Origin of the sequence: Pseudoxanthomonas kaohsiungensis, from assembly GCF_010211765.1 — a bacterium.
Taxonomy (GTDB): Bacteria; Pseudomonadota; Gammaproteobacteria; order Xanthomonadales; family Xanthomonadaceae; genus Pseudoxanthomonas; species Pseudoxanthomonas kaohsiungensis.
Genome location: NZ_PDWO01000002.1, coordinates 111,305 through 168,197 on the forward strand (window position 1 = coordinate 111,305; position 56,893 = coordinate 168,197).

Below are 56,893 nucleotides of genomic sequence, written 5' to 3' on the forward strand. Positions count from 1 at the left end.
ACCGCCAGTACATCGGCTCAGTGATCGTCAACGAGGGCAACGGCCGCTACTACGAACCAGGCCCCGGGCGCGCGGTGCTGCTCGGCCTGGAGTGGCAGCTGCGCTAGCGCCGCGGCGGTTCAGCGGCATATTCGCTTGGCGACGAACCCGCCCGCGCGGATCGCCGCGTCACCACCAGGGGGATCGCATGGGGCGTTCGGTTCGTCGCTTGACCGGCTTGTCCGCCGTCGCCGCGGTGCTGGCGGCCATTCCGGCCGCCGCCGCCGCGGTCGAGCCGCTGGACACCTTCAGCGTCAGCATCGGCGGCTACGTCACCCGCTTCGACACGCGGGTGCGCGCCGATGGCGAGCTCTTCGGCGGCACCACCATCGACCTGTCGCGCGACCTGGGCCTGGACAAGGACGACATGATCGGCTTCCTGGGCGTGAGCTGGCGGCCATTCGCGCGGCACGAGGTCGGCCTGCTCTATTTCCAGAACGGCGTGGACAGCGAGAAGCGGCTGGAACGCGACATCGTGTTCGAGGACCACCTGTACCAGACCGCGGCCACCGTGCGCGGCCGCTACGACGTCGATGCGGTCGCGGCCTACTACACCTGGTGGGGCTTCTCCGAGGAGAACTGGGCGCTGGGGCCGCGGCTCGGCCTCACCTGGTACCGCATCGAGCTGGGCATCGAGCTGGAGGCGGACGTCAACGGCGACCCGGTGGGCAGCGGCGCGCTGGAAGACTCGGTCAGCGCCGACCTGCCGGCGCCGACCCTCGGCGCAGCCTGGCGCTGGACCCCCGCGGAGGACTGGCGGATCGTCGCCGACGCCGGCTGGTTCTCCACCGAGATCAACGACATCGACGGCAGCATCACCTACGCGCGCGCCGGCGTCGAATGGCATCCGTGGGCGCGGTTCGGGGTGCTGGTGGACTACACCCTCAGCAACATCGATGCGCGTACCGAGCGCGACGCCTTCACCGGGCTCCTGGAGATGCAACAGCGGGCTGCGCCTGGGCCTGCTCTACCGGTTCTGAGGCCTGCGCGCCGTCGTCACAGCGGAAACGGTCGAGCCCCCGGCGGCGGCCTGATAGCATGGCGCGCGCGATTCGCGGGCGTTCCGGCAAGGCCGGCCGCCGGCGCATGCCGCCTCCCCCCACCGAACAGAGCCAAGCCGTGTCCTTCTTCTCGAACGTCGAACGGGTCCCGGGCGATCCGATCCTGGGCCTGACCGAGGCCTACAACGCCGACTCCCGCACCACCAAGGTCAACCTGGGCGTGGGCATCTACTACGACGAACAGGGGCGGATCCCGCTGCTCAAGGCGGTGCAGCAGGTCGAGCAGTCGCTGGCCGCCGCCGCGCGCCCGCGCGGCTACCTGCCGATCGACGGCCTGCCGGCCTACACCCAGGCCACCCGCGAGCTGCTGTTCGGCAAGGACTCGCCGCTGCTGGCGGCAGGCCGCGTCGCCACCACCCAGACCGTGGGCGGTTCCGGCGCGCTGCGCGTGGGCGCCGAGCTGCTGCGCAAGGCGCTGCCGCACGCGACCCTGGCGTTGAGCAACCCGAGCTGGGAGAACCACCGCGCGGTGTTCACCGCCGCCGGTTTCGAGATCGTCGACTACACCTACTTCGACGCCGCCAGCCACGGCGTGGACTTCGACGGCATGCTCGCCGACCTGGGCAGGCTGAAGCCGGGCACCACCGTGCTGCTGCACGCGTGCTGCCACAACCCCACCGGCGCCGACCTGACCGTGGCGCAGTGGAAGCAGGTCGCCGCGCTGCTCAAGGAACGGCAGCTGTTCCCGTTCATCGACATGGCCTACCAGGGCTTCGACAAGGGCATCGCCGAGGACGCGGTCGCCATCCGCCTGCTGGTCGAGGCGGGGATCGATTCGTTCGTGGTCGCCAGCTCGTACTCCAAGTCGTTCTCGCTGTACGGCGAGCGCGTGGGCGCACTGTCGATCGTGGCCGGCACCGCCGACCAGGCGCAGGCGGTGCAGTCGCAGGTCAAGCGGATCATCCGCACCATCTACTCCAGCCCGTCGGCCCATGGCGCCGCGCTGGTCGCCGGCGTGCTGACGAGCCCGGAGCTGCGCGCGGTTTGGGAAGCGGAACTCACCGCCATGCGCGAGCGCATCCACGCCCTGCGCGAAGGCCTGGTGCAGAAGCTGGCCGAGCAGGGCCACCCGGAATATGACTTCATCCGCCAGCAGGCCGGCATGTTCTCGTATTCGGGCCTGAGCAAGGCCCAGGTCGATCGCCTGCGCGACGAGTTCGGCATCTACGCCGTCGGCACCGGCCGCATCTGCGTGGCCGCGCTCAACCAGGGCAACCTGGAGTACGTGGCCAAGGCGGTGGCGGCGGTCAGCCGCGGCTGATGCCGCCTCGCGGTCGCATAAGCGAAGGCCCGGCATCGCCGGGCCTTTTTTTGTTGCGAGGCGCTTCTGCGCGGCTTGCGAGGCGCTACTTCGGTACCTTGGCCGGAACGAACGGCGAAACCGGGTCGCTGGCCGGGAAGGTTTCCTCGAGCGCCTCGTCCTGGTTGCGGCTGGCGTGCTCCTTGCGCTGCCTGCGCTCGTGCGGCGCCTCGGGGGCGGATGTGCAGTCGCTGCCGGGGGGCGGCAGGTCCTTGCGGTCGCGTGTACTCATGGCGGTCTCCGCGGATGGGGGCTCGAAGCGGCATCGTCGAAGGCGCCGTGGAAAGGGCGCGTGATCCCGGCGTGAGCCGGCGGTGAGCGGGCATCCATCACGGACGCCCCACGCCGCGCGTGCTACCCCTGCAGGCCCGTCGCCCCGAGGCTCCCGTCATGGCCCGCCCGATCTGGACCGGCACCCTGTCCTTCGGCCTGCTCAACGTGCCGGTATCGCTGATGTCCGGCGAGCGCCGCACCGACCTCCACTTCCGCATGCTCGACTCGCGCGACCGCAAGCCGGTCCGCTACGAGCGGGTCAACGCCGAGACCGGCGAGGAGGTGCCGTGGAAGGACGTGGTGAAGGCCTATGAGTACGACAAGGGCAGCTACGTCGTGCTGGAGGAATCGGACATCAAGGCCGCCGCGCCGGAGAGCCACGAGACGGTGGAGGTCGAGACCTTCATCGACGCCGCCGCCATCGACCCGCGCTACTACGAGAAGCCGTACGTGCTGGTGCCGGCGAAGAAGGCCGAGAAGGGGTACGTGCTGCTGCGCGAGACCCTGCGCAAGGGCAACCGCGTCGGCATCGCGCGGGTGGTGATCCGCACCCGCGAGTACCTGGCCGCGGTGATGCCGCAGGGCGATGCCCTGATCCTGATGCTGCTGCGCTATCCGCAGGAACTGGTGGATCCGGCCGACTATGCGCTGCCCGAGGGCAAGGCGGCCGATTACCGGGTCACGGCCAAGGAACTGCAGATGGCCGAGCAGCTGATCGACTCGATGAGCGGGAGCTGGAACCCCGACGACTACAAGGACGAGTTCCGCGACCGGTTGCAGGCCATCATCCGAAAGCGGATCAAGAGCAAGGAAGGCACCGCGCAGATCGAGGACGAAGCGGAGGCGCCGGAGGAGGCGACGACGAACGTGGTCGACTTCATGTCCCTGCTGCAGCAGAGCCTGGATGCGAAGAAGCGCACCCCGGCGAAGAAGGCCGCGGCCAGCCCTCGCGCGCCGGCCAAGGCAGCCAAGGCGCCGGCGAAGAAGGCCGCGCGCAAGGCGGCGGCCAAGAAGGCGCCGGCACGCAAGGCGGCCAGCAGGCGCAAGGCCGGATAGGCCGCGATGTCGCTGCACGACTACGCCCGCAAGCGCGACTTCGGCGCGACCCCGGAACCGCAGAGCGCGACGCGGCGGCGCGGGTCGAAGCGGCAGCCGATATTCGTCGTCCAGCTGCACCATGCATCGCGGCGCCACTACGACTTCCGGCTGGAGGCCGATGGCGTGCTCAAGAGCTGGGCGGTACCGAAGGGCCCGTCGTTGCGCGCCGGCGACAAGCGGCTGGCGGTGGAGGTCGAGGACCATCCGCTGGATTACGCCGGCTTCGAAGGCGACATCCCGGAAGGCCACTACGGCGCCGGCCACGTGGACATCTTCGACCAGGGCACCTGGACCACGGATGGCGAGCCGCTGGCGGCGATCGCCAGGGGCTCGCTGGATTTCGAACTGCATGGCGACAAGCTCAAGGGCGCCTGGAAGCTGGTCCGCACCGGCAAGCCGGCGCGGCAGCCGCAGTGGCTGCTGATCAAGCGCAGCGACGACCACGCCGCCGACGTGGAGGCGGACGATCTGGTCGGGACTCCATCACGGACGGGCCGGCCGAGGGGCGAGGCCAGGGCACCAATCGCCGCCAAGAGCGCCAAGGCTGCCAAGGCTGCCATGGGCACGGCTGCCACGGGCGGGCATGCCAAGGCGCGCGCAGCGGCGAGAGAAAGCGCGCCTTCGCGCAAGTCCCCGCGACGGGAGGCCGCCTGGCGTGAGCGTGCGCTGGCGCTCGAGGGCGCGCGCGACCGTCCGCATCCCAGCGGCTTCGCCGCCGAACTGTGCACCCTGCGCGAGGCCCCGCCGTCCGGCGACGCCTGGCTGCACGAGATCAAGTGGGACGGCTACCGGTTGCTCGCCGACCTGGTCGATGGCCAGGCGAAACTGCGCTCGCGCAACGACCTGGACTGGACCGCGCGCGTGCCGGCCATCGCCCGGGCCGTCGAGGCGCTGCCGGTCTCCGACGCGCACCTGGACGGCGAGCTGGTCGTGCTCGACGACCAGGGCCACAGCGACTTCTCCGCCTTGCAGCGCGTGCTGGAGGGCAGTTCGCGGCAGCCACTGCGATACGTGGTGTTCGACCTGCCCGGCGTGGCCGGCGTCGACCTGTCGCGCACGGCGCTGGTCGAGCGCAAGCGGCTGCTGCGCGAGCTGCTGGGCAGCACGCCCGGCGTGCTCGCCTACAGCGACCACGTGGTGGGGCACGGAGCCGAGGTGTTCGCCGCCAGTGGCCGGGCCGGCTTCGAGGGCATCATCAGCAAGCGCGTGGACGCGCGGTACCGCGGCGGCCGCGGCCAGGACTGGATCAAGGTCAAGCACGAGGACGGCGACGAGTTCGTCGTGGTCGGCTACACCGCGCCGAAGGGCGCCCGGGGCCACTTCGGCTCGCTGCTGCTGGCGCGACCCGGGCAGGACGGCCTGAGGTACGTCGGCCGCGTCGGCAGCGGGTTCGGCGACGCGATGCTGCGCGACCTGTTCAAGCGCATGCGGCCGCTGGAAACCGCTGGACCCACGGTCGAACTGCCGGCCCACGTCCCGCTGCGCCCGCGCAACGTACAGTGGCTGCAGCCCCGCCTGGTCGTGGAAGTGGCCTTCCGCGGCTGGGCCAAGGAAGGCCTGCTGCGCCAGGCCAGCTTCCGTGGACTGAGGGAGGACAAGGACATGGCCGACCTGATGCCGGAGAAGCCGGCCGCATCCCGGACGACGAAAGCACCCGCGCGAACGAAAGCCGGCAAGGGCGTGGCCACGGCGAAAGCAGGCAAGCGCGCGGCCGTGGCGAAGACGGCCGCGGTCAAGGCCAAGGCCAAGGCCGCGCCGAAGGCCGGCACCGCCGACGGTACCGACGTCGTGATCACCCATCCCGAACGGGTCGTGTATCCGGCCGACGGCATGACCAAGGGCGACGTTGCGGCGTACTACCGCGCGATCGCACCATGGCTGCTGCGCGACATCGCCGGGCGGCCGCTGTCGCTGGTGCGCTGCCCCGACGGCGCGACCGGCCAGTGCTTCTTCCAGAAGCACCATGGCGCCGGCTTCGGCGAGGCGGTGCATGCGCTGCCACTGCGGCAGAAGAGCGGGATCGAGGACTACGTCTGGATCGACGACGCGACCGGCCTAATGCAGCTGGTGCAGATGAACGTGCTCGAGTTCCATCCGTGGGGCGCGACCGTGGAGGACCCCGAACGCGCCGACCGGCTGGTGTTCGACCTGGATCCGGGGGAAGGCGTGCCGTGGAAAGCCGTGTGCGACGGCGCGCGCGAGGTTCGCGGCCGCCTGCGCGAGGCCGGCCTGGAAAGCTTCCTGCGCATGAGCGGCGGCAAGGGCCTGCACGTGGTGGTGCCGCTCGCGCCGGCGGTGCCATGGGAGCAGGCGCGCGACTTCTGCGAGGCCTTCGCCAGGGCGATGGAGGCGCATGCGCCGGATCGGTGGCTGGCCAACGCGCGCAAGGCGAAGCGGACCGGGCGGATCTTCCTGGACTGGCTGCGCAACACCCGCGGCGCGACCAGCGTGGCGAGCTGGTCGCTGCGTGCGCGCGAACACGCGACGGTGGCCATGCCGCTGCGATGGGAGGAGCTGGGCAAGTTCGACCGGCCGGGCGCGTTCAACCCGGACAAGGCGCTGCAGCGCGCGTCGCGGCTGCGCAAGGACCCGTGGGACGGGATCGACCGGTTGCGTCAGTCGCTGCCCGGCTGAACCTTGCCGCATCTCCGGATGCTCGCAGGCGGGATGCGGGCCGGCGACGCAGGCGATGCACCCGGAGCCAGAGCGCCGCTGGCGTAACCCTCGCCAAGCCGCCGCCTGGGTTGGCGCTAGCGGACGGGTGCCCGACCTGCCGGAAGTCACTTTCGGCGCCCTGGCCATTGCCACGCGCCTCCGCGCGCCGGAGCATGCCCGCATGCTCTCGTCGCTCAGAACCGCGCTGCAGCCGTTGCTCCAGCCGCTCGGCCTGGCCGGCCTGCTGACCATCCTCACCGTCGGCTATTCGATGCGCTTCGTCGAGGCGCCGTCGCGGGTGGCGGCCCACCTGCTGCTCGCGGCCTACCTGGCCCTGTTCGTCCTGCTCCAGTTCCTTCCCGAGCACCGGCGCGGCTGGCGCCATGCGGCGCTGCTGGCCATGCCGCTGGTGGTGCTGGCGCTATGCCGCCTCAGCGTCGAGGTCGGCGCATCCCAGGTGCTGCTGGTCATCTGGGCCGCCTGTACCGTGGCGGCCTGGCCGGTGCGGCTGGCGGCGCCGGTGGTGCTGCTGGTCAACGTCGCCTTCTTCCTCGTCCTGCGCAGCCTCGGATTCCATGATCCGCTGCCGATGGTGCTGATCAACCTCGGCTTCCAGGCACTCGGCGCCATCTGCGTGTACTACGCCGAATCGGCCGAGCGCGCCCGGGCGGCGCTGGCACGGGTCAACGCCGACCTGCTCGCGACGCGCGCCCTGCTCGCCGACAGCGCCCGCGACGCCGAGCGGCTGCGGATGGCGCGCGAGCTGCACGACGTGGCCGGGCACAAGCTCACCGCCATGCGCCTGAACCTGCGCGCGCTGGCCGCCGACCCGGCGCTGGCCGGGCGGGCCGACGTCGCCCTGGCCGACCGCCTGGCCGGCGAACTGCTCGGCGACATCCGCCAGGTGGTGCAGTCGCTGCGCGACGACCGTGGCCTGGACCTGGCCACGGCCTTGCGCGCGCTCGCCGCCCCCTTCCCGCGGCCCTCGCTGCATCTCACAATCGCACCCGGGGTACGCATCACCGACCCGGCCGTGGCCGAGACGGTGCTGCGGCTGGCGCAGGAGGCGCTGACCAACTCGGCACGCCATGCCGGCGCGGAGCGCGTGTGGCTGCGGATCGACCACGGGGAAGACGGCTTGCGCATCGAGATCCACGACGACGGGCAGTGCGGCGCCGACCTGCGCGAGGGCAACGGCATCGCAGGCATGCGCGAACGCCTGGCCGCACTGGACGGCGCACTCATGGTCGGCCGTACCGAGCGCGGCGGCCTGCGGCTGCTGGCCAGGCTGCCGGCGTGAACGGCCCGGAACGGCCGCTGCGGGTCGCGCTGGCCGACGACCAGGCATTGGTGCGCGCCGGACTGCGGGCGCTGCTGGAACGGCTCGGCATCGAGGTCGCGTTCGAGGCCGAGGACGGCCAGGGCCTGCTGGACGCATTGCAGCTGCAGCCGGTGGACGTGGTCCTGAGCGACATCCGCATGCCGGGCCTGGACGGCATCGCCGCCCTGCGGGAACTGCGCGACGAAGGCGACCGCACGCCGGTACTGCTGCTGACCACCTTCGACGACAGCGACCTGCTGCTGCACGCGCGCGACGCCGGCGCCCAGGGCTTCCTGCTCAAGGACGCCGCCCCGGACGACCTGCACGAGGCGATCCTGCGCGTGGCCGCCGGCGAAACCCTGCTGGCCCCGGTCAGCACCGACCCGGTGCGCGCGCGCTACCGCTTCCACGACGAGGCCCCGCCGACCGACACCTTCGGCGAGCGCGAAGTCGCGATCCTGCGCCTGCTCGCCGGCGGCTACTCCAACAGGGAAATCGCCCGCAGCCTGTTCCTGGCCGAGGGCACGGTGAAGAACTACGTCTCCACCATCCTCGACAAGCTCGGCACCCGCGACCGCACGCGGGCGGTGCTGAAGGCGATCACGTTGCGGATCATCTGAGCCAACACGCTAAAGTGATTCCAGCCTTTCCAGACAAAGATTGGACATAGGGCGCAGTTTCGAATCGGAATTTGCTTGAGATGGTCTCGATCGATCCATGACCCTCTTGAATCTGGCCCGCTTCCCTGCAAGTTATCGTTTAGCTTGATGGGCTAATTCAGCCCGCCTAGCTTAAGCAGGTGTTCCATGAATTCGTTAAAGATCGCATGCATGGCAGTGGTAGGCTTTGCCGCCATGATGGGTGCTCCGCAGGCCAAGGCTGACGGCGAGATTGTCGATACGGTTCATCATTGCACACAGAACAGCTGTCTGGTCACACGCTGCATCCACTATGCCGGCTTTTATGACTGTGCTACTGGTTGGTATCCCCGCTTTATGTTCCCCGACTACCGCGAGGAGCCGTAGCTCCCACGATCCTCGCCACCCGGTAATCAGGTGGCGAGTCTGGAGCCAATGATCGATGAATCGATATCCAGGTTTCATTGCTGGCCTGTTCCTCCTTGTCAGCGGCCATCTTTTGGCAGGGGAGGAGCCGCTGATCGATACGGAAGACCAGAAGGTCATGAGTTCGCGCAGCTTCCTCGAGGCGCACCCGGACATGAAGTACCGCACGGAAGGCTGGCTTGCCTACGATGAAGGCAGATACGAGGACGCGCGGAAGCTCTTCACGAAGGCTGCAGGCTTCGGCGACAAGCTGTCCCAGGCGATGTTGGCCGAGATGGCATGGAAGGGCATCGGCCAGCCGGTGGATCGCCCTCTTGGTTACGCATGGGCCGATATCTCTGCCGAGCGTGGCTATCGGCAGTTCGTCGCTCTGCGGGAGCAGTACTGGAGGCAGCTGAGCGACGCGGAACGGATGCGCGCCATCGAGATCGGCCAGCCGCTCCTGGACAAGTACACCCATGCGGTGACCGGGGCAGCCCTGAAGAAGGAACTGCGCAAGGCGCGGCGCTACATGATCAGCGGACGGATCAACCGCGGTGCGGATGTGGTGGTGCCTGGTCCGTATGGCATGGCCACGGTCATCCGCGGCCACGATTTCTACGCGGAGAAGTTCTGGAACGCGGGGCGCTATCAGGAGTGGGTGGACGAAGTGTGGACGGATCCACCCAGGGAAAATGTCGATGTTGGGGCACCGATCACCATTGGTGCGGAGTAGCGCGAGAAGGACTGCCCTCTGCCGCGACTCCGATGGCTGCTCCTCCTGTACCTGTCGCCGTGTACCCCGCTCAACGCCTGACGTCGTACCGCCCCTCGCCCACCAGCGCCTCCACGTCCGCCTCCGACACCAGGTTGAAGTCGCCCGGGATCGAATGCTTGAGGCAGCCGGCGGCCAGGCCGAAGCGGATCGTGCGCTCCGGCGCCCAGCCGTGGACCAGGCCATGCAGCACGCCGGCGGCGAAGGCGTCGCCGCCTCCTATGCGGTCGACGATCGGGCCGACTTCCTCCTGCGGCGCCAGTGCGGTGCCGCTGTCGCGGCCGACCAGCACGCCCGATAGCGCATGGGCATCGACATTGCGCGGCGCGCGGATGGTGCAGGCCATCCATCGCAGGTGCGGGAAGGCGGCGAAGGCATCGGCCGCCGCCGCCTCGATGCGGGCAAGCGGCTCGGCCTGCGGGTACTGGCCGCCGAGCACCACGCCCATGTCGCGGTAGTCGGCGAACAGCAGGTCGGCCTCGGCCATCAGCTCGGAGAGGATCGCCCTGGCGTCGCCCTGCCATACCTCCCAGAGCTTCGGACGGAAGTTGCCGTCGAACGACACCTTCACTCCTGCCCTGCGCGCGGCGCGGGCGGCGGCCAGCGCGGTGGCAGCAGTGTTGGCACCCAGCGCCGGCGTCACCCCGGACAGGTGCAGCCAGTCGGCGCCCTGCAGCAGTGCCGGCCAGTCGTAGGCGTCGGCCGGGGCCAGGGCGAAGGCCGAGCTGGCGCGGTCGTACAGCACCTCGGCCGGGCGGTGGATCGCGCCTGGGGCTAGGAAGTACAGGCCCATGCGGCCGGCGACCTTGCGCACGCCGGCGGTATCGAGGCCATGGCGCCGCAGTTCACCGGCGGCCGCCTCGCCCAGCGCGTTGTCGGCCACCGTGCTGACGGCCGCGACCTGGTGGCCGAAATGGGCGAGGGAAACGCCGACGTTGGCTTCCGCGCCGCCAATCCGCGCGTCCAGTTGCGGACTCTGCAGCAGCTTTTCGCGACCTGGCGCGCTCAGGCGCAGCAGCAGTTCACCGAAACACACGACACGCGCCATTTTCCCCTCCCAGGCCCGGTGCGGGCGGCACCGATGGTGGCATGCCGCCCCGGCGGAGTGCCGTTGGCTAGCGGTGTCAATTCTAGCGGTCCGGTCGATTGTTGCCAGCGCGCCCACCCCGGGTTCCGTGCTGCGCTGCAAGATGCCAAGCCGCCATGCCACTGTTACGGTTCCGTTTGACTATCGGTGTCATCGACATCGGCAGCATCCGGCAGGGCGAGGCCCCCGGGTACCAATCCCGCAGTACCGATAAACGCCCTGGGAGGGGATCGAGTGATGCAACAGCGCACTTTCTGCAGGAAGACACCGGTTACCATGCTAGCCACCGCGATCGCGCTGGCGCTTTCCGCGCCGCTGGCGGCACAGGAAGCAGGCGAGGCACCGGCGGCGAGCAGCCAGGACATCGCCGACCTCGACAAGGTCACCGTCACCGGCTACCGCCAGAGCCTGCAGAAGTCCCTGGACGAGAAGCGCTACTCCACCGAGCAGGTCGACGCGATCTTCGCCGAGGACATCGGCAAGTTCCCGGACCAGAACCTGGCCGAATCGCTGCAGCGCATCGCCGGCGTGTCGATCGACCGCGAAGGCGGCGAAGGCCAACGCATCTCGATCCGGGGCCTGGGCTCGGACTTCACCCGCGTGCGCCTGAACGGCCTGGAGGCGCTGGCCACCGCCGGCACCGGTACCGGCGGCGTCAACCGCAGCCGCGGCTTCGACTTCAACACCTTCGCCTCCGAGCTCTTCAGCCAGGTCAAGGTCAACAAGACCCAGTCGGCGCAGATGGACGAGGGCTCGCTAGGCTCGACCGTGGACCTGCGCGCGTCGCGCCCGTTCGACTACGACGGCTTCCGCGCCTCGGCCAGCGCCCAGGCCGGGTATGGCGAGCTGACCGAGAAGTTCGATCCGCGCGTGTCGGGCCTGGTCTCCAACACCTGGGGCGACGGCACCTTCGGCGCGCTGCTGTCGGCCTCCTACAGCAAACGCAACGTCTACGAGGAAGGCTACAACCCGGTGCGCTGGGAGCACGGCAACCACCGCAACTCCAACCAGTCCAATGCGGCCAACAACGGCACCTACGGCTTCTGCTCGCCGGTCGGCTACAACCCGCAGACTCCGCGCAATCCCGCCTCCAACGAGACCCCGGCGGGCAGTGGTTCGCAGGCCAACCAGGACCGCAACAACGGCTGGGGCAGCTTCGGCATCAGCCCGACCATGTGCGGCACCGGCCTGCCGCGCCCGGCCAACACCCCGGAGAACATCGCCGCCTACGAGACGGCGACCAATGCGTGGCATCCGCGCTACCCGCGCTACATCCGCACCGCGCACGAGATCGAGCGCCTGGGCGTGACCGGTGCCCTGCAGTGGCGGGTCTCCGATGACACCCTGCTCAGCTTCGATGCGATGTACTCGGAGCTGTCCAAGGACCAGCGCGAGGATTCGCTGGGCGCCAACCTGCACCGCGCCGCCAACCTCGGCGGCAAGACCCAGATCGTGGTGCGCGAAGCCGAGGTCGACAGCATGAACCGGCTCACCTACGGCGTGTTCGACAACGTCGACTTCCGTACCGAATCGACCGCCATCGAGGAGACCACCGAGTTCCAGCAGTACAGCCTGACCCTCGAGCAGCACATCAACGATTCAGTAAGACTCGACGCGCAGGTCGGTCATTCGCGCTCGGACTACGAACGCCCGGTGTTCTCGCTGGTGAGCTTCGACAACCAGAACCTGGACGGTTTCGTGCTGGACATGCGGGGCAACCCGGACATGCCGCGGATGACCTTCCCGTTCGACCTCAACAGTGCCTCGTCCTGGTCCTGGCTGGGCTACGGCGCCGTGCCGGTCAACAGCAACGGGACCGCGCGCGGCAGCAACATCAGCGAAGTCCGGCTCAATCCGCAGTACGTGGATAACTCGTTCGACACCGCCAAGGTGGACCTGGAGTTCAACCTCAACCCGACCTTCGCCCTGCGCGGCGGCCTGGCCTACAAGAGCTACGACATGAGCTCGGAGGAATACCGGCACATCAGCTACGGCCGCCTGGCCCAGGCGCTGCCGGCCGGGGTGACAGTGGGCGACCTGAGCACCTCGCTGGACGGCTTCGGCGCCAACCTGTCGGGGGCGCCGTCGAGCTGGCTGGTGCCCGACTTCGACCAGGTCGCGCAGCTGCTGGACATCTACTGCAACTGCGACAGCGGCGCGCGCGGCGGCGACTACCGCCTGGCCAGCGTCGGCCACTTCGGCGCGTCGAACAACAACTTCGAGGTCAACGAGCGCAGCCTGGGTAGCTACCTGCAGCTGGATTTCAACACGGACCTGATGGCGCGGTCGTTCCGTGGCAACGTGGGCGTGCGTGTGGTCAACACCCAGATCACCGCTTCCGGCTGGGCGCCGTGCGCGGCCAGCAACCCGGCCAACAATTCCGAGAACTGCCAGGCGTTCTTCGGCGTGGCCAACGCCACCTCCGCACCCGGTGACCGCTACCTGGTCGGCACAGAGGTCACCCACGACTACCAGGACGTGCTGCCGGCGATGAACCTGGCGTGGGACCTGACCGACGAGCTGGTGCTGCGCTTCGGCGCGGCCAAGACCATGGCCCGCCCCGCGCTGCTGTACCTGTCGCCGGGCGTCAGCGGCGGACCGACGCAGTACTTCGACGACGGCCGCACCTACTCGATCAACCTCGGCAACCCGCAGCTGGAGCCCTTCCGCTCGACCAACTACGACCTGATCGCCGAGTGGTACTTCGCCGAAGGCGCCCTGCTTTCGGGCGCGATCTTCTATAAGGACATCGAAAGCTACATCCAGCGCACCCGCCTGCTCAGCACCTGGGAGGACATGGGTTATTCGCTGGACCTGCTGCCGGCCGGCTTCGGCCCGGACACGGTGTTCAACGTGCAGAGCTACTTCAACACCCCCGGCGGCCCGCTCAAGGGCTACGAGCTGACCTACCAGCAGCCGTTCACCTTCCTGCCGGGGGCGTGGCGCAACTTCGGCGTGCAGCTGAACTACACCCACGTAGAGTCCGAGATCACCTACCTGTTCAGCACCGCGGCCAACAGCAACACCACCGTGGTCACCGAGTACACCAACAACGACCTGATCAACCTCTCGCCGAATTCCTACAACGCCACGCTCTACTACGACGATGGCCGCTTCAGCGCGCGCCTGTCGACCAGCTACCGCGACGGCTACATAAGCGAGATCCTGACCCGCGAGAACGTCTGGGACCTGGACGGCAACCAGCTGATCACCCCCGACGTGACCGGCAAGGACTCGGTGCAGAACGTGGACTTCAACATGGCCTACCGCTTCGGCGACAACCTGACGCTCACCTTCGAGGCGATCAACCTGACCGATACGGCGGACTCGCGCTACGTCGACTCCACCCTGTCGATGCCTGACCGCTACACCGTCAACGGCCGCCAGTACTTCGTCGGCGCCCGCTACACGTTCTGACCTGATGGCCCGGACGTTCCGCCCTCTCCACGGAGCGACCGGTTCTTCCGCCCGCCTGCATCCCGCGCGCCCCGGCGCCCCGGGACGCAGCGCGGGCGGCTTCTTTTCTGCGCTGCGGCCCCTGCCGGAGATCGTCCGAATGAGCCCTGTAATTCCCCTGCGACTGCTGCTGGCGCTGTCGATGACCCTGCCCGCCGCCTGCGCGACCGCGGCGCCCGCGCCCGCGGCCGCCACCGATCCGGTCGCCGAGAACATGCTCCTGCTGCAGACCCCGTCCGGGGGCTGGTCCAAGCACTACCAGGGCAGGAAGGTCGACTACGCGCGCACCTATGACGACGGCGAACGCTCCGCGCTGCGCGCGCCGGACCGCCACGACGACGCCACCATCGACAACAAGGCCACCACCAGCGAGATCGTCGCCCTGGCCGAAGCCCACGCGCGCACGGGCAACCCCGCCTACCTCGATGGAGCGCGGCGCGGCGTGGAGTACCTGCTGCGCGCGCAGTATCCGAACGGTGGCTGGCCGCAGTTCCATCCCGACCTGTCCTCCTACCGGCACCAGATCACCCTCAACGACGACGCGATGGTCCGCGTGATCGGCCTGCTGCAGGACGTGGCCACGGCGGAGGGCGCGCTGGCCGCGCTGCCGGCGGAGTTGCGCGCGCGCGCCGCCGCCGCCGCCGCGCGTGGCATCGACAGCCTGCTCGCGCTGCAGGTGAAGATCGACGGCCAGCCCACGATCTGGGCCGCGCAGTACGACGAGACCACGCTACAGCCGGCCAGGGCCCGCGCCTACGAACTACCGTCATTGGCGGTAGCCGAATCAGTCGGCGTGCTGCGCCTGCTGATGCGCCAGCCACAACCCGATGCGCGTACCGTCGCCGCGATCGAATCGGGCGCGCGCTGGCTGGAAGCGCACCGCCTGCCTGACCTAGCGCTGGAGCACATCGACGCCCCGCACGAGGAAACCGGCAAGGACGTGCGGCTGGTCAGCAAGCCTGGTGCGTCGCTGTGGGCGCGCTTCTATGATCTGGAGCGGCAGCAGCCGCTGGTCGCCAACCGCGAGGGCCAGGTGGTCGCCTTCGCCGAACTGCCCAACGAGCGTCGCACCGGCTACGGCTGGTATGGCACCTGGCCCGCGAAACTGCTGGCGGAGGAACTCCCCCGCTGGCGCAAGGTCCATGCGTCGGCGCCCGCCGCCGCGCCACGTTGATCAGAACGCTGCCGTCATACCCGTCGTCCGCACCCTGGAATTCCGATCCGATGATTGCACCGATGCGTCCCATCCTGCTCGCCGCGCTGGTCAGCGCGATCCTGGCCACCGCGCCCGTATCACCCGCTTCGGAGCAGGCGCAGGACGCGCCGAACCTGCTGTTCCGGGTCTCGGCCGACGCCGGCTTCGTCGCCGACCATGCCGGCGGCGACGCGGTGCCCAACTTCCAGGACAGGGTGAAGGTCGTCCCGACCGGCGTGCAGGGCGGGGCGATCGAATGGGCCGACGACGGCGTGCTGGCCTGGAACGCGCCGGGCAACATCTATGCCGAGCGCGGCACGCTCTCGTTCTTCTGGCGTCCCCGCTATGCGGTGGGCGAGGCGCCGTTCGTCATCTTCCGGGTCGGTTACGCCGACCACAGCAGCTGGGACATGGCCTGGCTGCGGATCGACTGGAACGGCCAGGGCTTCGATGCCTTCGTCACCGACGCCAACCTGGCGCGCACCCGGGTGTCGTTCAAGCTCGACAAGGTGCCCGGCCCACGGGACTGGACCCACCTGGCCTTCGCCTGGGACGAGACCCGCGGCGTGCGGCTGTTCGTCGATGGCAGGGAGGTGGCGAAGGTCGACATCGTCGAGCAGTCGGCCGTCGGTTGCGTGGCCTCGTGCGAGCCGCGCGCCGCGTTCGACTACGACGCCGCGCTCGACCAGCTCGGCCTGGCCGGACGGGTGATGGCGCCCTACCAGGTGCAGAGCCGCTACAACTTCCTGCGCGGCGGCGACTTCGACGAGATCCGCGTGTACGACCGCATGCTCGACGCGCCGGCCGCCGCCACGCTCGCCCGGCGCGGCGACCTCGCCGGCGCCCGGCCATCCACCTCGGTGGCCATCGGCGAGGGACCGCTGCAATCGGCCTGGCGCCGCCGGTACGGCTGGGACCACGGCGCACCGCCGGGGCTGGCTTCGGCAACGACCTCGGTGCGCATGCTCGGCTTCCTGGACGTCAAGGACAAGAAGCAGTGGATGTGGAAGGGCAGCGACGGCATTCCCGAAACCACCTGGCCGGGCGTGTACAACCGTTCGCGCCTGCCCGGGCGCGACGACTACTTCCAGTTGCCGGACTGGAACACGTACGTGGAAGGCGGCCAGGCCATGGACCTGGCGATGCCCGACGAGCCCTTCAACCGGATCGAGATCCGCGGCGCTGCCTATGGGAAGGCCAGTCACGGCGAGGACGCCTCGCGGCAGCAGCCGTTGTTCGAGCGCGAGCAGGGCGTGGTCCGCACCTACGACCAGTTTCCCGCGCGCCGCGGTGGCCACGTGCGCTTCACCAACACCACCCCGGAAACGCCGATCCAGGAGATCTGGGCCTACCACGTCACCGATGCGGCCGAGCCGGAGGGCACGGTCAAGCAGGCCTACGTGGTCGACAGCCGCGTGCTGCCCGACTACGAGAACGTGCAGGCGCTGCGCCGCTACATCGATGGCCGCTTCCTGCCGCCGGGCCGGGCCACGGTGATGGCGCTGCCCAAGGGCGCCGGCTCGCGCAAGCGCGGCGACGACAGCCTGCCCATCGCCGCCGAACCGATCGTGCACGTGCTCATTCCGTCCAGCGTCGGCGCCGCGCCGGCCGCGCAGCCACTGATCCGCAGCTGGGCCTACAGCTGGGAGAACATGTACGACGGTCTGGACGGCGTGGCCATCGACCTCCCGGCGCTGGACCTGCCGGCCACGCGCGACGGCCTGATTCCGCTCAACATCCGCATCAAGGATCCGATCTGGCCGGCGCGCGACATGATCGATGTCTCGGTGTCGGTCAAGCCCAACCAGAAGCGCACGCTGTGGCTGGACCTGCGCGACCGCATCCTCACCGACGACAGCCTGTGGCTGAGCATCGCCTCGGCCGCCCCGGGCTTCAACGCGCACTCGCTCGATGGCGCCCAAGTCCGGCTGGTGTTCAAGGACCGCGCCGAGGCGAAGAAGGAACACGTCGCCGACCGTTTCAACCAGGTGCGCGACAACTGGGGCTTCCTGGTCGAGGAGCACACCACTTCCAAGCGCCAGCGCCTGTACGCCCGCGTCCATGCCGACCTCAGCGACCTGCTGCGCGTGGACCCGGACCACGAGCAGGGTCGCCGCTACTGGAACTACATCAGCTACAACAGCCAGGGCCGGCCGCCGTTCACCCCGCCCACCGCGCCGAGGGGCGTGCCACGGTGGGCGTTCCTGCAGGCGCAGGACATGCAGTACGTGCGCCGGTTCATCGACTGGTGGATCGACCACCGCCAGGTCGAGTACGGCGATTTCGGCGGCGGCCTGTCCGACGACTCGGACCTGGTCCAGCAGTGGCCGGGCGCGGCGCTGATGGGGATCAAGCCGGACAAGCTCAATGCCTCGCTGACCGCGGTGTCCGATGCGATCTACCGCAATGGCATGTTCAGTGGCGGCCTCAGCACGATCGAGACCGACGAACTGCACGCGTACGAGGAAGGCATCAACGCCAACAGCGCGATGCTCTACCTCAACTGGGGCGACCCGCTGACCGTCGAGCGGCTGATGGAGACGGTCAAGGCCTACGACGAGAAGATCATCCTGCCCAACCCGCAGGGCCACCTGCTGTGGTCCAGCAACTGGTTCGGCGGCAACAAGGTCTACCGCGAGCCGAACTGGCAGTGGCAGAAGCCCTATTCGTTCCCGGCGCTGCACCCTGCGTTCCTGGTCGGCGACTGGAACGCCGATCCCACGGGCCGCAAGCTGGTCACCGGCCTGGCCGATGGCTACCTGGCCCATGCCTACACCGCCGACGACGGCACCTGGGTGCTGCCCAACGAGATCCACTGGGCCACCGGCAAGACCCGCGGCGGCGAACTGGTGAAGGGCTCCGGCGGCGGCGACACCATGCACCTGTTCTGGACCGCGTACCGCTGGACCGGCGACGAAAAGTACCTGCGCGCGCTCGACTACCGCGCCGGGCGCAGCGGCCCGGCCAGCCTGTCCAACCTGGGCGAGAACTTCATCGGCGTGCTCGGCCGCGAAGGCGACTGGGGCCAGGCGCTGGTCGAGGCGGCCGACCAGGGCGACACCGGCTTCGCCAGCCTCGCCGCCTGGCAGCAGACCGGCGACAAGAAGTACCTGGAGGCGATGCACGCGGAGTCGATCGAACTCAAGGCGCTGCGCGAGTACATGGTCACCGAGGGCCACTGGTGGTCCGACCGGGTCGAATCGGCCAGCGAGCTGCTGCAGCGCGAGCGCCTGGGCGGCGTGGCGCTGGAGCGCAACCAGTCCTACCCCGGCCACACCGTGAGCTGGCGCTTCGCCCGCGAGGACGGTGCCGAGCAGGTGGCGATCCTGCTGCCCGATGCGCGCCGCGACCGCTTCAAGGTCATCGGTTTCAATCTGGACGGCAAGGCGCATCCGGCGACGATGACCGGCTGGAACGTGGCGCCAGGCACCTGGCGCATGACCTCGGGGATCGACCGCGACGGCGACGACCGCATCGATGGCAAGCCGTCCACGCGCGAATTCGACTTCGAAAAGAGCGCCCCGGTGGACATGGTGTTCCCGCCGATGCAGACCGTGGTGATGGAATTCGAGCTGCTCGAGAAGGGCGCGGCCGTGGAGACGCGACCGGACCTGGGCATCGGCCGCGGCGACGTGCGCGTGGCCGGCGATTCGGTCGAGGTGGTCGTGCACAGCCTGGGCCACGTGGCGACCGGTGCGGGCTATGCGGTGCTGGAGGACGCACGCGGTCGCGAGCTGGCGCGCGTGGCGGTGCCGGCGATGTCGGCGCCGACCGACCTGTTGCCCAAGACCACGAAGGTGTCGCTGCCGCTGGGTGGCCGCAAGGCCGACGGTCTTTACGTGCGGGTCGCGCTCGAGGGCGAGGCCGAAGAAGTCACGCGCCTGAACAACCGGCGCGCGGTGCCCTGAGGCCGGCGCGCGCAGACAACCGAGGAAGGCCGGTCTTGGCCGACCCTTCCTCGGCGTAACCGCGGGCCGCGAACATGGGCCACCCTCGCGGCGTAGAGCCGGGCTTGCCCGGCTGCCCTTCGTCGCCCCCGCAAGCGCAAGCAGCCGGGCGAGCCCGGCTCTACGGGGGCAACACCTTCATCGATGCGACTGTCGCCAACCCCGCCAGCAGCCACGCCGCCACGCGCTTGAGCAGCGCGGTGTCCAGTGCGCCCCTGGCAGCCGACTCGCGTGGCGCGTGGAAACCCACGACCAGCGCGTGCGCGGGCAGCGCGATCACCAGCAGGAAGGCGAGGATCCAGTCCAGGGTGTCATCGCCCAGCCGCGGCCAGAGCAGCGGCATCACTACCCCTGCGAATGCGCCCGCCAGCGCGGCCGTGACGGGTGTGGGTGTGATCTTCATGCGTCGGGTCCTGCCCGGTCGCCGCCGCAGTCCGGCGGTCGCGCGCATCGGGTGAGGAGTAGGCGATCGTCCTTCATGGAATCAGGTTGCGTCGCAGCGCCGGCACCTGTCGCGCCAGCTCGTCGGCGACGATGGCGGCGAAGAAGTCCGCACCCTCGCGGCCCAGATGGGTGTAGTCGAACGCCGCCTTCGGCGTGCCCATCGGCTCGACGGCCGCATTGTCCTGCGGCGCGGCGACCGTGGCGCCTGCCGATGCGGCCGGTGCCGCGCCGATCGTGGTGCCGCCCTGCGCGGCGGTGACCTGCTCCGGCAGTGGACGCGCCTGGGCCAGGCGCATCGCCTGCACCGGGCCCATGCCCTGCACCGCGGCTACGCTGCGCGCATGCAGGTCGACGAGCGGTACATCCAGCTCGGCGGCGACCTTGCGCGTGGCTTCGGCCCACGGCGCCAGGTCGTCGGCCAGACCGCCCTCCTTGAACTGGCGCCGGGTCAGCGGCGTCAACAGCACCGGCACGGCACCGGCGGCGCGCACCTCGCGGACATAGCGGCGCAGGTTGTCGGGGAATTCGGTCGCCAGGTCGGTGGAGCGTCCCGGCTTGCCCGGCTGGTCGTTGTGGCCGAACTGGATCAACACGTACACGCCACCGGCATAGGCGCCGGTGCGCATTTCGTGCAGGGCGATGTCCCACGAACCCTCGGCGCGGTAGTTGTAGGTGCTGCGACCGCCACGGGCCAGGTTGATGCAGGCCAGGAACGAGGCGACATGATCGGCGCAGAACGACGGCCCCCAGCCGCCCTGCACCGCAGTGGTCGAATCGCCCACCAGGATGATCTTGCTGGCGCGGACCGGGGTGACCGGCGGCCGCTCGCCGATCGAGGGATCGACCGCGGCCTGGCTGGCGGCGGATGCGCCCAGCAGCAGGAGCAGGGACGCGCGGGCGAGAAGGCGGCGGCAGGCGAAGGTCGAAGATGGGGACATGGGAATCAAGAGGGTTGCGGGCGTTCTTGGCGGGCTCCGGTGCTCGCCGGCGGCCGGCATCGCATCGGTGTCATCCGGCCACAAAGCTGGCGATGCGGACAATCCGACTTTAGCCGCGCCCGCGACGCTCGTGCTGCGGCGCAGGATGCCCGGGTCGGGCGGTGTCTGGTACGGTCCATTGACCATCGGTGTCATCCGCGGCCCGACCGCACGCCCGGACACCGGATCCTCCCCTGCCCCCCAAGGACCAGCCATGGCCCTGCGCCCCTTGCACTCCCTGTTGCTGCTCGCCTTGCCCGCCCTCGCCGGCTACGGGCTGGCCGCGCCCACGGCGCTGGCCGCCGACACACCGGCCAGCCCCTGGAAGCGCGGCATCGAGCACCAGCGCCAGGCCGACCTGGGCGACGGCACCTTCCTCAACCCGGTGTTCGCGGGCGACCGGCCCGATCCGTCGGTGCTCAAGGACGGCGACGACTACTACCTGACCTCGTCCTCGTTCGACGCCTACCCCGGCCTGCCGATCTGGCACTCGCGCGACCTGGTCAACTGGCAGCCGCTGGGCCATGCGATCACGAAGAACGTCGGCTCGATCTGGGCGCCGGACATCGTCAAGCACGAAGGCCGCTACTACATCTACTTCCCGGCCCGCACCGGCGGCACCGAGGGCAGCACGCGCAGCAATTACGTCGTATGGGCCGACGACATCCGCGGCCCGTGGAGCGAGCCGGTGAACATCGGCCTGGGCCAGTACATCGACCCGGGCCACGCGGTGGGCGAGGACGGCAAGCGCTACCTGTTCCTGTCCGGCGGCGACTACGTGCAGCTGTCGGACGACGGCCTGCGCGTGGTCGGCGAACCGAAGCACGTCTACGACGGCTGGCAGTACCCGGAAAGCTGGGACGTGGAGAGCTACGCCCAGGAGGGCCCGAAGATCCACAAGCGCGGCGACTGGTACTACATGACCACCGCCGTGGGCGGCACCGCCGGCCCGCCGACCGGGCACATGGTGATCACCGCGCGTTCGAAGTCGATCCACGGCCCGTGGGAGAACTCGCCGCACAATCCGATCACGCGCACCGTCGACCGCAGCGAACCGTGGTGGTCGCGCGGCCACGCCACCGTGGTCGAAGGCACCGACGGCCGCTGGTGGATGATCTACCACGGCTACGAGAACGGCTACTGGACGCTGGGCCGCCAGGCGCTGCTCGATCCGGTCGAGTGGACCGACGACGGCTGGTTCGTCGCCAAGGGCGGCGACCTCGGCCGGCCCATGGAGAAGCCCAGCGGAACGTCGGTCGGCGTGCACGGCATGGCGCTGTCGGACGCGTTCGACGGCAGCCGGCTGGGCCACCAGTGGTCGTTCTTCGACCCGGCCCAGGACGAATACGCGCGCCTGTCGTTCGGCGGCGGCGCGATGACCCTGCAGGGCAAGGGCAACACGCCGCGCGACAGTTCGCCATTGACCGTGATCGCCGGCGACAAGGCCTACCAGTTCGAAGTGGAGATGGAGATCGAGCCGGGCGCGATCGGCGGCGCGCTGCTGTTCTACAGCGACCGCCTGTACGTGGGCGTGGGCAGCAACGGCGAGAAGTTCGTCATGCATCGCTACGGCCAGGAACGTCCCACCAATGGACTGGCGCCCGGCAAGGGCGGCAGGCTCTGGCTGCGGGTGACCAACGACGAGCACATCGTCACCTTCCACACCAGCACCGACGGCAAGGCCTGGGAGAAGTACCCGGTGCAGATGGAGGTGTCCGGCTACCACCACAACGTCGCCGGGCAGTTCCTTGCGCTGAAGCCGGGCATCTACGCGGCCGGCGAGGGCAAGGTGCACTTCCGCGACTTCCGGTATCGCGCGCTCGACTATTGAGCGGGACGCCCGCCCGCCGGCGCCGTCACATCGTCCCGCGCTGCACGAACGGGGCCTGCTGCCAGAAGCGGCGCTCGGCCCCGCGTGGATCGTCGGCCAGCGCGGGCGGCACGTCGAACAGCAGCGTCTGCCGCCGCGCCATCGAGTACGGCTCCCAGCGCGGCAGTCCGGCGTGGTTCGGATCGCCATGCCGCGCCAGCGCCAGCAGCGCGTCGCTCATGCGGTCGGCCAGTGCCTGCGCTTCGGCGCCGTCGCCGGTACGCGAGCCTGGTTGGCGGATGTTGTCGAACACCAGCGGGATGTCGAGGGTATGGAAGGCGCGCAACTTGCCGCCGTCGAGCGGCGAGCCCCAGTCGAGCTGGTACGCCCAGGTCGGGGCGGCCGGACCGGCCTGGCGCGCGCGCGCCTCCAGTTCCTCCACCGCGCCGCGCCAGGAGCGCCCGGCCGTGGTCGCGGCGAAGAACACCTCCGACGGCGTGTAGTGCGGATACAGGCGGCGGTATTCGGCCACCACCAGGTCGGCGCGGATGTCGACGAACTGCTGCGTCTCCAGCCGCGCCGGGAGTTCCTCCCAGCCCAGCTCGAAGTTGCGCGGGTCGTTGCCGAGGAAGGCGCGCGTCTCGTCGCGGGTGTTGCCGATCACCATCGGGATCGCCGCCGACTGCGGCGGCGCGTCGGGCCAGAACGGATGCCGCGGCAGCACTTCGCCATCCATGACCGGGCCGAAGTACAGGCGCGTGTCTTCCACCCGCGACAAGTCGCGCACGGTGGTCGCCTCCAGGATCTCCGCCGCAGGCAGCGCACGCAGGCGCGCGACCGCATCGGGCGCGGCCGGGTCGATGCCCAGCGTATGCAGGAACAGTTGCGCGCGCTGGGTCGCCGCGCGCGGACCGGCGGCGGTGACCTGCTGCCCGCTCATCGTCCACGCACGATGGAACAGTCCGCGCGCCGCCGGCATCGCCATCAGCGTGGCGATCTTGGCGCCGCCCCCGGACTGGCCGAACACGGTGACGTTGCCGGGGTCGCCGCCGAAACCGGCGATGTTGTCGCGCACCCACTGCAGCGCCAGCACCAGGTCGAGCTGGCCGGCGTTGCCCGACGCGGCCACGTCCGCGCCGCCGATCCGGCCGAGGTGCAGGTAGCCGAACGCATTGAGCCGATGGTTCACGGTAACCACGACCACGTCGCCGCGCCGGCACAGGCGCGTGCCGTCGTACAGGGGATCGCTGCCCGAACCGGTGTCGTAGCCGCCGCCGTGGATGTAGACCAGCACCGGCCGCTTGCCGCCATCGGCGAGGGCAGGCGTCCAGACGTTGAGGAACAGGCAATCCTCGCTGCCGGGACCGTCTCCGCCCCGCTGCGGCGCGGAGGCGGCGTAGGCCGTCGCATCGGCCACGCCGGACCAGGCGCGCGGGGCGCGCGGGGGCTGGAAGCGCGCACCCGTGGTGTCGGCCCCGTAGCGGATGCCCTTGAAGGCATGCACGCCCTGTTCGCGCAGGCCACGCACCCGGCCGGCGCGCGTGGCGGCAACGGTGCCCGCTGCATCGGTCGTGGCGAAGGCCGGCGGGGCAAGGGTTCCCAGGGCGATGCCGGCGGCGGTCGCCTGCAGCAGGCGGCGGCGTTGCGTGTCGACGGAAGGCGTGATGGGAGCAGGGATATCCGACATCGTTCAATCCTGGGGTGCGGGGGCAGGTGCGGGCGCGTGGGCGTCGATCCAGGCCAGTGCCAGCGATGGCCACCGCGCCAGCGTGCCACCGGCCTGGCGCACGCCGAAGCCGTGCCCGCCGCGCGCGTAGAGATGGGTCTCGTGCTCGATGCCGGCGTCGCGCAGCGCGGCTTCGAACAGCAGGGTGTTCTCGACCGGCACGACCTCGTCGTCCTGCGCGTGCAGGAGGAAGACCGGCGGCGTGGCCGCGCCGACGCGGTTCTGCAGCGAGTAGGCCTCCACCGCTGCCGCGTCGGGTGCTTCGCCGAGCAGTTGCCGGCGCGATCCCGGATGCGCGTGCGCACCCATGTCGATCACCGGGTACACCAGCAGCGCGTAGGCGGGACGCGCGTCGAGCGTGTCGGCGGCGTCGACCGGCGGATACACGCGCTCGGCGTGGCGCGTGGCCAGGCTGCCGGCCACGTGGCCACCGGCGGAGAAGCCCATCACGCCCAGGCCGTCGGGGTCGACGCCCCATTCGGTCGCGCGGTGGCGGATCAGCCGCAGCGCCCGCTGTGCGTCGGCCAACGGAACTTCGCGCGGGCTGGCATGCCCTTCGCCCGGCAGGCGATAGCGCAGCACGAACAGGGTCAATCCACCGGCCTCGGCGAACGCCGGCACCAGCGCGCTGCCTTCCTTGTCCAGCACCACCCGCTGGTAGCCGCCGCCGGGCACGACCAGCAGGCCGCGTCCGTCCGGACGGGCAGGGCGGTAGATGGCCAGCGAGGGCGTGCCGATGCGCTCGGCATAGCGGTCCGGTACCCGCGGGTCGCGGCTGCGCTCGACCACGCGCTGGCCGGCTGCGAGCGCTTCCGAACCCGGGGCGGCGGCGGGCCAGAGCGGGATTTCCACCGGCGGCACCGATGCCGGCAGGGGACTGCCGGGCGCCGCGCCGCCGGCTGCGGGAAGCGCGGCGAGCAGCAGCCAGAGGCCGGCCGCGCGGATCCGGGGGCGACGCGCAGCGGGCCGGTAAAGCAGTCGCATTCCAAGGTCTCCACATGTTGCGATGCAGCGTGCAGTGCCGCGTTGTCGCAGTGCACATTGCGGCATGACACCGGTTTACCATATACAGCTTCCGCGCCCGCTGTCGATCCGCGGCGCAACACGCTAAGCACATTCCCCGGGAGACACCTTGAGCACGCTTACAGGCCATCAGGACGATACGGCGCCGTCGCCGCAGCTGAGCGGCATCGCTGACCGCTTCGTCGCCGCCAGGCGCGCCGGCGCTGCGCTGGAGGGGTTTCCGGGGACCGTTCCCGATGACCTGGTCACCGCCTACCGGGTCCAGGACCTGGCCATCGCGCAGTGGCCCGACCGCGTGATCGGCTGGAAGGTCGGCTACATCGCCCCCGAGCGCCGCGACGCGTCCGGCGACGAGCGTCTGCTGGGCCCGATCTTCGCCCGCCACTTCTGGAATGCCACCGGTGGCAGCATGCCGATCCCGGTATTCGTCGGCGGCTTCGGCGCGGTCGAGGCCGAGTACGTCCTGCGCCTGGAGGCCGATGCGCCGGACGACAAGCTGGACTGGACGCCCGATGAGGCGGCCGCGCTGCCTTCCACCCTGTTCATAGGCGTGGAAGTCGCCAGCAGTCCGCTGGCGACGATCAACCAGCTCGGGCCGCGCGTGGTGGTGTCCGACTTCGGCAACAACAACGGCCTGCTGCTCGGCGCCGAAATCGCCGACTGGACCTCGCTGGACGAGGCGCAGCTGCTGGCCGAGACCTTCATCGACGGCGCCAGCGTCGGCAGCGGCGGCGCCGAGCGCCTCCCCGGCGGCCTGCGCACGGCGTTCGCCTTCGCGCTGTCGCGCTCGGCCCGGCGCGGCCGGCCGCTCAAGGCCGGCGAGTACATCGCCACCGGCAACGCCACCGGCATCCATGACATCGCCGCCGGGCAGAGCGCGCGCGTGGTGTTCCACGGGCATGGCACGCTTGACTGCCACGCCGTTCCCGCCAGCCAGGAGACGCCTGCATGACCGGCTTGAGCCGACGCCGCCTGCTGCTGGGCGGCGCCAGCGCCGCCTGCGCGCTGCCGCTGGCGTTCGGCGGCCGCGCGGTCGCCGCCGCGGACACGGTCGACGACGCCGGCCAGCGCGTCCTGACCGCGACCGACGTGCACGTATCGGACTATCCGACCGTCGAGGCGGTGCGCTGGATCGGCAAGACGCTTGAGGAGGAAACGGGCGGCCGGCTGAAGATCCGCCTCTACCACTCCGGCCAGCTCGGCCGCGAGGCCGAAGCGATCGACATGGCGCGCTACGGCGTGATCGACATCACCCGCGTGTTCTCCGGCGCCCTGAACAACGCCTTCCCGCTGACCCAGGCGCTGTGCCTGCCGTACGTGTTCGATTCGATCGAGCGCGCCGCGTGGTCGACGGCGACGTCGGCGACGAGGTGCTGCGCGGCTTCGAGACGCGCGACCTGGTCGGCCTGGCGATCTACGACTCCGGCGCGCGCTGCTTCTACAACACCAAGCATCCGATCGTCGCACCGAAGGACCTGCACGGCATGAAGATGCGGGTCGCGGCCTCGGACATCTTCATCAAGCTGGTGCGCCTGCTCGGCGCCAACCCGACGCCGATGTCGCTGGGCGAGACCTTCTCGGCGATGGAGACGCGCATGATCGACGGCGCCGAGAACAACATGCGCAGCTTCCACTCCAGCCGCCATTTCGAGGCCGCCGGGTTCTGGTCGGAGACGCGCCATTCCTACGCGCCCGACATCCTGGTGATGTCGCGGGCGAGCCTGCTGTCGCTGGCTCCCGCCGACCGCGAACTGCTGCTGCGCACCGCCCGCGCCTCGGTGCCGGTGATGCGCGCCAAGTGGGACGAATCCGAGGGCGCGGCCCGCGAGGCGGTGCTGGCGTGGGGCGTCCAGGCCAACGAGGCCGACCTGCCTGCGTTCCGCGCGGCGGCCCAGCCGCTGCTGGACGAGTACCACGGCAAGCCGGAGATCGAAGCCCTGTACCGTCGCATCCGCGACCTCGCCTGATCCGGGTTCCCATGAGTCATACGAGCGAGACCGCCACTTCCGCCCCGGCCAGCCCCGCGCAGCGCGCGCTGGACCGGATCGCAGGCATCGCCATCGCCGTGGCCGCCGCCGCCCTGCTCGGGCTGGTCGTGGTACAGGGCTGGCAGGTGTTCACCCGCTACGTGCTCAACGACTCGCCCAGCTGGACCGAGCCGGTGACCCTGCTGCTGCTGGCCACGGCGATGAGCCTGGGCGCGGCGGCAGGCGTGCACACGCGACGCCATTTCGGCTTCTTCCTGCTGCACGACCACGTGCGCCCGGGGATCCGCCGGGCCATCGACGTGCTGGCCGCGCTGATCGTCGCCGCGATCGGCGTGGTGCTGGCCTACTGGTCGGCGCGCCTGCTGCTCGACGGCCTGGACATCCGTGCCGCCGGCGCGAACCTGCCGCAGAGCATCAATTACCTGCCGCTGTCGCTCGGCGGCGCGCTGATGGCGCTGTTCGCCGCCCACCAGCTCGTCCAGGCGGTGGCGCCGCCGCAACATGCCGCGCCGCAGGCGCCGCCGCAGGAAGGGGACCTCTGACATGGCCATCGCGCTGCTGTTCCTCGTGTTCGCGATCCTGCTGGTGGTCGGCGTACCGGTCGCCTTCGCCCTGGCCGCCGCCTCGCTGGTGACCCTGCTGTACCTGGACCTGCCGTCGGTGGTGATGGTCCAGCAGGTCTCCGCCGGCGCCGGCTCGGCGTCGCTGATCGCCATCCCGCTGTTCATCTTCGCCGGCGAGATCATGATGCGCGGCGGCATCTCTGAACGCCTGATCGCGCTGGCCTCCGCGCTGGTCGGCCGCATGCGCGGCGGCCTGGGCCAGGTGTCGGTGCTGTCGTCGCTGTTCTTCGGCGGCGTATCGGGCTCGGCCATCGCCGACGTCTCGGCGGTGGGCGGGACGATGATCCCGCAGATGGTCAAGCGCGGGTACGACCGCGACTTCGCGGTCAACGTCAGCATCACCGCGGCGCTGGTGGCATTGCTGGTGCCGCCCTCGCACAACCTGATCCTGTTCTCGGCCGCCGCCGGTGGCGGGCTGTCGATCGCACGGCTGTTCGCCGCCGGCATCATGCCCGCGCTGCTGATGACCGTCGTCCTGATGCTCACCGGCTACCTGGTCGCGCGCCGCCGCGGCTACGGTGTCGAGCCGTTCCCGGGCTGGCGCGCCGTGGCGGTGCGGCTGGTTTCGGCGCTGCCCGGGCTGGGCCTGGTGGCGCTGATCTTCGTCGGCATCCGCGCCGGCATCTTCACCGCGGTCGAGTCGGCGGCGATCGCCGTGGTCTACGCGCTGCTGGTCACCGCGGTGCTGTATCGCGAGCTGAAGTTCCGCGTGTTCCTGGAGACGGTGACCCATGCGGCGCGCAGCACCGGCGTGATCCTGTTCGTGATTGCCACCGCGGCCGTGTTCGGCTGGCTGCTGGCCTACCTGCAGGTGCCCGCCGCCGCGGTGGAGTTCCTGCAGTCGTTCGCGCACAGCAAGTACATGGTCCTGCTGATGATCATCGTCATGCTGCTGCTGCTGGGAACCTTCATGGACCTGGCGCCGATGATCCTGATCTGCACCCCGATCTTCCTGCCGGTGGCCAAGGCCTACGGGATCGATCCGATCCATTTCGGCCTGGTGCTGGTCCTGACCGGCGGCATCGGCCTGGTAACCCCGCCGGTGGGCTCGGTGCTGTTCATCGGCACCGCGATCGGCAAGATCTCCATCGCCGAGAGCATGCGCACGATCTGGCCGTTCTGGCTGGCCGGCCTGGTCGTGCTGCTGGTCGTGGCCTTCTTCCCGCAGCTCTCGCTCTGGCTGCCGGACCTGCTGGCCTGACGCGCCCGGAGCGGCGGGGCCCCCCGGACCGGCCTGGACCCCGCCGCACCCGCTAGAATCAACGCACCCTTCCGTCGAACCGCCCAATGTCCGCGCGCACCCCCACCGCCCAGCCGCTCGCCCGGCCCGCCGCCGGCAAGGCCGCGACCATCAATGACATCGCGCGGCTGGCGGGGGTCTCGAAGAAGACCGTCTCGCGGATCATCAACAACTCGCCGCTGGTGCGTAAGGACACCCGGGAGAAAGTGGAAACGCTGATGCGCGAGGTCGGCTACGTGCCCGACCCGCTGGCGCGCGGCCTGGCCTTCCGCCGCTCGTTCCTGATCGGCATGGTCTACGACAACCCGACCGCCCAGTACATCGTCGACATGCAGTACGGCGCCCTGGACGCGCTGCGCGAATCGGGCTTCGAACTGGTCGTGCACCCCTGCGACACCCGCAGCCCCGGCTACATCGACGGCGTGCGGCGCTTCGTCCAGCAGCAGAAGCTGCACGGGGTGATGCTGATCCCGCGCGCCTCCGAGGACCAGAACCTGGCCGACATGCTCGCCGAGATGGGCTGCCGCTACACGCGCATCGTCCCGGTCGGCTTCGAGGACACCGACGGCCGGATGATCGTCACCCACGACCGCGACGGCGCGGCCGAGGCGGCCGACTACCTGCTGACCCTGGGCCACCGCGACATCGCCCTGATCACCGGTCCGCTGGCCTACCGCTCGGCGATCGAACGCACCGAAGGCTTCGTCGGCACCCTGGCCAGGCGCGGCGTGGAGGTGCCCAAGTCGCGGATCATCGAGGCCAGCTACACCTTCGAGTCCGGCGTGGCGGCGGCCGAGAAGCTGCTGGCCGGCAAGCAGCGGCCGACCGCGATCTTCTGCGGCAACGATGAAATGGCCGCCGGCGTCTACAAGGTCGCCATGCGCGCCGGCATCAACATACCGCGCGACCTGTCGGTGGTCGGCTACGACGACAGCCCGCTGGCGGCGCGCCTGTGGCCGTCGCTGACCTCAGTGCGCCGCCAGACCCGCGACACCGGGCGCATCGCCGCGACCATGCTGATCCGCACCGACACCGGTCCGCTCCCGGTCGCCAGCGTGCGCCCGCACCTGATCGTCCGCGACTCCTGCCAGCCTCCCGCCTGACCTGATCCGACCACCGGGGGGGAGCTCCGGTCTTTTGCCGCAACGCGGAATGACACCGGTTACCGTCCTTCGCTAGAATGGTCCCAATACAAGGCCAGAGCCGCCCCCGCGTCGCTGGCGCACCGCCCCAGGAGCCCGATCCGATGTACCAGAAGACCTACTACGCGACCCACCCCGGCGTCATGCAGGGCGCCAGCAACGACGAGCTGCGCGACCTGTACCTGATCGGCGAGCTGTTCGCCGCCGACGAAGTGCGGCTGAGCTACACGCACTACGAGCGCTTCGTGATCGGTGGTGCCGCGCCGGTGTCCAAGTCGGTGTCGCTGCCGAAGCAGACCGAGCCCGCCTCGGCCGCGGGCAAGCCCTTCCTGGAGCGCCGCGAGCTGGGCGTGATCAACGTCGGCAACGGTGCAGGCACGGTCACCGTGGACGGCACCGACTACGTGCTCGGCCCGAAGGACGGCCTGTACGTGGCGATGGGCAGCGAGGACGTGAGCTTCGCCTCGGCCGACGCCGCCAACCCGGCCAAGTTCTACCTGACCTCGACCCCGGCGCACGCGCGCTTCGAGACCAAGCAGCTGTCGATCAAGGACGCGGTGGCGCTGGAGCGCGGCGCGCTGGAAACCAGCAACGAGCGCACCATCTACCAGTTCATCGTGCCGGCCACCTGCCAGTCCTCGCAGCTGCTGCTGGGCCTGACCGTGCTCAAGCCGGGCAGCGTCTGGAACACCATGCCGCCGCACCTGCACGACCGCCGCAGCGAGGTCTACTTCTACTTCGACCTGGGCGGCAACGACCGCGTCTACCACTTCATGGGCCAGCCGGACCAGCAGCGCCACATCGTCATGCAGAACGACGAGGCGGTCGTCTCGCCGCCGTGGTCGATCCACATGGGCTCGGGCACCAGCAACTACGCCTTCATCTGGGCGATGGGCGGCGAGAACCTGGACTACACCGACATGAACGTGCTGGACATCTGCCAGCTGAAGTAACGCCCCGCAGGCGCAACGGGCGTAGAGCGGGGCTTGCCCCGCTGCTATTCCAAGCACGTACGAACAGGCCGGAGCCCAAACAGCCGGCTTCTCCACACGGCTCCAGCGGGGCAAGCCCCGCTCTACAGAGGATCTGTCATGGCAAGCAACCCGTTCAGCCTCGAAGGCAAGGTCGCGCTGGTCACCGGCGCCAACACCGGCCTGGGCCAGGGCATCGCACTGGCGCTGGCCGCCGCGGGCGCCGACATCGCCGCCGCCGGCATCGTCCCCGCCGACGAGACCGGCGAGAAGGTGAAGGCCCTGGGCCGCCGCTTCCTCAACATCGAAGCGAACCTGATCAGCATCGAACCGGTCGAGCGCATCGTCGCCGAGACCGTCGCCGGCCTCGGCGGGCTCGACATCCTGGTCAACAACGCCGGCCTGATCCGCCGCGCCGACGCGGTCGATTTCTCCGAGAAGGACTGGGACGACGTGATGAACGTCAACATCAAGTCCGCGTTCTTCATGTCGCAGGCCGCCGGCAAGCATTTCATCGCCCAGGGCCGCGGCAAGATCATCAACATCGCCTCGATGCTCTCGTTCCAGGGCGGCATCCGCGTGCCTTCGTACACCGCCTCCAAGAGCGGCATCGCCGGCATCACCCGGTTGCTGGCCAACGAGTGGGCGGCCAAGGGCGTGAACATCAACGCGATCGCGCCGGGTTACATGGCCACCGACAACACCGCCCAGCTGCGCGCCGACGAGGACCGCAACAAGGCGATCCTGGACCGCATCCCGGCCGCGCGCTGGGGCGAGCCGGCCGACCTGGGCGGCACCGCGGTGTTCCTGTCCAGCGCCGCGTCCGACTACGTCAACGGCGCGGTGATCCCGGTCGACGGCGGCTGGCTGGCGCGCTGAACCCCACGTCGGGGCGCGCTCCGGCCGCGGTTGCGCATCCGTCGTGCCGCCGGATGCACTCTCTCCGCATCCGCGGCCGGAGCCAGTACCGACCCAGCCCCGCCCGGCACAGCCGTCAGCGGGGCTTCTTTTTGCGAGTGACCACCATGCACAAGCGCCTGCTGCCGATCGCCCTGGCTTTCGCCGCCCTCGCCTCGCTTGCCAGCGCGGCCGACGCATGGGCCGGGCCGCGCCGGGTGTTCATCGCCGGCGACTCCACCGCCGCCGAGTACGGACCCGAGCGCGCGCCGCGCAATGGCTGGGGCCAGCAGCTGCAGGGCTTCCTCGACCCCGCGGCCTTCGAGGTGCGCAACCACGCGATGGGCGGGCGCAGTTCGCGCAGCTTCATCGAGGAAGGCCGGCTGGAGCCGGTCGCGCGCGAGCTGCGCAAGGGCGACGTGCTGCTGATCCAGTTCGGCCACAACGATGCCAAGTACGAAGATCCGCGGCGCTACAACGAGCCCGGGCAGGCCTATCCGCAATGGCTCATGCGCTACGTGTCCCTGGCGCGCGAGCGCGGCGCGACGCCGGTCCTGCTGACTCCGGTGTCGCGGCGCGTCTGGGACTTCGGCTCGCTGCTGGACACCCACGCCCGCTACACCCAGGCGGTGCGTGAACTGGCCGCGCGCGAACAGGTCGCACTGATCGACCTCAACGCCAGCACCACCGACTGGCTGCGCGCGCTCGGCGACCAAGCGTCCAAGGCGTACTTCGAGCACGTGCCGGAGCGCGAGGTGCGCGACGACACCCACTTCAGCGTCGCCGGTGCGACCATGGTCGCCTGCCTGGTGGTGCGCGACTGGAAGGCGCTGGACCCGGCGCTGGGCGCACACGTGGTGCGCGACACCGACTGCGGTGCACCGGCCAGCGCGCGCGCCGACCTGGCCGCGCAGAAGAATCCGTCTTCGGTGGTGCACGAGCGCGACCTTGCGCGGCAGCAGCCGGGTCCGCATGGCGGCGCGGGCACCACCACCGCCTATCCGCTGTTCGCCGAGGCGCCGGGGCTGTCCTTCGTGATGCGCAAGCGGGTCCTGCACAAGGGCGCCGGTATCGGCCTGCACCAGCACCACAAGGACGAGATCTACTACGTGCTCGCCGGCCGCGGGCGCTACGTGCTCGATGGCAAGGTGCATGACGTGGCCGCCGGCGACGCCATGCTGACCCGCCCCGGCAGCACCCATGCGATCGAACAGGTGGGCGAGGACGACCTGGTCCTGCTGTTGGCCTACCCTGCTTCACCTCGCTGAACAACTCATCATGCTGAAGGACAGACAGGACGTCTGTCCTGTCCTCCTGGCCACCAGCGTTTTCCCGGATACAGCCGTCATTCCAACCTGCGCGGCTGGCAACACGCTTTTCTCCGGGGGAACACCATGGCACGCCGAGATCGTCCGCCCTATCCGATCCCTTCACCGAATCGGACCCGCCGCGATGCGGCCGCGGGCGGACACTGAGGTGCAGCGCCGATGGCACGCGGCCGGCTTGCCCGGGCGCCTTTCATCCACCTATTAACCGCCTGTCACGAAGCGTAGGCAGGCTGCGCCGACGGCCGTCCGCAAGGATGTCCGTCCCGCAAACGTCCCGTTCGCCGGGATGGCACCAGGAGCAAGGAACTATGGCGGCAGTTCCCGAGATCCGACCGCGTTGCATGATCTGGCTGGGTCGCCCGGAGGCACAGGAGCGCGATGTCCTCGCCGCTGCCGGCTGGGATGTCCGCGTCATCGAGGAGCCGCGCGGAGCAAGGATCGGCCTGCGGGGTGGCGACCGCGTCGCCGCGCTGCTCGACCTCCGCCATGCCGACGAGGCCTGGTCGGCGGCGATGCTCGACCTGCTCGCGCCGCACTCGGACCTGCCGCTGGTGATCCTGGGCGATGCCGACATGCCGCCCCGGGGTTGCCTGCTGCAACTGCGCGAGCCGCTTGACCTGGTGCAGATCCAGCGCCTTGCCAAGATCGTCGACGGCGACACTCGGCCCAGCGTGGGCAATGGCATCGACTGCCTGGTCGGCTCGAGCACGGCGATGCTCGCCGTGCATGCGAACCTGCACAAGTTCGCGCCGGTCGAATTGCCGGTGCTGGTGACCGGCGAGACCGGTACCGGCAAGGAGCTGGCCGCGCGCGCCCTGCACGAAATGTCGTCGCGGCGCGGCCGCCCCTTCATCGCGGTCAACTGCGGCGCCCTGCCGGCCAGCCTGGTGCAGGCCGAACTGTTCGGCCACGAGAAGGGCGCGTTCACCGGTGCCGCGGCGCGCCGGATAGGCCTGTTCGAGGCCGCCGACGGCGGCACCATCTTCCTGGACGAGATCGGCGACCTGCCCCTGGACGCGCAGACCAACCTGCTCCGCGTCCTCCAGGAAGGCACGATCGAACGCGTCGGCAGCCACCATTCGATCCACATCGACGTGCGCGTGGTGGCCGCCACCCATGTCGACCTGGAAGAGGCGATCGCACACGGCCGCTTCCGCCAGGACCTGTTCTACCGCCTCGATGTCCTGCGCCTGCACATGCCACCGCTGCGCGAGCGGGGCGCCGACGTGGAACTGCTGGCCCGGCACTTCCTGGCCCAGTTCCGCGAACAGCACCGGGTGCGCGCCCGCGGCTTCGATGCGTCCGCCCGCCGGCAGATGCATTCGCACCGGTGGCCGGGGAATGTCCGCGAGCTGATGAACCGGGTGCGGCGCGCGGCCGTGGTCAGCGAAAGCGAGCTGATCGACGACCAGGCGCTGCAGCTGTGCGATGGCATCGCGACCGGCGCCGACGCCCTGGGCGAAGTCCGGATCCATGCCGAGCGCGAGGCCATCTTGGCCACCCTGCGCGATTCGGGCTTCAACGTCAGCGAATGCGCGCGACGCCTGCGCGTTTCGCGAGTCACCGTCTACAGGCTGTGCAAGAAGCACCAGCTCGAGCTCGAGGCACTGCGGGTGTAGGAGCCGGGGAGACCGGACATTCGTCCGGGACAAGGCGCCCGTGGCTGGAAGCTACGGCAAGGCCGGCGCCTACGCGCTCACGCCGCCTGCAGGCTGCGCCCTACAACGAGTAGGGCACCCGGAAGCCGAGGGTGAAGTCAGGCGCGTCCGGCGTCAGGCCGATGCCGAGGAGGCCGACCATGGTGGCGTGGTCGCTCAGCGCGTAGGTCACGCCCAGGTTGAACAGGGCCGAGTTCGCGTCGCTGCCGATGACCTTGTTCCAGGGCTGGCCGTCGTAGCGCATCCGCGCACGGGCGCTGAGCCGGTTGCTCAGTGACATGCTGAAGCTGGTCCGCTCGTTGAAGGCGAACGCCACGCCCGCGCCGAAGTAGAACGAATCGCCCAGCTTCACGTCGCCCGGATTGACCGTGTCCGGATTGTTGTCGATGTCGTCGAAGCTGGCCTCGAACGAGTAGGTATAGCCGATGTTGCCGTACAGGATCGCCGGGTCGCTGGTCTTGACCGCGGAGACGCCGACGCTGGCCTGCCATGCGCCATTGCCGGTGGGCTGTTCGTCGGGGACGGCGAAGCGGATGAAATCGTCGTCGTCGCGCTCGAGCACCGTCCACGGGATTCCGTAGGGCTCCTGGCCGGTCGGCGCGGTGATGCCGACGTTGAGCACGGTTTCCGGACGGCCGTTGTTCTCCGGCAGCATCAGGTAGTTGCCGCTGACGGTGATGTCGCCCAGGCCGCTGCCGGTGGTTTCCTCCTGCGCGATCGCTGCCGCCGCGCCGCCGGCACCGCCCTTCTGGTAGACGGTCTTGCGCCAGAGGTAGGGCGCATCCAGGTTGAGGGTCAGCTTCGGCGTCACGCCCCAGCGCGCGGCGAAGTTGTAGTTCATGGTGTCCGACTCGACGTTCTCGATGGCGATGTTGCCGAGGAAGATCGCGTCCAGGGCGAGGAAGCCATTGAGGGTGAGCTGCTTGCGGTCGTAGCGGTTGTAGGTGAGGCCGTTCTCGATCACCAGGCGCTGGTTGAACAGGGTCCGGGTCGCCTGCTTCACATCGGCGACGCTGCGCGGCAACTCCTTGCGCGCGGCCTCCGCTTCGGCGGCGGTGCTGGCATAGCCGGCCTGCGACGGTGGCGGCGGTTCGGCGGCGGCGGCGGCCGCGGGTGCCGGGGCGGCCACGATCGGCGCGGCAACGGTCGCGGTGCCCACCGCACCCGGGGTGGCGGCCGGAACCTTGCCGGCCAGGCGCGCCTGCAGGGCCTGCACCTGCATGTCCAGCTCGCGCAACCGGCGCACTTCCTGCGCGTAGGCGGCCTTCAGTTCGGCGAGGTCTTCGGTCAGCTGGCGCAGCTCGGCTTCGTCGGCCGGTGTGCTGGCCGCCTGCGCGCACGCAGGGGGTACGAAGGACGCGGTGGCCAGGGCCGAGACCACGGCCAGGCGCAATGCAGTGGAAGGTCCCGCCGTAGTCTTCCTGCTCACCCTTGTCTCTCCTTGTCGGGCTGCCGCCTCAGTAACCGATCGCGATGCCCCGGCTGAGGGCGATCGCCTGCGCCACGTTCTGGCCCAGTATGGTGCGTCCCTGCGAGGTGCTGCGGACCACCTCCAGCTCCATCCAGTTGCTGGCCTGCTGTCCGTCCGCGGCCAGCTGGATGGTCTGGCCCATGCCGCTGCGGCTGATCCACTGCTCGACCGCGCCTTGCCCATCGATCTGCAGCAGGATGCGGGCCGCATTGTTTTCCAGCTGGGCGACGGCGTTCATGCCGTTGACCGATGTGCTGGCGACCATCGACTGCGCGGCGGCCGGAGCCGACGAGGCCGCCGTCGCCGAGGCTGTGCCCGCCGACGGGGACGGTTCGTCGCGGATGGTGATCCTGGCCGTGTTGTGGGCGAGGTTGCCGTCGCCGGCGACCTGCACGCTCTGGGTCACGCCGGTCACGTTGGCCAGGCCGGCGTTGTCGATCTCGCGCTGGCCCGAGGGCGTCGGTGCGGGCGCATCGACGGCGGTGATGCTCACATGCGGCTGGAAGGTCACCACGGGCTTGTCGCCCTGCCGGGCGTCCATGGTCACGGTCATGGTGCTGGTCAGCTGCTGGCCGGTCTGGGTCTGCCAGGTCGACACCATGGTGACGCCGAACCAGGCCACGGTGTTGCTGCTGACCGTGTAGCGGCCGCGCATGTCGCCCATTTCCTCGTCGGTCAGTTCGGTCAGTCCGCTGGCGGCCGGCGCGTTCGTGGCCTGCGCTTCCTGCACCTGCGCCCAGGCAGGCAACGCGGCCGGTGCGGTCGCCAGTCCTACGGCGATGCAGAGGGTGCGTTTTCCGTTCATGGTCGTGTCCTTTCAGAACAGGTCGGCATGGGTGAAGCCGAAGTCGAGCAGCTCGGCGTCCGTGATCGGTCCCTGCCGCGCGTACAGCGCCCGCGCACTGGGCTTGGTGCTGGGCTGCAACAAAACCGTGTTTCGATCGAAGTCGGAGCCGATAACGACGAAAACCGCGCGGGAGGGCCACGCGGCCAGGAACTCGGGCAGGGGAACGACCCGGTTGCCCAGGATCGGATCGCCGATTTCGACCATTTCGCCGGAGACCTGCTTCAGCACGACGAAATGACGGAAGCCGTTCACGTCCATCAGCACCAGGCCGGGCACGCGCAGACTGCGCAGCCGCGCTTCGTCGACGCGGTAACCGCGCCCGCGCATGCCCAGCGACTCGACGTAACGCTTGATGTCGAGCAGGGAGAATCCGCGCTCCTTGACCACCTCGGCGTCGGCCAGCGACAGCATGCCCTCGATGACCGTGGTCTCGTTCGCATCCAGGTGGTAGGCGTAGCGCAGGATGGTCGCCAGTGCCGCGGCGCCGCAGCTGTAGTCGGTCTGCTGGCGCACGAGGTTGCTGAAGCGTGCCTCGCGCATGCTGACCACCGGCGCATGGTAGAGCGCGCCATTGGGCAGGACGCCGGTGAAGGCCACGTCCGCGGCCTGAAGCGGACGCGGTGAAGCGGCGCACAGCAACAGCATCAGCAGCATCAGGCTCGATCGCGGGAAGCGAGGCATGGAGGCATGTCCCTGTTGCGGCGCTTGCGGGAATGGGCCGCCGTGGGAGTGGAAGCCCCGTCCCGCGGGGGAGGCGGGACGGGGCGTTCCGTGAGTTCCCGGCCACGGCGGATGGCCGGGAGTCACTCTTTCATCCCTTGCGGGACATGGTTTCGTCGTTACCGATCAACCACCACCACCCGTGCCGCCGCCACCGCCACCGGTGGACGGCTGCGCCACGGCCATCGACAGGCTGTTGGCCTGCTGGTTGCCGGTGCCGGCCGACACGTTCACGCCGATGTTGCCGGACGCGCCCGAGAAGGCGCTGCCGGACAGCGTCGCGCTGTTGGTCGCGGCGGCTACGGTTTCGACGGTCGGGACCGCGAGTACGCCGGACAGCGACGCGCTCAACTGGTCCGGCCCCAGCTCGCCGAAGCTGATGGTGCCACTTTCGTCCGTATCGAAGGCGATGCCACCGACGCCGTCGGCGTACGGATTGTCGACCGCGTTCTGGATGTCGCCGTCCATGTCGAGGTGGCCGGTCGAATCCCCGTTCGGATGATCGAGCTCGCCATCCCAGCTATCCAGGTAGAAGTTGTCCTTCTGGTAGGCGCTTCCCCTTCCCGCATAGGTCACCCGGCCGAGGCTGCCGGTGATGTCACCCTGCAGGTTGATTGCGACTTCCCTGGTGCCTTCCTGGGTCAGCGGCGCATTGGAGACCGTATTGCCCTCGGAGATCTGGTTCGAGCTGACGCTCGCCTGGGCATAGGCACTGGTGGCGACCGAGGCTGCCAGCGCGTTCTTCTGGGCATTGTTGTTGCCGGACGTCACATTGACGCCGATGTTGCCGCTGGCGCCCCCGAACGCGTTGCCGCCAACGCTGGCGTCGTTGGCCACGCCCACGTTCACGGTCTGGTTGCCCGTGCCCTTCTGGTTGACGAACACTTCCGCATCGGCCAGGCCGAAGGAGAAGCTGGCATCGGCGGCCGAGAGTGCAGCCGCATTGTCCTGCACGTTGTTGTCGCCGGCAGCGGCGTTGAACTGCAGGTTTCCGGAGGCACCCGACGCGGCGTCTTCATCGATCGAGGCGTCATTGGTCAGCTGGGTGTTGACCCCGACGTTGCCGGACACCGACTGGCGGTTGTCGATCACGGCGATCGCAGCCGAGTCGATGTCGATGTTGCCGCTGAGGGTGGGTTCGCCGCTGAAGGAGATGTCGGACGACAGCGAGAGGTCCTTCTCGAGGGTCACCGAGGTGTTGTGTTCCTCGCGATCGATGTTGGAATCGACATTGACCTGCTCGTCATGGGTGATGACGGTCTGGTCGTAGGTGAGCGATTCGTTGAGCTCCTGGTTGACCGTCAGGTTGGCTTCCTGGTTGACCGTCGTATTGAACTCTTCGTTGATCGCGGTATTCCATTCGAAGGTGTCGCTGTAATCGGTGCTGTAGTTCTCGGTATTGGTCACGTCCGAGGTGTAGTTGTCGGTGTAGCTGGTGCTGCTGGTAGCGTCGTTGGTCGTGGTGTTCGTGGTGGTGTTGGTGGTGGTATCGGTGTTCGTCGTGGTGTTGGTTTCGTAGTTGCGCGTGTCGTCGATGGTGACGTCCTCGTCCCAGACGATGATGGTTTCAGTGGTCTCGGCATGAGCCACGGACGCAGTCGCCGCCGCCACTGCCATGGCAAGCACGGTCCACTTCAGATTCCTTTTCATGGTGTCCTCTCTCTCTTGCTCTTTGGTTGGTTGGATTACCGCCTCACGGGCCGGGCGGGAGCGACAACGTCAGGACGTTGCCGGTCTCGTTGGCCGAACCCGCGATCTGATTGAGCTGGAAAACGCCTTCGAACCCACGCAGCGCGGTGGCTTCCACTGCCACCTTGCGACTGGCGGTCCTCCCCGCCGGGTTGAAGGCGGTTTGCCGCTCCGCCGACGCGGCAACGCCACTGGACAGCTGGCTGTCCGGCGTTTCGCGTATGCCCTGTTGCGCCAGCACCATCGCCACCGCGTTGTGTTCCGCGTTGCCGCTGCCGCTGGCCTGGTTGATCGATGCGATGCCGCTGGCGCCCGCCAGCGCCGAGCCGCCGATGGTCGCGCTGGCGGCCACTGGCACGTCGTAGACGTCGTCGCTGCGTGCCTGGGAGGTACTCACCTGCACCATGGCCGCGCCGTCGCCGATGGCGATCGCGCGCAGGTTGGACTGCTGGTTGAGGTCGCCGGCCGCCATGTTCACGCCGATGGCGCCGCTGCTGCCGGCCAGCGCGCGATCCGCGATCCGGGTCTGCGCCAGGTAGCCGAGCATGTCGGCGTAGTCATCGGCGGCACGCGCAGGGCCGGCTGCGAGCCAGGCGGCGCAGGCCAGCGCCAGCAGTGGCTGCCAGATGCCCCGTGCGGGGCGAGGGACGGCGACCGGCCTGCTCACGGACCGGTTCCCTGGTTGCCACCCAGCGGGAACTGGGACAGTGCGCCGGTGACGGTCGAGCCGATGCCGCGGGTGGCGCCGGTCACCGCACCCGTCGCGCCGCCGACGCTGCGGCTGAAGCCGCTGCCTGAGAAGACGCTGCTGTCGCCCGTCAGCCGACCCATCGATCCCTGCAGCGCCTGGCTGGTCATCTGCTCGGGCATGGTGACGCCGCCACGCGCGTCCAGTTGGCCCGACGCCATGCCGGCGATCTCGTCGTCCGACATCTCCCCGGTGCCCAAGGCATGGTCGATCTCCCGGTTCGGGGTCGGATCGACGATCAGGGCGATACTGGGCGGCGCCTCGCGATAGGCGTGGCGGGCGTTGACGTCCCGCAACAGCACCATCTCGCCGCGCTCCGGATGCACGCCGACGTGGGCATCGGCGGCGCGTACGGCGGCCGGAGCCGCCAGCAAGGCGAACAAGGGCAGGCAGACAAGGCGTCGTGACATGGATGCAGTCCCCGCGTATAGGCGGAGACAACAGCGCACGTCCCGTGCCAAGCCCTTTTTGTTTTATTTATCAGTCGCTTGCGTTCTAACGCGAGGTTGCGCCCGTCCCGCTGTGTTACATCCGTGAAGCGGCGCGGACATGTGTTCCGGCCGCCAGAGCCCGCCACTACGGCCTCCGCCATGCTGTTTCAGGAGTGATACACCCCGTGCGGCGGGTTTACAGTCGGCTCAGAACAGCTCGCGCTGGGCAGGCGCGGCCAGTGGCGGGACGAACCGGCTGCAGTCCAGCGCCGCCAGGGACTGTGCGGGATAGCCGGCACGGCGACGGGCGAGCGCGAAACGCCGCTCGAGCAGGTCGGCATAGGGGCCGCGGCCGCGCATGCGCGCGCCGAACCCGGACTCGTAGTCCCGCCCCCCGCGCATCTGGCGCACGGCCGCCATGACCCGCGCGGCGCGTTCCGGCATGTGCGCCTCGAGCCAATCGCGGAACAGCGGGGCGACCTCGTGCGGCAGGCGCAGGAGCACGTAGCCGGCGCTTGCGGCGCCGGCGCCGCGCGCCGCCTCCAGCACCGCCTCCAGCTCGTGGTCGTTGACCCAGGGGATCGCCGGGGCGAACAGCACGCCGACCGGGACGCCGGCATCGTGCAGCCTCCGCATCGCCCGGAGCCGGGCATGCGGCGCCGCCGCGCGCGGCTCCAGGCGCGCCGACAGCTGCGGATCGAGCGTGGTCACGGAGAAGTACACGTGCACCAGCCCCAGCGCCGCCAGGGGCTGCAGCAGGTCGAGGTCGCGTTCGACCAGGGCATTCTTGGTGACGAGGCTGAAGGGGTGGCGGCACTCGAGCATGACCTCGACCAGCCGGCGGGTCAGCTCCAGGCGGCGTTCGACCGGCTGGTAGGCATCGGTGTTGATCCCGAGCGCGATCGGGCTGGGGCGGTAGCCGGGCCGGGCGAACTCGCGCCGCAACAGTTCCGGGGCGTTGGTCTTGGCGAAGATCTTCGTCTCGAAGTCCAGCCCGGGAGACAGGTTGAGGTACGCATGCGACGGCCGGGCGAAGCAGTAACTGCACCCGTGCTCGCAGCCGCGGTAGGGGTTCACCGACTGGGAGAAGCCGACGTCCGGCGAGCGGTTGCGGGTGACGATGCTGCGGGCGCTCTCCTCGTGGACCTCGGTCCTGGGCCGCGACGGGTCCGGGCCCGCCTCCGGCTCCGCCAGCGGCGCCCAGCCGTCATCGGCCGCCTCGACGGTGGTCGTTTCGAATCGCCCTGGCAGGTACTGCCGCGAGCCGCGGCCCTTGATCGTGTCGGCCATGGTCCAAGGCTACGCCCGCGGCGTCGCGCCAGGCGCGATGGCGGTCGCGCACTGGGGCGACGTTCATCACCGGGCCTGCGCCGCGCGCTCGCCTAGAATCCGCCCATGACCTATTTCGAAACGGCCTGGGCCTGGCTTGGCGAGCTGCCCGCCCTGGGGCTCTACCTCCTCCTCGCCTGGCTGGCATACGTGCTCGGCCTGAGCCTTTGGATCATCCTGCAGAAGCGGGAGCCGGTGGCCACGCTCAGCTGGGTGATGTCGCTGGCATTGCTGCCCTATGTCGGCTTCCTGATCTACTTCCTGCTCGGCCCGCAGAAGATCCAGCGCCAGCGGCTGCGCCGCGGGCGGTCGCGTTCGGGCCTGGAGCAGTTCTCCACGCCCAATGGCGACAAGCCCGAATGCCTGGAACTGGCGCGGCTGGGCCAGGCCACCACGGGCCTTCCGCCTTCCAGCGCCACTTCCGCGCAGTGGCTGGTCGATGGACACGCGAAGTACGAGGCGCTGTTGTCGGCCATCGCCGATGCCCGCCACCACGTGCACCTGGAGTACTACATCTGGGCACCGGACAAGACCGGCTTGCGCCTGCGCGACGCGCTCGTGGACCGCGCCCGCGAAGGGATCCAGGTGCGCTTGCTGCTCGACGCGGTCGGTGCCGGCGGCATGCGCCGGCGCCACCTGCGGCCGTTGCTGGACGCCGGCGCGGAGATCGGCTGGTTCCATCCGACGAAGTTCAGGCCGTTTACGCGGCCGTGGCTCAACCTGCGCAGCCACCGCAAGATCGTCGTGGTCGACGGCCGGGTGGGCTTCGTCGGCGGGATCAACGTCACCGACGAGGAGAACGAGGCATTGCGGACCGATGCGTTCCGCGACCTGCACCTGCGCCTGGAGGGCCAGGTGGTGCGCAGCCTGCAGCTGGTGTTCGTGGAAGACTGGGTCTATGCCGCCGGCTGCGACCCGCGCGCATTCGGCGAGGCCGAATACTGGCCGCAGCTGGAGGACGGCACGATCGGCGCGCAGGTCCTCGTGTCCGGCCCGGATTCGTCATGGGAGGCGATCCACCGCCTGAAAGTGGCGGCGATCCACGAGGCCAGGCGGCGGGTCTGGCTGGTCACGCCCTACTTCGTGCCGGGCGAGGCGGCGCGCATGGCGCTGACCTCGGCAGCGCTGGGCGGCCTGGACACGCGCCTGCTGGTGCCGCGCCGGAGCGACTCCCGCCTGGCCACGCTCGCAGCGAGGTCGTACTTCGACGAGCTGCTCAAGGCGGGCGTGAAGGTCTACGAGTACGGGCCTCGGATGCTCCACACCAAGGCCCTGCTCGTCGACGAAGACCTGTGCATCGTCGGCAGCGCGAACTTCGACCACCGCAGCTTCAGGCTCAACTTCGAGATCTCGGCGATGTTGCGCGACCAGGACAGCTGCCAGGCGCTGGAGCGGCTGCTCGGGGGCGAGTTCGACCAGGCGGAGCGGGTCCGCGTCGACCGGCCGATGGGCCTGTGGCGGCACCGCCTGCCGGAAGCGTTCGCCCGCCTGCTCTCGCCATTGCTGTAGCGGCACGACGGGCGGATCGCGGCGACGGACGCGCGGGTGGCAGGGGCGCCCGCCGAAGCGGCATCATGACCGCGCCCGGCGGCATCTGCGCCGCCAGGCCATCTTCCGGGGAGGTCCGCGATGCACTGGTTCTACCTGCTCCTGTCCTTTGGCGCGCTGCTGCTGGCGATCACCACCGTGCACGGCTGGCTCCTCCTGCTGTCGTTGCTGGCGGCGCTGGGATTCTTCCTCGCCTGGATCCGCGGCTGGTATCTCGACCGGATCGGCGGGCGCCAGCAGAACGAGCTGGCGATGATCGACCCGGCCGAGCTGCGCCGGCTGCGCGAGCTGGCGGAGGCGCGCAAGCGCGAGGCCGCCCCCGCGAGCGCGCCGCCGCAGGGGCCGGCACCGCCAGCCGCATGAGCACGCACCTCAGCGTCAACGTCAACAAGGTCGCCGTGCTGCGCAACTCGCGCGGCGGCCGCGAGCCTGACGTACTGGCGGCCGCGCTCGCCTGCCTCGAGGCCGGCGCCCAGGGCATCACCGTCCACCCGCGCCCCGACCGCCGGCATATCGTGGCCGAGGACCTGCCGCCGCTGGCCGCGCTGGTGCGACGGTTCGGCGTGGAACTGAACATCGAAGGCAATCCGTTTGCGCCACCGCGTCCCGGCTATCCCGGCCTGCTCGCGCTGTGCGAGCAGGTTCGCCCCGCGCAGGTGACCCTGGTGCCGGACAGCGACGGCCAGCTGACATCCGACCATGGCTTCACCTTCGACGGCGACAACGCGGCGCTGGCGTCCCAGGTGGCTGCGTTCAAGGCACTGGGCTGCCGGCTGAGCCTGTTCGTCGATGCGGGCGTCGCCGGCCTGGAGAAGGCTGCCGCGCTCGGCGCGGACCGCATCGAGATCTATACCGGGCCGTTCGCCGAGGCCTTCGCCGCAGGCGATGCAGCCAGCGAGCTGGCGTTGTGCGCCGATACGGCGCGGCGCGCGCGGGTCGCCGGACTGGGCGTCAATGCCGGGCATGACCTGTCGCAGGCGAACCTCGGCGCGTTCCTGGCCCAGGTGCCGGGCGTTCTGGAGGTCTCGATCGGCCACGCACTGATCGGCGAAGCCCTCTACGACGGCCTGGATGCTACCGTCCGCGCCTACCTGGCCATCGCGGCAGGCGCCGACCCGGCCTGACGCCACGTCGCTCGCGGCGGCCAAGGCCGCAAAAGAAAACGCCGCCCGGAGGCGGCGTTTCACGGCGCTGGGTCCCCGGTCGCCGCCGCTGCAGGGGCGGCTTCCGTGGACGTCACCGTCTACTACGGCTGGACGAAGTTGATCTTCTTCATGTCCGCGTTCTTGGCCGAAGCGAGCACCCGCGCCATGACCTCGTACTCCGAGTCGGCGCTGGCGTCGATGCGCAGCTCCGGCTGGTTGGTCGGGTCGCGCTGCACTTCGGTCTCCATCATCTGCGGCAGCGCGGTCACCGAGACCGGGCTGTTGTTCCAGAAGATCTGGTTGGACGCGTCGATGCGCAGCTCGATCGGCGGCGGCGGCTCCTTCGTGACCGGCGGCGGGTTGATCACCCGCTGCGGGAGGGCCACGTCGATCGGGTAGGTCATGATCGGCGCGGTCACGATGAAGATGATCAACAGCACCAGCATCACGTCCACGAGGGGCGTGACGTTGATGTCGGCCATGGGGCCCTTGCCGGAACCGGAACTGAAAGCCATGGCTTACTGACCCTTCTCTTTGGTGGCGACGAAGCCGATGTCCAGCATGCCGTTGCGCTGCGCGATCTGGGTGATGTCGTTGATCGTGCGCATCTTCGTGGTCTTGTCACCACGAAGGTTCAACTTGGGCTGGGGCACCTGCTGCGCGCTGCTGGACAGGCGCGACTCGAGGATCTCGCGCGAGATCTCCTCGTCGTTCCAGAACAGCGAGCCATCCTCCTTCACCGAGATGGTGATGGGCATGACCCGCGGTTCGTCCTCGTCCTTGGCGACGACGTCCGTTTCCGGCAGCTCGATCTTCACTTTGTGCTGCATCAGCGGCGCGGTGATGATGAAGATGATGAGCAGCACCAGCATCACGTCCACGAGGGGCGTGACGTTGATGTCGGCCATCGGGCCGCCGCTGTTGTCAGAACTGAAGGCCATGCGGGCTCTCCGTTACGTGCCTGGATCGTTCTTCGGGTACCGGCTCAGCGAACGCGCGAGCCGGTGGCGAAGAAGTCGTGCAGATCGTGGGCGAACGAATCGAACTTGGCGATCGTCGAGCTGTTGATCTTGCTGAAGAAGTTGTAGGCGAACACGGCCGGGATCGCGACGAACAGGCCGATCGCGGTCATGATCAGCGCTTCACCCACCGGGCCGGCGACGGCGTCGATCGAGGCGGAGCCGGTGGCACCGATCTTGATCAGCGCGCCGTAGATGCCCCACACGGTACCCAGCAGGCCCACGAAGGGAGCGGTCGCGCCGACGGTCGCCAGCAGCACCATGCCCGACTGCAGCCTGGAGCTTTCGCGGGTCACGGCCTGGCGCAGGGCGCGATCGACGAACTCCGAGCGGGTCAGGGTCTCGCCGAGGCCGGCACCGGTGCCTTCCGAACGCTGGTGGTGGGCGGCGGCCTGGGCGGCGTCCAGGGCGATCTTGGAGAACGGCTCGCTGCGCGGCTGCTCTTCCATCACGCGGATGGCTTCCTGGGCGTTCGGGGCGTCCCAGAACGCGTTGACGACGCGGTCCGCGTACGACTTCAGGCGGGTGTTCTTGATGGCGTTGAAGATGGTCCAGTACCAGGACGCGGCCGACATGAAGACCAGCGTCAGCAGCACGATCCAGGAAACGGCGAATTCGCCCGGATTGGCGATCATCTCGGACAGAAGGTGGTCGAAGCCCATCTGCGTGAGGGCCGATGCGTTGCCCCCGGCGGCGGCGGCGATGAAGAGTTCCTGCAGCATGACGCTTACCTTTGGTTTGATTGGTGGAGAAGGAAGGCGGAAACGCTAGGCCCGGTTGCCGTGGCGGCGGACACCGCCACGGAGTGCGGACATCAACCCAGGGTGAAGTTCACCGGGACCCGGACGCGACCGGCCGCCTTCTGGCCGTTCACAGTAGCGGGATTGAAACGCCATTTGCGGGCGGCCTCCATGGCGGCGCGGTCCAGGTCGCGGTTGCGGCTGGACTTTTCGACCGACACGTTGGTGACCGTACCGTCGGCCGCCACGTCGATAACCAGAACCACCTCGCCCTCGATGCCGGCGCGCGCGGCGGCCGGCGGGTAGCGCGGGGGGTTCATGTTCTTGGAGGAGATGTCGACGCTGGCCGAGATGTCGGCGACCGGCGCCGGCGGCGCGGGCGGCGACGGCTCCTGGTAGACGTCGGTCGGACGCGGCTCGGCCACATCGATCGGCGGGGCTTCAGGCGGCGGCGGCACCGGCGAGGGCTTCGGCGGCGACAGCTCCTTGATCGGCGGCGGCGGCTTGTCCTGGGGCGGCGGCGGCGGCGGCGGCGGCGGCGGCGGCGCGTCGACCAGGGTGACGAGGACGTTGCGCTCCTTCTCCACTTCGGCCTTCGGCGCGACGGCGGGGATCAGCAGCAGCATGAGCGCGGCAGCGTGCAGCGCGATGACGAACGCAATACCGATGATTCGCGGCCAGCTCAGGCCGCTTTCCTCGGGTTCATCGTAGTTCCTGTGGACAACCAGTTGTTCAGCCATGCGCCTAGTAACTCAGGTGTGGGGCCAGGCCGCCGGTGGGAATTTCCACCGGGCAGCCCAGATTCTCGCGGGTGACACCGCATGAACCGCCAAGCATATACCAATCCCGCGCCCCTGTGCCTAGGGCGCGGCGCTTTTCCGTGACGTCACTTCAAGTTGATGATTTTCCTGGCATCCTCGGGCTTCTTGACGCCCTTGGCCAAGGCCTGCTGGGCGGCCTGCTTGGCCTCGGGGACGCGGCCTTCCTGCCACAGGACCCGCGCCAGGTTGAGGTAGGTCTCACCGTCCTTCGACATCGGCGCGGCCTTCTGCCAGTTCTCGATCGCCTGCGGGATCTGCTCGCTGTAGTAGTACGACTGCGCCAGCGCCAGGTAGGTCTGGTGGTCCGGCTTCAGCACGCCCTTCTGCATGCCTTCGTTGATCACCGAGATGACGTCCTTCTCGCGACCGTCCATGTTGGCGTAGGTGATGTAGAGCTGGCGGTACTCGCGCTCGTCGCTGAGCTGGCCCGAGGCGCGCAGCTTCTCGAGCACGCCGGCGGCCTTGTCCATCTGGTCGGCCTGGGCATAAACCGTGGCCAGGTTCATCTGGGCCTTCTTGTCGGCCGGATTCTTCGCCGCCAGCTTCTCGGCCAGCGCGACCGCGTCGGCATTCTGGTTGGCTTCGGCGTAGGAGGCCATCAGCAGCTGGACCCAGCTGTCCTTCGGCTCGGGGCTGCTGTCGACGGCCTGCTTCAGCACCGGGATCGCCTCCTGGAAGCGCTCCATCTGGTACAGCGCCTGGCCCTTGAGCACCAGGTCGTCCGGCTTGGTCGACTTGGTTTCCGACAGGTAGCGGTCAAGCGTGGCCAGGCCCGCCTGGTACTCGTCGTCGGCCAGCTGCAGCTGCGCCAGCATCAGCATCGACTGGTAGTGGCCATTGTTCTCCAGGCCGTTGAACTGCAGCACCTGCTGCAGGTAGGCCTTGGCCGCGGCGGTGTCGTCGAGGTTGTACGCGGCCTGCGCGGCGAGCTGCGATGCCAGCGACTTGTCGTACTCGTTGGCGCCCTCCAGGGCGATCAGCTCGTCGGCGAGCGTGCGGGTCTGCGCGTAATCTTCCTCGTTGTACACGTCGATGAGCTTCTGCAGCGGCTTGCCCGCCTTCTTCGACGTCTTGGCTTCCGGTTGCTGCCGGGTCGCCTCCGGGTACAGCACTTCGGCCTTCTCGGACTTCTCGGACTTCTTGCTCGAGCGCGAGGATTGGGCCGATGCGTCGGCCACCACCATGCCACCGAGCGCGGCGCCGATGAAGATCGACAGGAGGACGTGCTTGCTGCGGAGTTTCATTGAATCACCTCGTGCGGAGCTCCGCCGGCAGGCGGGGCGGGAACCGGGTCGGCAACGCTAACAGAACCGGCTTTCTTACGGAATGCCACCAAAAGTGCGTTGTACCGCGGGTCAGGAACCGCACCGGGGCGTATGGCCGGCCTTGCGCGCGGCCTCGTAAACGGGCTGCAGCGAGGGCGTCCGCGCCTCCAGCGCCCGGATCCGGTTCTGTGGATCGGGATGCGTCGACAGCCATTCCGGCGAGCGGTTCGCCGATGCGGCCACCATGTTCTGCCACAGGTCTACGGCCTGGCCCGGATCGAAGCCGGCTTGCGCCATCAGCTGCTGGCCGATCTGGTCGGACTCGGTTTCCTGCGTGCGCGAGAACGGCAGCAGCAGGCCCATTTGCGCCAGCGTGCCGCCGCCCTGGGTGACCAGGTCCGAACCGGCCTGTCCGTAGCGGGCACCGGCCAGCGCGCCCAGCACCGCCAGGCCGGTCGAGGTGGCGCTCTGCCGGGATACGCGCTCGTTGGTGTGGCGCGCATAGACGTGGCCGATCTCATGGCCGATCACTGCCGCCAGCTGGTCCTGGTTCTTCGCCACCGTGAACATCCCGGTGTTCACGCCAACCTTGCCCCCCGGTAGCGCGAACGCGTTCGGACTGTCGTCGACGAATACCGCCGTTTCCCACTGCAGCTGGCGCCATTCGGGTGGCAGCTGCGCGACCAGGGCCTTGACCACGCATTGCACGTACGCGCTCTGCTGGCCCCCGGTCTGGGTCTTCTGCTTGCTCTTCATCTCGGCGAACGCCTGCGCGCCCATCTGGTTGAGCTGGCTGTCCGAATAGGCCATGTACTGCGTACGGCCGGTCGGCGACGTCGTGGTCGCGCATGCGGCCAGACCCGCCCCGAGCGCCACCGCCACTCCCAGATGCTTCCAGCGCATGTTCGACTCCCGCCCTGTTCACTTTCGCGTTCAGTGTCCGCGCTGGCGGCTTAACTTTTCGTCAAACCCGCGTCAGGCGAGCCCGTGCACGGCCAGGGCGATGCCGTTGTTCAGCGCGTGTGCAAGGAACGGCGCCCACAGCGATCCGGTGCGCCAGTAAAGCCAGGCGAAGGCCGCACCCATGCCGCCATAGATGAGCCAGAGCTGCACTACCGCCAGCGGCGGATTGGCGCTGATGCCAGGCACCTCGTGGACCAGCGCGAAGGCCACGCTGCTCACCAGTATGCCGAGCCACGGCCGGCCCGCGGCCAGGAACCGGCCGAAGAACACCCGCCGGAACAGCAGTTCCTCATAGGCCGGGGCCAGCAGCACCGCGAACAGGAAAAGGAAAACCGGCCATTGCCGGGAGGCTTCTTCGACCAGCGCCAGGTTGGTCGGTACCGGCGCGCTGCCTGCCTGTTCGCCGAGCCAGCCCAGCAACGAGCTGCCGAGGAACACCGCCACGCCCACGAGCACTGTCCACCCCCAGGTGGCGCGTTGCCGCAGTGCGGCATGGGCCAGCGCCCGCTCGGCCGCATCGGCGCGTCGGCGCCAGAAGTAGAGCACCAGCGCCGCGAACGAGGTCGCGCCCAGGGCAAAGAGCATCTGCGCCAGCGCACCGGGATGGCCGATGCCTGCCTGGATCGCGGCTGCATCGCGGCCGACTTCGCCTGCCACCGCCATCGCACGCCAGGCGGTCCAGATTGCGGCAGCGGCAAGAGTTCCACCAATCACCAGCACGACCGCGATCAGGGCATCGAAGGCGAACGCGCGCAGCAGCGGGAACACCGAAGCGGCCGGGACCGGCGGCCGTGCCTGCCGCGGCTCCCCGGCCATGTCCGTCGACGCGGGATCAGACGTCGAGATTGGCGACCTTCAGCGCGTTGGTTTCGATGAATTCGCGGCGCGGTTCCACCACATCGCCCATCAGGGTGCTGAAGATCTGGTCGGCGGCCACCGCATCCTCGATGCGCACGCGCAGCAGCCGGCGCGAATCCGGGTTCACCGTGGTATCCCACAACTGTTCCGGGTTCATTTCGCCCAGGCCTTTGAAGCGCTGGATCTGGCGGCCCTTCTTCGCTTCCTCCAGCAGCCAGGCCTGGGCCTGGGCGAAGCTGGTCACCGGTTGCGAGCGGCCACCACGCGAGACCTGCGCGCCTTCGCGCACCAGTCCGTGCAGCAGGGCCGCGGCGTCGCGCAGCGGGCGCAGCTCGCCGTGCTCGAAGATCGACAGCGGCAGCACCTGCTGCAGCTCCTCGCCCATGTGCCGGCGGGTGATCTGCAGCGCGGCCGGGCGCCCGGCCTGGCCATCATCCTGGGCGGGAACGGCCGGAAGCAGCCTGAGCGCGAAGCGCGGCGTGCCGAGGCTGCCCCGGTTGAGGCGCGCTTCCAGGGCATCCAGCTCATGGCGCTCGTCGGTGTTGCGCGCCAGGTGCTCGGCATCGAGCGGGGTGAAGTCGATCAGCGCTTCGAGCAGCAGTGGATCGAAGCGGTGCGCGTTGCGCGCGATCGCGTCGCGCGCGCCGGCGTAGGCCAGCAGCAGCTTTTCCAAGCCTTCGCCGGTGACCGGTGGCTCGCCTTCGGCTGGCACCAGGGAGGCGTTCTCGACCGCGTTGCTGGCGAGGTAGGTATCCAGCGCCGCATCATCCTTCAGGTACAACTCGGTCTTGCCCTGCTTGATCTTGTACAGCGGCGGCAGGCCGATGTAGACGTGGCCGCGCTCGATCAGTTCCGGCATCTGCCGGTAGAAGAAGGTGAGCAGCAGCGTGCGGATGTGGGAGCCGTCCACGTCCGCGTCGGTCATGATGATGATGCGGTGGTAGCGCAGCTTGTCGGGGTTGTACTCGTCCTTGCCGATGCCGGTGCCCAGCGCGGTGATCAGCGTGCCGACCTCGGCGGAGGACAGCATGCGGTCGAAGCGCGCACGCTCCACGTTGAGGATCTTGCCGCGCAGCGGCAGCACCGCCTGGTTCTTGCGGTTGCGCCCCTGCTTGGCCGAACCGCCCGCCGAGTCGCCCTCGACGATGAACAGTTCCGACAGCGCCGGATCCTTCTCCTGGCAGTCGGCCAGCTTGCCGGGTAGGCCGGCGATGTCCAGGGCGCCCTTGCGGCGGGTCAGCTCGCGCGCCTTGCGCGCGGCTTCGCGCGCACGGGCCGCATCCACCACCTTGGCCGCGATGGCGCGGGCCTCGTTCGGGTTCTCCTGGAGGAACTCCTCCAAACGTGCGCCGAACGCGCCTTCAACTGCGGGTTTCACCTCCGAACTGACCAGTTTTTCCTTGGTCTGGCTGGAGAAACTGGGGTCGGGCACCTTGACCGACAGGACCGCGATCATGCCTTCGCGCATGTCGTCGCCGGACAGGTTGATCTTGGCCTGCTTGGCGATCCCGTTCTGCTCGATGTAGTTGCTGAGCGTGCGGGTCAGGGCCGCACGGAAACCTGCCAGGTGGGTGCCACCATCCTTCTGCGGGATGTTGTTGGTGAAACAGAACATCGTTTCCTGGTACGCGTCGGTCCACTGCAGGGCGACATCGACCACGATGCCGTGGTGCTCGCCGGTCACCGAGATCACGTTCGGATGCAGCGGCGTCTTCAGCTGGGCCAGGTGCTCGACGAAGCTGCGGATCCCGCCTTCGTACTGGAAGACGTCCTGGCGGCCTTCGCCGCGCTCGTCGATCAGGGTGATCTTGACGCCCGAATTGAGGAACGACAGCTCACGCAGGCGCCGCGCGAGGATGTCGTAGTGGAACTCGGTGTCGGTGAAGATGTCGGCCGCCGGCTTGAAGCGCAGCATGGTGCCGCGGCGGGTCGAAGCCTCGAGCTGCTTGAGCGGATATTTCGGCTCGCCCAGCGAGTATTCCTGCTGCCAGTGGAAGCCATCGCGCCAGATGTCCAGCCACAGGTGCTCGGACAGCGCGTTGACCACCGATACGCCGACGCCGTGCAGGCCGCCGGAGACCTTGTAGCTGTTGTCGTCGAACTTGCCGCCGGCATGCAGCACGGTGAGGATCACCTCGGCCGCCGAGACGCCCTCTTCCTTGTGCGTGTCGACCGGGATGCCACGTCCGTTGTCGGATACCGCGACCGACCCGTCTTCCAGGATGCGGACGATGATGTCGTCGGCATGCCCCGCCAGGGCTTCGTCGACCGAGTTGTCGACGACTTCGAAGACCATGTGGTGCAGGCCGGTGCCGTCGTGCACATCGCCGATGTACATGCCCGGACGCTTGCGCACCGCTTCCAGGCCGCGCAGGACCGTGATCTTGCTGGAGTCGTAGGAGTCGTTGCCGGGGGTGGAACTCGGGGTGTGCTCGCTCATGCCTTCGCCGCAATCGGGGCCGGGCCGCGGCCTGTTGGCTGCGGACACCTTAGCTATAGGGTTGACGGGCGATTATACCCCACCGTGGCCATCTCCCCGACCCACCTACTGCGCCTGGCGGGTGATGCGCCCCTGTTCCACGTGGAACACGCTTGCCCCGGCGCTTCGGTCCGCCAAGGCCTCGGTGGACTCGGTTGCGGTGATGAACAACTGCAGCCCGGGGCGTCCGCACAGGTACTCCAGCACCCGCGCCTGGTGCAGGCGATCCAGCTCGGAGGGCAGGTCATCCAGCGCGATGACCGGCCACTGTCCCCGGCGCGCCGCATAGTCGCCGGCCTGGGCAAGCAGCACCACCAGCGCCGCGAGTTTGGTCTGGCCGCGCGACAGCGCCTCCCTGCCCGGCAATCCCGGCAACGCCAGGCTCCAGTCCGCCCGATGGGGCCCCACGCCGGTGTGCCCACTGAGCCGGTCCCGCTCCCGCGCCAGCAACAACGCATCCGCCAGCGAAAGGTCCTGGCGGCGCCAACCGGGGTGGAAATCCAGCCCCCCTAGCTCCAAGCCATGGGCGAGTCGAGCGCCCAGCTCGCGTACGGGGGCGACGAGCTCGCTGAGATAGCGTTCGCGAAATGCCGTCAGCCCCTCACCGGCATCCGCCAGCTCATGGTCCCACGCATCCAGCTGGCCGGTACTGCCCCCCGCCTTCAGCAGCGCGTTGCGCTGCTTCAGCGCGCGGGCGTAGCGCCGCCATAGCGGGAGGAAGTCGGGTTCCACGTGGAACAACCCCCAATCGAGGAAGCGGCGCCGGTTCTCGGCGCCACCCGCGATCAGCGCATGACTCCCCGGTTCGAAGGTGACTACGGCCAGCGCCGCGCACAACTGCCCCAGATGGGCGACGTCCTGCCCGTCCAGGCGGCCCGTCCAGTCCTGCCCGCTGTGGCGCAGCCCTGCTCGCCTGCGCAACTCTCCAGGGCCCCCGGCCTCTTCCCACTCGACGAACACCTCGAGTGCCTGGGCGTGCTCGCGGACCAGCCCGTCACGGACCCGGCCACGGAAGCTGCGGCCGTAAGCCATCAGGTGCAGGGCTTCCAGGACACTGGTCTTGCCGGCCCCGTTGGGACCCAGCAGCAGGTTCAGGCCCGGGCCCGGCGCGATCTCCACGCTATCGAAACGACGGAAATCGCCCACGGCCAGCCGGGTCACGTGCATGGATGGCGCCTCAAAGCACGACGCCCGGGGCGAGCCGGGCGTCGTGCGCGTTCCACGTGGAACATGTCCAGACGTCGACCTGGAATCACAGCCGCAGCGGCATCACCACATGCCGGCACTTGCTGCTGCTGGCCTCGCGGACCAGGGCCGAGGAGTTGGCGTCGCGCAGGGCGATGATGATGTTCTCCTCGCGCAGGGCGCTCAGGGCGTCCAGCAGGTAGTTCACGTTGAAGCCGATTGCCAGGTTGTCGACGCGGGTGTCGGCTTCGATCTCTTCCTGGGCTTCTTCCTGTTCGGGATTGTGGGCGCTGATCTTCAGTTGGCCGGGCGATACCTCGACACGCACGCCCCGGTACTTCTCGTTGGAAAGGATCGCTGCACGCTGGAGGGCGGCCCGCAGGACCTCGCGGTCCAGCTTGACCTCCTTCTCCGCGCCGATCGGGATGACTGCCTCGTAGTCCGGGAAGCGGCCGTCGATGAGCTTGGAGGTAAAGGTGACATCGTCCCGCTTGACCCGTACGTGGCTGCGGCCCAGCTCGAGCTCGAGCGCGCGATCCCCGCCTTCCAGCAGTCGCTGCAATTCGGTGACGCCCTTGCGCGGGACGATGATCTGGCGCTTGGCCGCCACCGTCTGCTCCAGCGGCGCTTCGCACAGTGCCAGCCGGTGTCCGTCGGTGGCGACACAGCGAAGCGTCTGGTCGCGCAGGTCGAACAGCAGGCCGTTGAGGTAGTAGCGCACGTCCTGCTGGGCCATGGCGAACGCGGTGCGCTCGATCAGCTCCTTCAGGCCTGCTTCCGGCACGCCGATGCGCTCGGTCGCTTCAACCTCGTCGACCGACGGGAAGTCGTTGGCAGGCAGCGTAGCCAGGGTGAAGCGGCTGCGCCCGGCCTGCACCGTGACCTTGTCGCCGGACTGGCTCACGGTAACCCGGCTGCCGTCGGGCAGCGCACGCACGATTTCGAACAGCTTGCGTGCCGGGATCGTGGTTTCGCCATCCTGGGCGTCATCTACCGCTGCCCGCGCGACCATTTCCACTTCCAGGTCGGTGCCGGTCAGCGACAGCTGGCCACCCTGCACCTGGACCAGGAAGTTGGCCAGCACCGGCAGGGTCTGGCGGCGTTCGACGACATTGACGACCTGGGCCAGGGGTTTGAGAAAGGCTTCGCGTTGCAGAGTGAAACGCATGGGAATCCGTGCCTCTACGCTTTAAAGGAATGTGGAATAAATCTAAAAGCGGTGGTACTGGAGTAGCTCCGGAGCTGTGGAAAACACCACTAAGCCATTGAAACAAAACAGATACTTGGCGGTACAAAGGGTGCGGACAAGGTGCCGTGCGCTGGCGGGACAAGCTGTGGATGGATTTCGGCGCCCGATTCTGTCCCCTGCTTATCCCCAGCCCGCCCCCGTGCTTTCCACTGGAAGTTCTTCCCGCAGCAGAATCTACCGCACCTGACCGCTGCGCTCACTCGCTGAGCTTGCGGATCAGCTTGTCCCAGTCCTCGCGCAGCTTGCCGTCGGTCTCCATGAGATTGCGGATCTGGCGGCAGGCATGCAGCACGGTGGTGTGGTCGCGGCCGGCGAACGCATCGCCGATCTCCGGCAGGCTGTGCTCGGTCAGCTCCTTGGTCAGGGCCATGGCCATCTGGCGCGGGCGCGCCAGCGAGCGGGTGCGGCGCTTGGACAGCAGGTCCTTGACCTGGAGGCCGTAGTAGTCGGCTACCGTCTTCTGGATGTTGGGGATGCCAATCGCCTGCTGCTGGGCGCGCAGCAGGTCGCGCAGGGTTTCCTGGGCGAACTCGATGCTGATCGTGCGGCCGGTGAAGTTCGCGCGCGCGGCCAGCGTGTTGAGCGCCCCTTCCAGGTCGCGCACGTTGCTGCGCATCTTCTTGGCCAGCAGGAACGCGACCTCGTCCGGGATGTGCGCGCCGCGCTCCTGGGCCTTGGCCAGCACGATCGCGGCGCGGGTCTCGAAGTCCGGCGGATCGATCGCCACCGACAGCCCCCAGGCCAGGCGCGACTTCAGCCGCGGCTCCAGTCCGTCCACTTCGCGCGGATAGCGGTCGCAGGTCATGATGATCTGCTGGCGGCTGTCGAACAGCGCATTGAAGGTGTGGAAGAACTCTTCCTGGGTGCGGTCCTTGCCGGCGAAGAACTGGATGTCGTCGATCAGCAGCGCGTCGATCTGCTGGAACTGGCGCTTGAACTGGTCGGCGGTCTTTTCCTGCAGCGCCCGGAAGAACGCGTTGTAGAACTGCTCCGAGCGCAGGTACAGCACGCGTGCGCCCGGGTTGGCCGCGCGCATCGCGTTGCCGGCGGCGAACATCAGGTGGGTCTTGCCCAGGCCGGTGCCGCCGTACAGCAGCAGCGGGTTGTGTGCGCGGTCGCCCGGGCGCAGCGCGGCCTGCCATGCGGCGGCGCGGCCCAGCTGGTTGCTGCGGCCCTCTACGAAATTCTCGAAGGTGTAGTGCGTGTCCAGGTTGCCGTTGAACGGCTCGGCCGGGACGGTGCGCGGCTGCGCGCCCGGCGCGGAACCGCTCGCGCCCGGGCGGGCGGCAGGCACCGGCTCGACCGCCCG

48 protein-coding genes and 1 pseudogene (2 of these 49 cut by a window edge) are annotated in these 56,893 nt (G+C 69.1%); 25 read left to right on the forward strand and 24 right to left on the reverse strand.

The window, feature by feature from the left end; translation table 11 throughout:
* From CSC66_RS02970 to CSC66_RS02980, 3 genes are all read left to right on the forward strand, one after another.
* Positions 1-107 carry the 3' end of a TonB-dependent receptor family protein gene (locus tag CSC66_RS02970; protein ID WP_162375901.1) on the forward strand. The gene continues 2,017 nt to the left of window position 1, outside the view, so 107 of the gene's 2,124 nt are visible here — the last part of the coding sequence; its start codon lies beyond the left edge, outside the window; it ends in the stop codon at positions 105-107.
* Positions 108-208: 101 nt separating this feature from the next.
* Positions 209-1,213, forward strand: a complete 1,005-nt coding sequence (locus tag CSC66_RS02975) for a porin family protein (protein ID WP_162375902.1) — start codon at positions 209-211, stop codon at positions 1,211-1,213.
* Positions 1,159-2,361 (forward strand): amino acid aminotransferase, encoded by a 1,203-nt coding sequence (locus CSC66_RS02980; RefSeq protein ID WP_162375903.1) that lies wholly within the window; start codon positions 1,159-1,161, stop codon positions 2,359-2,361. The genes CSC66_RS02975 and CSC66_RS02980 overlap by 55 nt, the downstream gene beginning before the upstream one ends.
* An 85-nt stretch (positions 2,362-2,446) precedes the next feature.
* Here the strand turns inward: CSC66_RS02980 and CSC66_RS02985 are convergent, their stop codons facing one another.
* Positions 2,447-2,632: a hypothetical protein gene (locus tag CSC66_RS02985; RefSeq protein WP_162375904.1), complete on the reverse strand. Its 186-nt coding sequence runs from the start codon at positions 2,630-2,632 to the stop codon at positions 2,447-2,449.
* Positions 2,633-2,790: 158 nt separating this feature from the next.
* Between CSC66_RS02985 and ku the strand changes: the two genes are divergently transcribed.
* The 6 genes from ku (at position 2,791) to CSC66_RS03015 (ending at position 9,526) form a co-directional block, all read left to right on the forward strand.
* On the forward strand, positions 2,791-3,729 hold the full coding sequence (ku, locus tag CSC66_RS02990; RefSeq protein WP_162375905.1) for a non-homologous end joining protein Ku: 939 nt from the start codon (positions 2,791-2,793) through the stop codon (positions 3,727-3,729).
* Between the two features lie 6 nt (positions 3,730-3,735).
* Complete coding sequence (gene ligD / locus CSC66_RS02995) at positions 3,736-6,405, forward strand: DNA ligase D (RefSeq protein ID WP_162375906.1); 2,670 nt, start codon at positions 3,736-3,738, stop codon at positions 6,403-6,405.
* Between the two features lie 55 nt (positions 6,406-6,460).
* A complete protein-coding gene (locus CSC66_RS03000; protein WP_162375907.1) occupies positions 6,461-7,726 on the forward strand; it encodes a sensor histidine kinase in 1,266 nt (421 codons plus the stop codon).
* Positions 7,723-8,367 carry a response regulator transcription factor gene (locus CSC66_RS03005; RefSeq protein ID WP_238394240.1) on the forward strand — a complete coding sequence of 215 codons (645 nt, stop codon included), beginning with the start codon at positions 7,723-7,725 and terminating at the stop codon, positions 8,365-8,367. The genes CSC66_RS03000 and CSC66_RS03005 overlap by 4 nt, the downstream gene beginning before the upstream one ends.
* Before the next feature lie 186 nt (positions 8,368-8,553).
* Positions 8,554-8,772: a hypothetical protein gene (locus CSC66_RS03010; RefSeq protein ID WP_162375908.1), complete on the forward strand. Its 219-nt coding sequence runs from the start codon at positions 8,554-8,556 to the stop codon at positions 8,770-8,772.
* A 55-nt stretch (positions 8,773-8,827) separates the two neighbouring features.
* A complete protein-coding gene (locus CSC66_RS03015; protein ID WP_162375909.1) occupies positions 8,828-9,526 on the forward strand; it encodes a sel1 repeat family protein in 699 nt (232 codons plus the stop codon).
* A 70-nt stretch (positions 9,527-9,596) separates the two neighbouring features.
* On the opposite strand, the gene CSC66_RS03020 is transcribed toward CSC66_RS03015, so the two are convergent.
* A complete protein-coding gene (locus CSC66_RS03020) occupies positions 9,597-10,613 on the reverse strand; it encodes a sugar kinase (RefSeq protein ID WP_162375910.1) in 1,017 nt (338 codons plus the stop codon).
* Between the two features lie 315 nt (positions 10,614-10,928).
* On the opposite strand from CSC66_RS03020, the gene CSC66_RS03025 reads away from it, so the two are divergent.
* From CSC66_RS03025 to CSC66_RS03035, 3 genes are all read left to right on the forward strand, one after another.
* A complete protein-coding gene (locus CSC66_RS03025) occupies positions 10,929-14,069 on the forward strand; it encodes a TonB-dependent receptor (protein WP_162375911.1) in 3,141 nt (1,046 codons plus the stop codon).
* 139 nt (positions 14,070-14,208) lie between these two features.
* Positions 14,209-15,282 (forward strand): pectate lyase, encoded by a 1,074-nt coding sequence (gene pelA, locus CSC66_RS03030; protein WP_162375912.1) that lies wholly within the window; start codon positions 14,209-14,211, stop codon positions 15,280-15,282.
* A 50-nt stretch (positions 15,283-15,332) separates the two neighbouring features.
* Entirely contained in the window at positions 15,333-19,211 is a 3,879-nt protein-coding gene (locus tag CSC66_RS03035) for a LamG domain-containing protein (protein ID WP_162375913.1), read from the forward strand.
* Positions 19,212-19,371: 160 nt separating this feature from the next.
* Here CSC66_RS03035 and CSC66_RS03040 read toward each other — a convergent pair whose 3' ends face one another.
* Together CSC66_RS03040 and CSC66_RS03045 are read right to left on the reverse strand one after the other, a co-directional pair.
* Entirely contained in the window at positions 19,372-19,653 is a 282-nt protein-coding gene (locus CSC66_RS03040; RefSeq protein ID WP_162375914.1) for a hypothetical protein, read from the reverse strand.
* Between the two features lie 73 nt (positions 19,654-19,726).
* Positions 19,727-20,632: a rhamnogalacturonan acetylesterase gene (locus CSC66_RS03045; RefSeq protein ID WP_162375915.1), complete on the reverse strand. Its 906-nt coding sequence runs from the start codon at positions 20,630-20,632 to the stop codon at positions 19,727-19,729.
* A gap of 253 nt (positions 20,633-20,885) precedes the next feature.
* Here CSC66_RS03045 and CSC66_RS03050 point away from each other — a divergent pair, with 253 nt between their 5' ends.
* Positions 20,886-22,502: a family 43 glycosylhydrolase gene (locus CSC66_RS03050; RefSeq protein WP_162375916.1), complete on the forward strand. Its 1,617-nt coding sequence runs from the start codon at positions 20,886-20,888 to the stop codon at positions 22,500-22,502.
* A gap of 25 nt (positions 22,503-22,527) precedes the next feature.
* On the opposite strand, the gene CSC66_RS03055 is transcribed toward CSC66_RS03050, so the two are convergent.
* Positions 22,528-24,159, reverse strand: coding sequence for a carboxylesterase/lipase family protein (locus CSC66_RS03055; protein WP_379655859.1), 1,632 nt, complete (start codon positions 24,157-24,159; stop codon positions 22,528-22,530).
* A gap of 12 nt (positions 24,160-24,171) precedes the next feature.
* Positions 24,172-25,191: an alpha/beta hydrolase gene (locus tag CSC66_RS03060; RefSeq protein ID WP_162375918.1), complete on the reverse strand. Its 1,020-nt coding sequence runs from the start codon at positions 25,189-25,191 to the stop codon at positions 24,172-24,174.
* Positions 25,192-25,339: 148 nt separating this feature from the next.
* Between CSC66_RS03060 and CSC66_RS03065 the strand changes: the two genes are divergently transcribed.
* From CSC66_RS03065 to CSC66_RS03105, 9 genes and pseudogenes are all read left to right on the forward strand, one after another.
* The gene (locus CSC66_RS03065; protein WP_202935583.1) at positions 25,340-26,182 is read left to right on the forward strand and encodes a 2-keto-4-pentenoate hydratase; all 843 of its coding nucleotides are present in this window, start codon (positions 25,340-25,342) and stop codon (positions 26,180-26,182) included.
* Positions 26,179-27,197 (forward strand): annotated as a pseudogene (locus CSC66_RS03070) (TRAP transporter substrate-binding protein). The gene CSC66_RS03065 and the pseudogene CSC66_RS03070 overlap by 4 nt, the downstream one beginning before the upstream one ends.
* 11 nt (positions 27,198-27,208) lie before the next feature.
* Positions 27,209-27,760, forward strand: coding sequence for a TRAP transporter small permease (locus tag CSC66_RS03075; protein ID WP_162375919.1), 552 nt, complete (start codon positions 27,209-27,211; stop codon positions 27,758-27,760).
* A gap of 1 nt (position 27,761) precedes the next feature.
* Positions 27,762-29,042, forward strand: a complete 1,281-nt coding sequence (locus CSC66_RS03080) for a TRAP transporter large permease (RefSeq protein ID WP_162375920.1) — start codon at positions 27,762-27,764, stop codon at positions 29,040-29,042.
* Positions 29,043-29,128: 86 nt separating this feature from the next.
* Complete coding sequence (locus CSC66_RS03085) at positions 29,129-30,184, forward strand: LacI family DNA-binding transcriptional regulator (protein ID WP_162375921.1); 1,056 nt, start codon at positions 29,129-29,131, stop codon at positions 30,182-30,184.
* Between the two features lie 143 nt (positions 30,185-30,327).
* Positions 30,328-31,176, forward strand: coding sequence for a 5-dehydro-4-deoxy-D-glucuronate isomerase (gene kduI, locus CSC66_RS03090; protein ID WP_162375922.1), 849 nt, complete (start codon positions 30,328-30,330; stop codon positions 31,174-31,176).
* A gap of 138 nt (positions 31,177-31,314) precedes the next feature.
* The gene (gene kduD / locus CSC66_RS03095) at positions 31,315-32,073 is read left to right on the forward strand and encodes a 2-dehydro-3-deoxy-D-gluconate 5-dehydrogenase KduD (protein WP_162375923.1); all 759 of its coding nucleotides are present in this window, start codon (positions 31,315-31,317) and stop codon (positions 32,071-32,073) included.
* Between the two features lie 146 nt (positions 32,074-32,219).
* A complete protein-coding gene (locus CSC66_RS03100) occupies positions 32,220-33,359 on the forward strand; it encodes a GDSL-type esterase/lipase family protein (RefSeq protein ID WP_162375924.1) in 1,140 nt (379 codons plus the stop codon).
* 401 nt (positions 33,360-33,760) lie between these two features.
* Positions 33,761-35,038 carry a sigma-54 interaction domain-containing protein gene (locus CSC66_RS03105; RefSeq protein WP_238394243.1) on the forward strand — a complete coding sequence of 426 codons (1,278 nt, stop codon included), beginning with the start codon at positions 33,761-33,763 and terminating at the stop codon, positions 35,036-35,038.
* Between the two features lie 100 nt (positions 35,039-35,138).
* Here CSC66_RS03105 and CSC66_RS03110 read toward each other — a convergent pair whose 3' ends face one another.
* The 7 genes from CSC66_RS03110 to CSC66_RS03140 all read right to left on the reverse strand — a co-directional run bounded on the left by CSC66_RS03110 (position 35,139) and on the right by CSC66_RS03140 (position 42,273).
* A complete protein-coding gene (locus CSC66_RS03110) occupies positions 35,139-36,506 on the reverse strand; it encodes a transporter (RefSeq protein ID WP_379655853.1) in 1,368 nt (455 codons plus the stop codon).
* A 28-nt stretch (positions 36,507-36,534) separates the two neighbouring features.
* Positions 36,535-37,353: a hypothetical protein gene (locus tag CSC66_RS03115; protein WP_238394245.1), complete on the reverse strand. Its 819-nt coding sequence runs from the start codon at positions 37,351-37,353 to the stop codon at positions 36,535-36,537.
* Positions 37,354-37,365: 12 nt separating this feature from the next.
* Positions 37,366-38,076 carry a C39 family peptidase gene (locus CSC66_RS03120; protein WP_162375926.1) on the reverse strand — a complete coding sequence of 237 codons (711 nt, stop codon included), beginning with the start codon at positions 38,074-38,076 and terminating at the stop codon, positions 37,366-37,368.
* A gap of 165 nt (positions 38,077-38,241) precedes the next feature.
* A complete protein-coding gene (locus CSC66_RS03125) occupies positions 38,242-39,765 on the reverse strand; it encodes an adhesin (RefSeq protein WP_162375927.1) in 1,524 nt (507 codons plus the stop codon).
* Between the two features lie 43 nt (positions 39,766-39,808).
* Positions 39,809-40,471 carry a hypothetical protein gene (locus tag CSC66_RS03130; RefSeq protein ID WP_338016011.1) on the reverse strand — a complete coding sequence of 221 codons (663 nt, stop codon included), beginning with the start codon at positions 40,469-40,471 and terminating at the stop codon, positions 39,809-39,811.
* Positions 40,468-40,962: a hypothetical protein gene (locus tag CSC66_RS03135; protein ID WP_162375928.1), complete on the reverse strand. Its 495-nt coding sequence runs from the start codon at positions 40,960-40,962 to the stop codon at positions 40,468-40,470. The genes CSC66_RS03130 and CSC66_RS03135 overlap by 4 nt, the downstream gene beginning before the upstream one ends.
* A 228-nt stretch (positions 40,963-41,190) precedes the next feature.
* Positions 41,191-42,273: a PA0069 family radical SAM protein gene (locus CSC66_RS03140; protein ID WP_162375929.1), complete on the reverse strand. Its 1,083-nt coding sequence runs from the start codon at positions 42,271-42,273 to the stop codon at positions 41,191-41,193.
* A 105-nt stretch (positions 42,274-42,378) separates the two neighbouring features.
* On the opposite strand from CSC66_RS03140, the gene cls reads away from it, so the two are divergent.
* From cls to CSC66_RS03155, 3 genes are all read left to right on the forward strand, one after another.
* Positions 42,379-43,821 carry a cardiolipin synthase gene (gene cls / locus CSC66_RS03145; RefSeq protein WP_162375930.1) on the forward strand — a complete coding sequence of 481 codons (1,443 nt, stop codon included), beginning with the start codon at positions 42,379-42,381 and terminating at the stop codon, positions 43,819-43,821.
* A 120-nt stretch (positions 43,822-43,941) separates the two neighbouring features.
* A complete protein-coding gene (locus CSC66_RS03150) occupies positions 43,942-44,223 on the forward strand; it encodes a hypothetical protein (protein WP_162375931.1) in 282 nt (93 codons plus the stop codon).
* Complete coding sequence (locus CSC66_RS03155; protein WP_162375932.1) at positions 44,220-44,984, forward strand: pyridoxine 5'-phosphate synthase; 765 nt, start codon at positions 44,220-44,222, stop codon at positions 44,982-44,984. The genes CSC66_RS03150 and CSC66_RS03155 overlap by 4 nt, the downstream gene beginning before the upstream one ends.
* Positions 44,985-45,106: 122 nt before the next feature.
* Here the strand turns inward: CSC66_RS03155 and CSC66_RS03160 are convergent, their stop codons facing one another.
* From CSC66_RS03160 to dnaA, 11 genes are all read right to left on the reverse strand, one after another.
* Positions 45,107-45,520, reverse strand: coding sequence for an ExbD/TolR family protein (locus CSC66_RS03160; RefSeq protein ID WP_162375933.1), 414 nt, complete (start codon positions 45,518-45,520; stop codon positions 45,107-45,109).
* 3 nt (positions 45,521-45,523) lie between these two features.
* Positions 45,524-45,946 carry an ExbD/TolR family protein gene (locus CSC66_RS03165; RefSeq protein ID WP_162375934.1) on the reverse strand — a complete coding sequence of 141 codons (423 nt, stop codon included), beginning with the start codon at positions 45,944-45,946 and terminating at the stop codon, positions 45,524-45,526.
* Positions 45,947-45,990: 44 nt separating this feature from the next.
* Positions 45,991-46,746, reverse strand: a complete 756-nt coding sequence (exbB, locus tag CSC66_RS03170) for a TonB-system energizer ExbB (protein WP_162375935.1) — start codon at positions 46,744-46,746, stop codon at positions 45,991-45,993.
* Positions 46,747-46,838: 92 nt separating this feature from the next.
* On the reverse strand, positions 46,839-47,504 hold the full coding sequence (locus CSC66_RS03175; RefSeq protein WP_162375936.1) for an energy transducer TonB: 666 nt from the start codon (positions 47,502-47,504) through the stop codon (positions 46,839-46,841).
* Positions 47,505-47,650: 146 nt separating this feature from the next.
* On the reverse strand, positions 47,651-48,829 hold the full coding sequence (locus CSC66_RS03180; protein ID WP_162375937.1) for a tetratricopeptide repeat protein: 1,179 nt from the start codon (positions 48,827-48,829) through the stop codon (positions 47,651-47,653).
* Between the two features lie 111 nt (positions 48,830-48,940).
* Positions 48,941-49,753 carry a M48 family metallopeptidase gene (locus CSC66_RS03185; RefSeq protein WP_162375938.1) on the reverse strand — a complete coding sequence of 271 codons (813 nt, stop codon included), beginning with the start codon at positions 49,751-49,753 and terminating at the stop codon, positions 48,941-48,943.
* Between the two features lie 72 nt (positions 49,754-49,825).
* Positions 49,826-50,629, reverse strand: a complete 804-nt coding sequence (locus CSC66_RS03190) for a CPBP family intramembrane glutamic endopeptidase (protein ID WP_162375939.1) — start codon at positions 50,627-50,629, stop codon at positions 49,826-49,828.
* A gap of 16 nt (positions 50,630-50,645) precedes the next feature.
* A complete protein-coding gene (gene gyrB / locus CSC66_RS03195) occupies positions 50,646-53,111 on the reverse strand; it encodes a DNA topoisomerase (ATP-hydrolyzing) subunit B (RefSeq protein WP_162375940.1) in 2,466 nt (821 codons plus the stop codon).
* Positions 53,112-53,216: 105 nt separating this feature from the next.
* Complete coding sequence (recF, locus tag CSC66_RS03200; RefSeq protein ID WP_162375941.1) at positions 53,217-54,317, reverse strand: DNA replication/repair protein RecF; 1,101 nt, start codon at positions 54,315-54,317, stop codon at positions 53,217-53,219.
* An 85-nt stretch (positions 54,318-54,402) separates the two neighbouring features.
* On the reverse strand, positions 54,403-55,503 hold the full coding sequence (gene dnaN, locus CSC66_RS03205; protein ID WP_162375942.1) for a DNA polymerase III subunit beta: 1,101 nt from the start codon (positions 55,501-55,503) through the stop codon (positions 54,403-54,405).
* Positions 55,504-55,780: 277 nt separating this feature from the next.
* Positions 55,781-56,893 carry the 3' portion of a chromosomal replication initiator protein DnaA gene (gene dnaA, locus CSC66_RS03210; protein WP_162375943.1) on the reverse strand. It continues 231 nt past the right edge of the window, so 1,113 of the gene's 1,344 nt are visible here — the last part of the coding sequence; its start codon lies off the right edge, out of view; the stop codon is at positions 55,781-55,783.

What these genes read in the sequence shown, in the direction of transcription:
- CSC66_RS02985 (WP_162375904.1), bottom strand. Translation starts at nt 2,632, where the DNA reads ATGAGTACACGCGACCGCAAGGACCTGCCGCCCCCCGGCAGCGACTGC.
- ku (WP_162375905.1), top strand. Translation starts at nt 2,791, where the DNA reads ATGGCCCGCCCGATCTGGACCGGCACCCTGTCCTTCGGCCTGCTCAAC.
- ligD (WP_162375906.1), top strand. Translation starts at nt 3,736, where the DNA reads ATGTCGCTGCACGACTACGCCCGCAAGCGCGACTTCGGCGCGACCCCG.
- CSC66_RS03000 (WP_162375907.1), top strand. Translation starts at nt 6,461, where the DNA reads ATGCACCCGGAGCCAGAGCGCCGCTGGCGTAACCCTCGCCAAGCCGCC.
- CSC66_RS03010 (WP_162375908.1), top strand. Translation starts at nt 8,554, where the DNA reads ATGAATTCGTTAAAGATCGCATGCATGGCAGTGGTAGGCTTTGCCGCC.
- CSC66_RS03015 (WP_162375909.1), top strand. Translation starts at nt 8,828, where the DNA reads ATGAATCGATATCCAGGTTTCATTGCTGGCCTGTTCCTCCTTGTCAGC.
- CSC66_RS03020 (WP_162375910.1), bottom strand. Translation starts at nt 10,613, where the DNA reads ATGGCGCGTGTCGTGTGTTTCGGTGAACTGCTGCTGCGCCTGAGCGCG.
- CSC66_RS03025 (WP_162375911.1), top strand. Translation starts at nt 10,929, where the DNA reads ATGCTAGCCACCGCGATCGCGCTGGCGCTTTCCGCGCCGCTGGCGGCA.
- pelA (WP_162375912.1), top strand. Translation starts at nt 14,209, where the DNA reads ATGAGCCCTGTAATTCCCCTGCGACTGCTGCTGGCGCTGTCGATGACC.
- CSC66_RS03035 (WP_162375913.1), top strand. Translation starts at nt 15,333, where the DNA reads ATGATTGCACCGATGCGTCCCATCCTGCTCGCCGCGCTGGTCAGCGCG.
- CSC66_RS03040 (WP_162375914.1), bottom strand. Translation starts at nt 19,653, where the DNA reads ATGAAGATCACACCCACACCCGTCACGGCCGCGCTGGCGGGCGCATTC.
- CSC66_RS03045 (WP_162375915.1), bottom strand. Translation starts at nt 20,632, where the DNA reads ATGTCCCCATCTTCGACCTTCGCCTGCCGCCGCCTTCTCGCCCGCGCG.
- CSC66_RS03050 (WP_162375916.1), top strand. Translation starts at nt 20,886, where the DNA reads ATGGCCCTGCGCCCCTTGCACTCCCTGTTGCTGCTCGCCTTGCCCGCC.
- CSC66_RS03060 (WP_162375918.1), bottom strand. Translation starts at nt 25,191, where the DNA reads ATGCGACTGCTTTACCGGCCCGCTGCGCGTCGCCCCCGGATCCGCGCG.
- CSC66_RS03075 (WP_162375919.1), top strand. Translation starts at nt 27,209, where the DNA reads ATGAGTCATACGAGCGAGACCGCCACTTCCGCCCCGGCCAGCCCCGCG.
- CSC66_RS03080 (WP_162375920.1), top strand. Translation starts at nt 27,762, where the DNA reads ATGGCCATCGCGCTGCTGTTCCTCGTGTTCGCGATCCTGCTGGTGGTC.
- CSC66_RS03085 (WP_162375921.1), top strand. Translation starts at nt 29,129, where the DNA reads ATGTCCGCGCGCACCCCCACCGCCCAGCCGCTCGCCCGGCCCGCCGCC.
- kduI (WP_162375922.1), top strand. Translation starts at nt 30,328, where the DNA reads ATGTACCAGAAGACCTACTACGCGACCCACCCCGGCGTCATGCAGGGC.
- kduD (WP_162375923.1), top strand. Translation starts at nt 31,315, where the DNA reads ATGGCAAGCAACCCGTTCAGCCTCGAAGGCAAGGTCGCGCTGGTCACC.
- CSC66_RS03100 (WP_162375924.1), top strand. Translation starts at nt 32,220, where the DNA reads ATGCACAAGCGCCTGCTGCCGATCGCCCTGGCTTTCGCCGCCCTCGCC.
- CSC66_RS03105 (WP_238394243.1), top strand. Translation starts at nt 33,761, where the DNA reads ATGATCTGGCTGGGTCGCCCGGAGGCACAGGAGCGCGATGTCCTCGCC.
- CSC66_RS03115 (WP_238394245.1), bottom strand. Translation starts at nt 37,353, where the DNA reads ATGAACGGAAAACGCACCCTCTGCATCGCCGTAGGACTGGCGACCGCA.
- CSC66_RS03120 (WP_162375926.1), bottom strand. Translation starts at nt 38,076, where the DNA reads ATGCCTCGCTTCCCGCGATCGAGCCTGATGCTGCTGATGCTGTTGCTG.
- CSC66_RS03125 (WP_162375927.1), bottom strand. Translation starts at nt 39,765, where the DNA reads ATGAAAAGGAATCTGAAGTGGACCGTGCTTGCCATGGCAGTGGCGGCG.
- CSC66_RS03135 (WP_162375928.1), bottom strand. Translation starts at nt 40,962, where the DNA reads ATGTCACGACGCCTTGTCTGCCTGCCCTTGTTCGCCTTGCTGGCGGCT.
- CSC66_RS03140 (WP_162375929.1), bottom strand. Translation starts at nt 42,273, where the DNA reads ATGGCCGACACGATCAAGGGCCGCGGCTCGCGGCAGTACCTGCCAGGG.
- cls (WP_162375930.1), top strand. Translation starts at nt 42,379, where the DNA reads ATGACCTATTTCGAAACGGCCTGGGCCTGGCTTGGCGAGCTGCCCGCC.
- CSC66_RS03150 (WP_162375931.1), top strand. Translation starts at nt 43,942, where the DNA reads ATGCACTGGTTCTACCTGCTCCTGTCCTTTGGCGCGCTGCTGCTGGCG.
- CSC66_RS03155 (WP_162375932.1), top strand. Translation starts at nt 44,220, where the DNA reads ATGAGCACGCACCTCAGCGTCAACGTCAACAAGGTCGCCGTGCTGCGC.
- CSC66_RS03160 (WP_162375933.1), bottom strand. Translation starts at nt 45,520, where the DNA reads ATGGCTTTCAGTTCCGGTTCCGGCAAGGGCCCCATGGCCGACATCAAC.
- CSC66_RS03165 (WP_162375934.1), bottom strand. Translation starts at nt 45,946, where the DNA reads ATGGCCTTCAGTTCTGACAACAGCGGCGGCCCGATGGCCGACATCAAC.
- exbB (WP_162375935.1), bottom strand. Translation starts at nt 46,746, where the DNA reads ATGCTGCAGGAACTCTTCATCGCCGCCGCCGCCGGGGGCAACGCATCG.
- CSC66_RS03175 (WP_162375936.1), bottom strand. Translation starts at nt 47,504, where the DNA reads ATGGCTGAACAACTGGTTGTCCACAGGAACTACGATGAACCCGAGGAA.
- CSC66_RS03180 (WP_162375937.1), bottom strand. Translation starts at nt 48,829, where the DNA reads ATGAAACTCCGCAGCAAGCACGTCCTCCTGTCGATCTTCATCGGCGCC.
- CSC66_RS03185 (WP_162375938.1), bottom strand. Translation starts at nt 49,753, where the DNA reads ATGCGCTGGAAGCATCTGGGAGTGGCGGTGGCGCTCGGGGCGGGTCTG.
- CSC66_RS03190 (WP_162375939.1), bottom strand. Translation starts at nt 50,629, where the DNA reads ATGGCCGGGGAGCCGCGGCAGGCACGGCCGCCGGTCCCGGCCGCTTCG.
- gyrB (WP_162375940.1), bottom strand. Translation starts at nt 53,111, where the DNA reads ATGAGCGAGCACACCCCGAGTTCCACCCCCGGCAACGACTCCTACGAC.
- recF (WP_162375941.1), bottom strand. Translation starts at nt 54,317, where the DNA reads ATGCACGTGACCCGGCTGGCCGTGGGCGATTTCCGTCGTTTCGATAGC.
- dnaN (WP_162375942.1), bottom strand. Translation starts at nt 55,503, where the DNA reads ATGCGTTTCACTCTGCAACGCGAAGCCTTTCTCAAACCCCTGGCCCAG.